The sequence below is a fragment of the Pseudomonas sp. DE0157 genome (assembly GCF_007678615.1).
GTDB classification, from domain to species: Bacteria; Pseudomonadota; Gammaproteobacteria; order Pseudomonadales; family Pseudomonadaceae; genus Aquipseudomonas; species Aquipseudomonas parafulva_B.
Window position 1 is genome coordinate 57,012 of the sequence record NZ_VEJN01000020.1, and the last position, 45,584, is coordinate 102,595.

Annotated in this window: 48 protein-coding genes (1 of these 48 only partly in view); 26 read left to right on the plus strand and 22 right to left on the minus strand. The window is 62.8% G+C overall.

Annotated elements, in window-relative coordinates:
* A protein-coding gene (locus tag FS777_RS19725; RefSeq protein WP_145257247.1) for a peptidylprolyl isomerase crosses the window boundary here: on the minus strand, positions 1–163 show its start. The gene continues 395 nt to the left of window position 1, outside the view; only the first 163 of its 558 coding nucleotides appear in the window; it begins with the start codon at positions 161–163; its stop codon lies off the left edge, out of view.
* A gap of 238 nt (positions 164–401) precedes the next feature.
* Positions 402–1,325 carry a LysR family transcriptional regulator gene (locus FS777_RS19730; protein ID WP_145257250.1) on the minus strand — a complete coding sequence of 308 codons (924 nt, stop codon included), beginning with the start codon at positions 1,323–1,325 and terminating at the stop codon, positions 402–404.
* 49 nt (positions 1,326–1,374) lie between these two features.
* Between FS777_RS19730 and FS777_RS19735 the strand changes: the two genes are divergently transcribed.
* Together FS777_RS19735 and FS777_RS19740 are read left to right on the plus strand one after the other, a co-directional pair.
* The gene (locus FS777_RS19735) at positions 1,375–1,689 is read left to right on the plus strand and encodes a hypothetical protein (protein WP_058604200.1); all 315 of its coding nucleotides are present in this window, start codon (positions 1,375–1,377) and stop codon (positions 1,687–1,689) included.
* 103 nt (positions 1,690–1,792) lie between these two features.
* Positions 1,793–2,392, plus strand: coding sequence for an FMN-dependent NADH-azoreductase (locus FS777_RS19740; protein ID WP_058604201.1), 600 nt, complete (start codon positions 1,793–1,795; stop codon positions 2,390–2,392).
* A gap of 74 nt (positions 2,393–2,466) precedes the next feature.
* Here the strand turns inward: FS777_RS19740 and FS777_RS19745 are convergent, their stop codons facing one another.
* On the minus strand, positions 2,467–3,366 hold the full coding sequence (locus FS777_RS19745) for a bestrophin family protein (RefSeq protein WP_145257253.1): 900 nt from the start codon (positions 3,364–3,366) through the stop codon (positions 2,467–2,469).
* A gap of 20 nt (positions 3,367–3,386) precedes the next feature.
* Complete coding sequence (moaA, locus tag FS777_RS19750) at positions 3,387–4,391, minus strand: GTP 3',8-cyclase MoaA (RefSeq protein ID WP_145257255.1); 1,005 nt, start codon at positions 4,389–4,391, stop codon at positions 3,387–3,389.
* Positions 4,392–4,618: 227 nt separating this feature from the next.
* Between moaA and FS777_RS19755 the strand changes: the two genes are divergently transcribed.
* The gene (locus FS777_RS19755) at positions 4,619–6,949 is read left to right on the plus strand and encodes an FdhF/YdeP family oxidoreductase (protein WP_058638047.1); all 2,331 of its coding nucleotides are present in this window, start codon (positions 4,619–4,621) and stop codon (positions 6,947–6,949) included.
* Positions 6,950–6,987: 38 nt separating this feature from the next.
* On the opposite strand, the gene FS777_RS19760 is transcribed toward FS777_RS19755, so the two are convergent.
* Positions 6,988–7,449, minus strand: a complete 462-nt coding sequence (locus FS777_RS19760; protein ID WP_023534914.1) for an Lrp/AsnC family transcriptional regulator — start codon at positions 7,447–7,449, stop codon at positions 6,988–6,990.
* A 104-nt stretch (positions 7,450–7,553) separates the two neighbouring features.
* Between FS777_RS19760 and FS777_RS19765 the strand changes: the two genes are divergently transcribed.
* Complete coding sequence (locus FS777_RS19765; RefSeq protein WP_058638048.1) at positions 7,554–8,720, plus strand: PLP-dependent aspartate aminotransferase family protein; 1,167 nt, start codon at positions 7,554–7,556, stop codon at positions 8,718–8,720.
* An 87-nt stretch (positions 8,721–8,807) separates the two neighbouring features.
* On the opposite strand, the gene FS777_RS19770 is transcribed toward FS777_RS19765, so the two are convergent.
* Entirely contained in the window at positions 8,808–9,041 is a 234-nt protein-coding gene (locus tag FS777_RS19770) for a YdcH family protein (protein WP_058604205.1), read from the minus strand.
* 249 nt (positions 9,042–9,290) lie between these two features.
* Between FS777_RS19770 and FS777_RS19775 the strand changes: the two genes are divergently transcribed.
* From FS777_RS19775 to FS777_RS19800, 6 genes are all read left to right on the plus strand, one after another.
* Positions 9,291–10,928: a phosphoethanolamine transferase gene (locus FS777_RS19775; RefSeq protein WP_078478945.1), complete on the plus strand. Its 1,638-nt coding sequence runs from the start codon at positions 9,291–9,293 to the stop codon at positions 10,926–10,928.
* 190 nt (positions 10,929–11,118) lie between these two features.
* A complete protein-coding gene (gene rnd, locus FS777_RS19780) occupies positions 11,119–12,252 on the plus strand; it encodes a ribonuclease D (RefSeq protein ID WP_145257258.1) in 1,134 nt (377 codons plus the stop codon).
* On the plus strand, positions 12,249–12,542 hold the full coding sequence (locus FS777_RS19785; RefSeq protein ID WP_023534892.1) for a YcgL domain-containing protein: 294 nt from the start codon (positions 12,249–12,251) through the stop codon (positions 12,540–12,542). The genes rnd and FS777_RS19785 overlap by 4 nt, the downstream gene beginning before the upstream one ends.
* Positions 12,543–12,544: 2 nt before the next feature.
* Complete coding sequence (locus FS777_RS19790) at positions 12,545–13,477, plus strand: D-2-hydroxyacid dehydrogenase (protein WP_078478943.1); 933 nt, start codon at positions 12,545–12,547, stop codon at positions 13,475–13,477.
* Positions 13,478–13,731: 254 nt separating this feature from the next.
* Positions 13,732–14,181, plus strand: a complete 450-nt coding sequence (locus tag FS777_RS19795; protein WP_058604209.1) for a YcgN family cysteine cluster protein — start codon at positions 13,732–13,734, stop codon at positions 14,179–14,181.
* A gap of 38 nt (positions 14,182–14,219) precedes the next feature.
* Positions 14,220–15,437 (plus strand): hypothetical protein, encoded by a 1,218-nt coding sequence (locus FS777_RS19800; protein WP_078478942.1) that lies wholly within the window; start codon positions 14,220–14,222, stop codon positions 15,435–15,437.
* A 381-nt stretch (positions 15,438–15,818) separates the two neighbouring features.
* On the opposite strand, the gene FS777_RS19805 is transcribed toward FS777_RS19800, so the two are convergent.
* From FS777_RS19805 to FS777_RS19815, 3 genes are all read right to left on the minus strand, one after another.
* Positions 15,819–16,160 (minus strand): DUF2892 domain-containing protein, encoded by a 342-nt coding sequence (locus FS777_RS19805; RefSeq protein ID WP_058638054.1) that lies wholly within the window; start codon positions 16,158–16,160, stop codon positions 15,819–15,821.
* Between the two features lie 104 nt (positions 16,161–16,264).
* Complete coding sequence (locus tag FS777_RS19810; protein WP_033728691.1) at positions 16,265–16,735, minus strand: RNA methyltransferase; 471 nt, start codon at positions 16,733–16,735, stop codon at positions 16,265–16,267.
* Positions 16,736–16,802: 67 nt separating this feature from the next.
* Positions 16,803–17,171 (minus strand): YajD family HNH nuclease, encoded by a 369-nt coding sequence (locus tag FS777_RS19815; RefSeq protein WP_023534919.1) that lies wholly within the window; start codon positions 17,169–17,171, stop codon positions 16,803–16,805.
* Positions 17,172–17,303: 132 nt separating this feature from the next.
* Here FS777_RS19815 and FS777_RS19820 point away from each other — a divergent pair, with 132 nt between their 5' ends.
* Positions 17,304–17,582 carry a hypothetical protein gene (locus FS777_RS19820; RefSeq protein ID WP_058638055.1) on the plus strand — a complete coding sequence of 93 codons (279 nt, stop codon included), beginning with the start codon at positions 17,304–17,306 and terminating at the stop codon, positions 17,580–17,582.
* A gap of 94 nt (positions 17,583–17,676) precedes the next feature.
* Here the strand turns inward: FS777_RS19820 and FS777_RS19825 are convergent, their stop codons facing one another.
* A complete protein-coding gene (locus FS777_RS19825) occupies positions 17,677–19,719 on the minus strand; it encodes a S9 family peptidase (RefSeq protein WP_145257261.1) in 2,043 nt (680 codons plus the stop codon).
* 127 nt (positions 19,720–19,846) lie between these two features.
* On the opposite strand from FS777_RS19825, the gene FS777_RS19830 reads away from it, so the two are divergent.
* The 3 genes from FS777_RS19830 to FS777_RS19840 are packed head-to-tail and all read left to right on the plus strand — an operon-like array spanning position 19,847 to position 21,660.
* Positions 19,847–20,341: a hypothetical protein gene (locus FS777_RS19830; RefSeq protein ID WP_058638057.1), complete on the plus strand. Its 495-nt coding sequence runs from the start codon at positions 19,847–19,849 to the stop codon at positions 20,339–20,341.
* A gap of 14 nt (positions 20,342–20,355) precedes the next feature.
* Positions 20,356–21,129 (plus strand): class II glutamine amidotransferase, encoded by a 774-nt coding sequence (locus FS777_RS19835; RefSeq protein WP_023534887.1) that lies wholly within the window; start codon positions 20,356–20,358, stop codon positions 21,127–21,129.
* 9 nt (positions 21,130–21,138) lie between these two features.
* A complete protein-coding gene (locus FS777_RS19840; protein WP_058604214.1) occupies positions 21,139–21,660 on the plus strand; it encodes a DUF2937 family protein in 522 nt (173 codons plus the stop codon).
* Positions 21,661–21,749: 89 nt separating this feature from the next.
* Here FS777_RS19840 and FS777_RS19845 read toward each other — a convergent pair whose 3' ends face one another.
* Positions 21,750–22,676: a LysR family transcriptional regulator gene (locus tag FS777_RS19845; RefSeq protein ID WP_058638058.1), complete on the minus strand. Its 927-nt coding sequence runs from the start codon at positions 22,674–22,676 to the stop codon at positions 21,750–21,752.
* 130 nt (positions 22,677–22,806) lie between these two features.
* Between FS777_RS19845 and FS777_RS19850 the strand changes: the two genes are divergently transcribed.
* Genes FS777_RS19850 through FS777_RS19865 form a run of 4 tightly spaced genes read left to right on the plus strand, consistent with a single transcriptional unit; the run spans position 22,807 to position 26,524 of the window.
* Complete coding sequence (locus tag FS777_RS19850; RefSeq protein ID WP_058638059.1) at positions 22,807–24,093, plus strand: MFS transporter; 1,287 nt, start codon at positions 22,807–22,809, stop codon at positions 24,091–24,093.
* 36 nt (positions 24,094–24,129) lie between these two features.
* A complete protein-coding gene (locus FS777_RS19855) occupies positions 24,130–24,882 on the plus strand; it encodes a 5-oxoprolinase subunit PxpA (RefSeq protein ID WP_372239224.1) in 753 nt (250 codons plus the stop codon).
* On the plus strand, positions 24,879–25,565 hold the full coding sequence (pxpB, locus tag FS777_RS19860) for a 5-oxoprolinase subunit PxpB (protein WP_145257264.1): 687 nt from the start codon (positions 24,879–24,881) through the stop codon (positions 25,563–25,565). The genes FS777_RS19855 and pxpB overlap by 4 nt, the downstream gene beginning before the upstream one ends.
* Positions 25,562–26,524, plus strand: a complete 963-nt coding sequence (locus FS777_RS19865) for a biotin-dependent carboxyltransferase family protein (protein ID WP_145257268.1) — start codon at positions 25,562–25,564, stop codon at positions 26,522–26,524. Before pxpB ends, FS777_RS19865 begins: the two co-directional genes overlap by 4 nt.
* A gap of 10 nt (positions 26,525–26,534) precedes the next feature.
* Here FS777_RS19865 and FS777_RS19870 read toward each other — a convergent pair whose 3' ends face one another.
* The 3 genes from FS777_RS19870 to FS777_RS19880 all read right to left on the minus strand — a co-directional run bounded on the left by FS777_RS19870 (position 26,535) and on the right by FS777_RS19880 (position 29,836).
* Positions 26,535–27,713, minus strand: coding sequence for a VWA domain-containing protein (locus FS777_RS19870; RefSeq protein WP_078478936.1), 1,179 nt, complete (start codon positions 27,711–27,713; stop codon positions 26,535–26,537).
* A 13-nt stretch (positions 27,714–27,726) separates the two neighbouring features.
* Positions 27,727–28,572, minus strand: a complete 846-nt coding sequence (locus FS777_RS19875) for a MoxR family ATPase (protein ID WP_023534935.1) — start codon at positions 28,570–28,572, stop codon at positions 27,727–27,729.
* Between the two features lie 190 nt (positions 28,573–28,762).
* Complete coding sequence (locus FS777_RS19880) at positions 28,763–29,836, minus strand: DUF748 domain-containing protein (RefSeq protein ID WP_145257271.1); 1,074 nt, start codon at positions 29,834–29,836, stop codon at positions 28,763–28,765.
* A gap of 132 nt (positions 29,837–29,968) precedes the next feature.
* On the opposite strand from FS777_RS19880, the gene cysK reads away from it, so the two are divergent.
* On the plus strand, positions 29,969–30,943 hold the full coding sequence (gene cysK, locus FS777_RS19885) for a cysteine synthase A (protein ID WP_058638065.1): 975 nt from the start codon (positions 29,969–29,971) through the stop codon (positions 30,941–30,943).
* 173 nt (positions 30,944–31,116) lie between these two features.
* On the plus strand, positions 31,117–32,052 hold the full coding sequence (locus FS777_RS19890; protein WP_145257274.1) for an aspartyl/asparaginyl beta-hydroxylase domain-containing protein: 936 nt from the start codon (positions 31,117–31,119) through the stop codon (positions 32,050–32,052).
* Between the two features lie 43 nt (positions 32,053–32,095).
* On the opposite strand, the gene FS777_RS19895 is transcribed toward FS777_RS19890, so the two are convergent.
* The 3 genes from FS777_RS19895 to FS777_RS19905 form a co-directional block, all read right to left on the minus strand.
* Positions 32,096–32,560: a DUF4265 domain-containing protein gene (locus FS777_RS19895; RefSeq protein WP_078478933.1), complete on the minus strand. Its 465-nt coding sequence runs from the start codon at positions 32,558–32,560 to the stop codon at positions 32,096–32,098.
* Positions 32,557–33,444, minus strand: a complete 888-nt coding sequence (locus tag FS777_RS19900; protein WP_058638079.1) for a DMT family transporter — start codon at positions 33,442–33,444, stop codon at positions 32,557–32,559. Before FS777_RS19900 ends, FS777_RS19895 begins: the two co-directional genes overlap by 4 nt.
* A gap of 107 nt (positions 33,445–33,551) precedes the next feature.
* Positions 33,552–34,415 (minus strand): DUF6279 family lipoprotein, encoded by an 864-nt coding sequence (locus FS777_RS19905; RefSeq protein ID WP_058604224.1) that lies wholly within the window; start codon positions 34,413–34,415, stop codon positions 33,552–33,554.
* Between the two features lie 163 nt (positions 34,416–34,578).
* On the opposite strand from FS777_RS19905, the gene FS777_RS19910 reads away from it, so the two are divergent.
* Positions 34,579–35,415 (plus strand): S1 RNA-binding domain-containing protein, encoded by an 837-nt coding sequence (locus FS777_RS19910; RefSeq protein ID WP_145257277.1) that lies wholly within the window; start codon positions 34,579–34,581, stop codon positions 35,413–35,415.
* Here FS777_RS19910 and FS777_RS19915 read toward each other — a convergent pair whose 3' ends face one another.
* Positions 35,416–35,796, minus strand: a complete 381-nt coding sequence (locus tag FS777_RS19915; RefSeq protein WP_058604226.1) for a hypothetical protein — start codon at positions 35,794–35,796, stop codon at positions 35,416–35,418.
* A gap of 217 nt (positions 35,797–36,013) precedes the next feature.
* Between FS777_RS19915 and FS777_RS19920 the strand changes: the two genes are divergently transcribed.
* Together FS777_RS19920 and FS777_RS19925 are read left to right on the plus strand one after the other, a co-directional pair.
* A complete protein-coding gene (locus tag FS777_RS19920) occupies positions 36,014–36,199 on the plus strand; it encodes a CsbD family protein (RefSeq protein WP_049695592.1) in 186 nt (61 codons plus the stop codon).
* A gap of 157 nt (positions 36,200–36,356) precedes the next feature.
* Positions 36,357–37,316 carry a YihY/virulence factor BrkB family protein gene (locus FS777_RS19925; protein WP_078478930.1) on the plus strand — a complete coding sequence of 320 codons (960 nt, stop codon included), beginning with the start codon at positions 36,357–36,359 and terminating at the stop codon, positions 37,314–37,316.
* Here the strand turns inward: FS777_RS19925 and FS777_RS19930 are convergent.
* Both FS777_RS19930 and FS777_RS19935 read right to left on the minus strand, forming a co-directional pair.
* Entirely contained in the window at positions 37,303–37,692 is a 390-nt protein-coding gene (locus tag FS777_RS19930; protein ID WP_058604228.1) for a GNAT family N-acetyltransferase, read from the minus strand. The genes FS777_RS19925 and FS777_RS19930 overlap by 14 nt on opposite strands.
* Before the next feature lie 62 nt (positions 37,693–37,754).
* A complete protein-coding gene (locus tag FS777_RS19935; protein ID WP_058604229.1) occupies positions 37,755–38,225 on the minus strand; it encodes a MaoC family dehydratase in 471 nt (156 codons plus the stop codon).
* A gap of 295 nt (positions 38,226–38,520) precedes the next feature.
* Here FS777_RS19935 and fadD2 point away from each other — a divergent pair, with 295 nt between their 5' ends.
* Together fadD2 and fadD1 are read left to right on the plus strand one after the other, a co-directional pair.
* The gene (fadD2, locus tag FS777_RS19940; RefSeq protein ID WP_145257280.1) at positions 38,521–40,209 is read left to right on the plus strand and encodes a long-chain-fatty-acid--CoA ligase FadD2; all 1,689 of its coding nucleotides are present in this window, start codon (positions 38,521–38,523) and stop codon (positions 40,207–40,209) included.
* Positions 40,210–40,500: 291 nt separating this feature from the next.
* Complete coding sequence (gene fadD1 / locus FS777_RS19945; RefSeq protein WP_078478928.1) at positions 40,501–42,198, plus strand: long-chain-fatty-acid--CoA ligase FadD1; 1,698 nt, start codon at positions 40,501–40,503, stop codon at positions 42,196–42,198.
* Between the two features lie 72 nt (positions 42,199–42,270).
* Here the strand turns inward: fadD1 and FS777_RS19950 are convergent, their stop codons facing one another.
* Complete coding sequence (locus FS777_RS19950) at positions 42,271–43,578, minus strand: FAD-binding oxidoreductase (RefSeq protein ID WP_145257284.1); 1,308 nt, start codon at positions 43,576–43,578, stop codon at positions 42,271–42,273.
* Positions 43,579–43,603: 25 nt separating this feature from the next.
* On the minus strand, positions 43,604–44,968 hold the full coding sequence (locus FS777_RS19955; protein WP_145257287.1) for a glutamine synthetase family protein: 1,365 nt from the start codon (positions 44,966–44,968) through the stop codon (positions 43,604–43,606).
* A 387-nt stretch (positions 44,969–45,355) separates the two neighbouring features.
* On the opposite strand from FS777_RS19955, the gene FS777_RS21500 reads away from it, so the two are divergent.
* Positions 45,356–45,496, plus strand: coding sequence for a hypothetical protein (locus FS777_RS21500; RefSeq protein ID WP_178091300.1), 141 nt, complete (start codon positions 45,356–45,358; stop codon positions 45,494–45,496).
* The last annotated feature ends 88 nt before the right edge of the window (positions 45,497–45,584 follow it).

Consider the following 45,584-nt stretch of genomic DNA (forward strand, 5'->3'; position numbering starts at 1 on the left):
ACTGCAGGAAGTTCTGGGTGCTGACGGGTGCCTTCTCGGCATTGAGCTCGATTTCCACCTGGCCGAAGCTGGTGTCCAGCACAACGTGCGGCGTCTTGTCGGATGCCATGACGCTGGTGGCGAACGCGACGGAACAGGCGGTAAGCAGCAATTTTTTCAGCATGGGCGCAAAGGTCCTTCAAAGTGGAGGCGGCTGCTTTCGAGGGCCGCCGGTACGGTGGATATATCGCAATGTACAAAGAGTAATAGCGTGCCGTGAATTTTCGACGGCTGCCAGTACAGGTGGTAGGCCAGGCACAGGCGCAGCGTTTGAAATTGTGTCAGGGCCTGATCGCGAGTTTGACACCCAGCTCGGACAGCCAGCCGGGGCCCGCGTTCGCAGCCGGCCCTGGCCATCACACTTACACCTGGGCCGGGGCTGCGAAGGGCACATCCAACGGTGCCGTGTCGAAGTTGCGCAGCAGGTCGATGAGGATCTGCGTGGCCGGGCCCAGGGTCTTTTCCTTGCTCGCGTAAAGATAGAACAGGGGATGGCGGCTACCGCCCTGGTCCAGCGGCAGGGGTTTGAGCACCCCGTCACGCAGCTCGCGCTCGATCATGTGCCGCGGCAACCACGCAAAGCCCAGCCCGCTGCTGACGAAGGTGGCAGCCGTGCCCAGGCTGCCGACCGTCCAACGCTGTTCGGCGCCAAGCCAGCCCACATCGCGTGGCTGTGAGCGGCCCGAATCTCGAATCACCACCTGCAACTGGCTTTCAAGGTCCTGGAAAGTCAGTTCGCGTCCCAGCCGGTGCAGGCTGTGGTCAGGGTGGGCCACGGCCACGAATTCCACGGCGCTCAACTCCGCGCCCAGGTAGCCGCCAATGTTGTAGCTGCTGATGGCAAGGTCGGCGATGCCGTCGAGCATCACTTCCTCGACCCCGGACAGCACTTCCTCGCGCAGGCGCACGCGGCAGCCGCGGCTTTGCGGCATGAAGGCGGCCAGGGCACGCACCAGGCGCGCGCTGGGGTAGGCGGCATCGACCACAAGGCGCACCTCGGCTTCCCAACCCTGTTCCATGTGGTGCGCCAGGTCCTCGAGTTGGCTGGCCTGCTTGACCAGGTGCCGCGAGCGGCGCAGCAGCACACTGCCTGCCTCGGTCAGCACCGCCTTGCGGCCGTCGATGCGTAGCAACGGGACACCCAGCTGTTCCTGCATGCGCGCCACCGTGTAACTGACCGACGATTGCGAGCGGTGCAGCACCTCGGCAGCTTGGGCAAACCCGCCATGATCGACTACAGCTTGCAAGGTCCGCCATTGATCCAGCGTCACGCGTGGCGCTTTCATGTCCTGCTCCTGTTGGCCTAAGCTGCGTTCCACACAAGGAGAACGCCCCATGAAGAAATATTGTGCGGCATTGCTGCTATGCCTGCCGGTGACCGCTTTTGCCTATCCCATCGACATGGAGAAACACATGGACGGGGTGAAGGTGGACGCCACGGCCTATGACACGGCCTATGACCTGGGGGCGATTACCCTTGAGAACTACGGCCAGGTGCCCGCCGCCTGCAAGGTGACCTTTCGCAACGGCCCTGAAGCCCCGCGGGTGCGCCGGGTAAATGTACCGGCCGGCAAGCGCGCCGATGTTACCGCCAAGTTCAACCGGCAGATCATCAAGTTGCGCATCAGCGTAAAATGCGCAGTTGAATAAACTAATTAATCGATAAATCGTACCGACTATTTACGCTTTTTCATCGATAGGTCAAGCGTTAACCTTCCTCCATCGCATCTACCCCAGCCCGATGGAGGCCGTCATGTCCCATGTTCTGATCGTCGAAAGCAGTGCACGCCAGCAGGATTCGATTTCCCGCCAACTGACCCAGGACTTCACTGCGCAGTGGCGCGCCGCCCACCCGGCCGACCAGATTACGGTGCGTGACGTGGCGGCCAACCCGGTGCCGCACCTGGACGCCGACCTGCTCGGCGGCTGGATGAACCCTGAAGACCAGCGCAGTGCTGCCCAGCACCAAGCCCTGGCCCGCTCCAACGTGCTGACCGACGAGTTGCTGGCAGCCGATGTGCTGGTGTTGGCAGCGCCCATGTACAACTTCACCATCCCAAGTACCCTCAAGGCCTGGCTGGACCATGTACTGCGCGCCGGCATCACCTTCAAATACACGCCCACCGGCCCCCAGGGCCTGTTGAACGGCAAGCGTGCCATTGTACTGACCGCACGCGGCGGCATCCATGCAGGGGCTGGCAGCGACCATCAGGAACCCTACCTGCGGCAGGTGCTGGGCTTCATTGGCATTCACGACGTGACGTTCATTCATGCCGAAGGCCTGAACATGAGCGGAGATTTCCATGAAAAGGGCCTGAACCAGGCCAAGGCAAGCCTGGCGTCGGTAGCCTAACTGCAGCGAAGCTCAACACGTGCACCTGTCTCAGCGATTGTGGGTGACCGCTTCCTTTGAGCTTCGCAGCGCCTTCAACTCAACACATACCCCACCGGCAACAGCGCTGGCGGTAGCGGCGTCTGCCCCAAGGCGGCCAACACATCACGCTCTACCGTTCGCACCATGGCATCGGTAGGCAGGTCGTTCTCGTCGCGGCCGAACGGGTCTTCCAACTCATTGCCAATGGCGTCGAGCCCAAAGAAGGTATACCCAACGATGGTCGTGAACAGCGGCGCCAGCCAGCCTAGCGGTTCGGCCAGGGCGAAAGGCAGCAACAGGCAGAAGATGTAGATGGTGCGATGCAGCAGCAAGGTATAGGGGAAGGGCAACGGTGTCCCCTTGATCCGCTCGCAGGTGGCCTGAACCTCCCCAAGCCCCGCCAACCGCTGCGCCAAGAGGTTGTAGCGCCACTCGGACAGGCCCTGCTGCTCGGTCAACCGCGAACACTGCTCGCCCAGGTGCAGGAGGATGCCGTTACACACGTTGTGGGGGCTGATCGCCTCGGCATTGCCAAGCCAGGGCCGCGCGGCGGCCAGGTCGTCCTCGTCTCGCAGCCTGGCATTGAGCCCATGGGCGAACCCGCACAGGCTGCGCAGCATGTCGGCGCGCAGCGTGGCATCGGCGATCACCACGCTTTCGCGCGTGAACGACCGAATCTCGACGATCAACCTGCCCCAGGCCTTGCGCCCCTCCCACCAACGGTCATAACACGCGTTGTTGCGAAAGCTCATGAAGATCGACAGCGACAAGCCGAGCAGTGTGAACGGTGTAGCGCTGACCGGATAGAAGAATGCCGGGTAATGCCGTTCCACCAGGACGATGACTGCCGCGAGCAAGGTGACCATCAGGCAGCGCAGGGCGATCTGCTTGATGATCGACCCTTTGAGGGTGAACAGCATTCGCAGCACACCCTGGGTGGGATGAACGATCATGGCAATCCAGAGACGGCTGATCAGCCGCCGGTCATGTTCATGAAGCGCAGGATTTGAACGTCGCCGCCCACCTCGAAGTGATGGCGGTACGGCTTGAGGTGCAACGAGTCGCGAATGGCTTTTTCCAGCCGTTCAGCGTTGCCGGGATGGGCCCGCAGCACATGCTTGAGGTCGACCGAGTGCTCATTGCCCAGGCACAGCAACAAGCGACCCTCTACGGTGAGGCGTACGCGGTTGCAGGTGGCGCAGAAATTGTGGCTGTGGGGCGAAATGAACCCCACCCGGGTGTGCGGGGCATCGGCCAGGCGCCAGTACCGCGCAGGGCCCTGGGAAGACTCGGTCGACTCGATCAGGCTGAACTGCTCGGCCAGCCTTGCGAGTACCTCGTCGCTGGAGAAAAACGACTCTCCACGGGCGTGCTCGCTGATCTCCCCCAGCGGCATTTCCTCGATGAAGGTGATGTCCAGTTCGCGATCGATCGCAAAGCGCACCAGGTCGACCAGCTCATCGTCATTGCGGCCCTTCAGTACCACGCAGTTGAGCTTGGTGCGGCGAAAACCGGCTTCACGTGCCGCGTCGATGCCGGCGATTACCTGGTGCAGGTCGCCGGTACGGGTCAGTTGCTTGAAACGGTCGGCATCCAGGCTGTCGAGGCTGATGTTCAGCCGCGTCACCCCCGCATCGAAGAGCGGTTGTGCCAGGCGCCCCAACTGCGAGCCGTTGCTGGTCAGGCACAACTCGCGCAGCCCTGGCAGGGCAGCGATGCGCCCGCACAGGTCGACGATGCCCTGGCGTACCAGCGGCTCGCCCCCGGTCAGGCGAATCTTGCGGGTGCCCAGCGCCACGAAACGCTCGGCCACCTGGAACAGCTCTTCAAGGCTCAGGATCTGCTGGCGGGGCAGAAACTGCATGTCCTCGGCCATGCAGTACACGCAACGGAAGTCGCAGCGGTCTGTGACCGACATCCGTAGGTAGTCGATTTTCCGGTTGAAGCCGTCGATCAGTGCCCGGCTGCTCTGTTCCACGTATGCGCTCGAATCAGGGGGAATGGCCTCCAAGCTAGCGCCTGGCGGGCCGAGCCGTCAAATGGCTTTGGCCGACTGACCGATAAACGCTCTCTATCACTGCTCAGCTCCCGCGTTTACGGGGGTCATCGAAGGCGCTTATCACCTCGTAGGATCTTTCGATTGGACGGCTCTACACAAGGCTTCATAGGCTGGACAAAAGCCATAGCAGGGCGAGGATTTCACCCATGAGCCAGGACCCACATATCCGCGACTACAAAGGCGCCGCTGCCGGCTGGGGCGCGCTCAAGAGCGTGACCAAGAGCTGGCTGGGCAGTGACAACGCCTTCAAGAATTTGCGCGCCATGCTCAAGACCAACCAGAATGGCGGCTTCGACTGCCCCGGTTGCGCCTGGGGCGAGTCGCCGGAAAACGACACGGTCAAGTTTTGCGAGAACGGCGCCAAGGCCGTCAATTGGGAGGCCACCGGGCGCTCGGTCGATCCGGCCTTCTTTGCCCGCTACAGCGTCAGTGCCCTGGCCGATCAGACCGATTACTGGCTCGAGTTCCAGGGCCGCCTGACTCATCCCATGCGCTATGACGCGGCCACCGACCACTATGTCGAGACGAGCTGGGCAGAGGCCTTCGCGCTGATCGCCAAGCACCTGCACGCCCTGGAATCTCCCGATCAGGCCGAGTTCTATACCTCGGGCCGGGCCAGCAACGAAGCGGCCTTCCTTTATCAGTTGTTCGTGCGCGCCTACGGCACCAACAACTTCCCGGACTGCTCGAACATGTGCCACGAGGCCAGCGGCGTCGGGATGGCGCAGACCCTGGGCGTAGGCAAAGGCACCGTGGTCTTTCACGACCTGGAGCTGGCCGACGCCATCTTCGTCATTGGCCAGAACCCTGGCACCAACCACCCGCGCATGCTCGAACCGCTGCGCGAAGCCGTGAAGCGCGGTGCCCAGGTGGTATGTTTCAACCCCCTCAAGGAGCGGGGCCTTGAGCGCTTCCAGCACCCGCAGCACCCCCTGGAGATGCTCAGCAACGGCTCCGAGCCCACCAATACCGCCTACTTCCGCCCGGCACTGGGCGGGGACATGGCGGTCATGCGCGGCATCGCCAAGTACCTGCTGCAGTGGGAACGCGAAGCCAAGGCCAAGGGCGAACCTGCGGTGTTCGATCATGCGTTCATTGCCGAGCACACCAGCGGCATCGAGGCCTACCTGCAGACCTTGGATGCCACACCCTGGCCGGCCCTCGTGGCGCAGTCCGGGCTGACCCAGGCCGAGATCGAACAGGCCGCGCGCATGTACCGCAAGGCCGAGCGCGTGATCATGTGCTGGGCCATGGGCGTTACCCAGCATCGCCATTCGGTGGCCATCGTCCAGGAAATCGTCAACCTGCAATTGCTGCGTGGCAATGTCGGCAAACCCGGCGCGGGGCTCTCGCCGGTGCGCGGGCACAGCAACGTGCAGGGTGACCGGACCATGGGCATCGACGAGAAGCCCAAGACCGCCTTGCTCGATGCCTTGCAAGCTCGCTTCGAGTTCCAGGTGCCGCGCACCCACGGGCACAACGCCGTACTGGCGATCAAGGCCATGGAAGAAGGTCGGGCGAAGGTGTTCATCGGCCTTGGGGGCAATTTTGCCCAGGCCACCCCAGACACCGCACGCACCCATGCCGCCCTGCGCAATTGCGCACTGACCGTGCAGATTTCCACCAAACTCAACCGCTCGCACCTGGTGACCGGTGGCGATGCCTTGATCCTGCCCTGCCTGGGCCGCACCGAAATCGACCTGCAGGCCAGCGGGCCGCAAGGTGTAACAGTCGAAGACACCTTCAGCATGGTGCACATCTCCCACGGCCAGCTACGGCCACGTTCGCCCCACATGCGCTCCGAACCCTGGATCATTGCCGGCATGGCCCAGGCCACCCTGGGCAAGCACCCCATCGATTGGGAGCACGCCGTGGCCGATTATGCCCATATCCGCAGCCTGATTGCCGACGTGATTCCAGGCTTCGAACATTTCAACGAACGCCTGCAGCAACCCGGGGGCTTCCACCTGGGTAACCACGCTGCCGACCGCACCTGGCGCACGGCCACCGGCAAGGCGCAATTCAGCCCCAATGCGCTACCCGCTGAACTGGTCAACGCCCAGGTGCTGGCCCGTGGCGACAAACCGGACCTTATCCTGCAAACCCTGCGCTCCCATGACCAGTACAACACCACCCTCTATGGCCTGGATGACCGTTACCGCGGTGTGTTCGGGCTACGCGAAGTGGTGTTCGTCAACGAGGCCGACATTCGGCGCATGGGCTTCGAGCCCGGTGAACACGTCGACCTGGTGTCGCTCTGGGACGACGGCGTCGAGCGACGGGTGTCGGGTTTTCGTCTGGTGGCCTATGACGTGCCGCAGGGGCAGGCTGCCGCCTATTACCCGGAAACCAACCCCCTGGTGCCGCTGGAAAGTTATGGTGAAGGGACCTACACCCCGACCTCCAAGTTCGTGGCGATCAAGGTCGAGAAGGCCAAGGCGGATAATCGCATTGCAGCGGCCCTGGCGACCGACTGAGCCTCAGTGTGCAACAGGGCCGCCCGTGCAAACCCGCGTCAACCGCGGTTCACTGGAAAGGCCGTGGTGTACTTCATCTGCTCCATGGCAAAGCTCGAGGTAATGTTGGACAACCCATCGGTGCTGGTAATCAGCTTCTTGTAGAACCGGTCATACGCCGCGATATCGCCTACCACCACCCGCAGCATGTAGTCCCAGTCGCCGGACATGCGGTAGCACTCCATCACCTCCTCGAACGCCGTGACCGTGGCGGCGAACTGCTCCAGCCATGCACTGTCATGGCGCTGGGTCTTGACCTGCACGAACACGGTCAGGCCCAGCCCTAGCAGGCCAGGATCCAGCAGGGCCACACGACCGACGATATAGCCTTCGTCTTCCAGGCGCTTGACTCGCTTCCAGCAAGGGGTGGTGGACAGGTTGACGGCCTCGGCCAAGGCCTTGAGCGAGAGCGCGGCATCGCGCTGCAAGAGGGTCAGAATGTGTCGGTCGAAGCTGTCCATAGAGTGCATGGGCCGTGGCGAAGAAGTTTTCACAGGGTACCCCAAGGTCAGGGCTTTTGCGTTGTGCGATAGTGGCAACCTTACCTCTGCCAACGAGCCCGACCATGTCCGACAAGCCGCGCCATTTCGCCACCCGAACCATTCATGCCGGCGAGCAGTTCGAAGTCGCCGACAATGCCATTTTTCCAGCCATCGTCACGGCCAGTTCGTTCATCAAGCGCGGCCTGGACGACACGCCGGACTACTCCTACAGCCGCGTAGGCAACCCCACCCGCCACGCCTACGAGACCTGTGTTGCAGCCCTGGAGGAAGGCGTAGGGGCGGTGGCCTGTGCGTCAGGGGTGAATGCCACGGCCACCGTGCTCGAACTGCTGCCCAAGGACGCCCATGTGGTGGTGATGAACGGTGTATACGGCGGCACCTTCCGAATTCTGGAGGACTACCGCAGCCGCACGTCCGGCCTGACCACCACGTACGTCGACCTCAACGACCTCGATGCCGTGGCTGCTGCCATCAAGCCCGAAACCCGGCTGATCTGGATCGAATCACCGACCAACCCGTTGCTGCACCTGGTCGACATCAAGGCCGTATGCGACTTTGCCCGCACCCGGGGCATCCTGACCTGCATCGACAATACCTTCTGCTCACCGTGGAACCAGCGCCCGATCACCCTGGGCGTGGACCTGGTCATGCACTCGGCCAGCAAGTACATCGGTGGCCATTCCGATCTCACCGGTGGGGTGGTGGTGGCGGCCAGCGAAGACCTGCACCGACAGCTGCGCCGCATCAGCATGGCCATCGGCGCGGTGCAAGGGCCGTTCGATTGCTACCTGGCGTTGCGCGGCCTCAAGACCCTGGACGTGCGCATGGAGCGCCAGTGTGCCAACGCGCTGGAAGTGGCCCGCAGGCTCGAGGGCCACCCGCAGGTCGAGCAGGTGTACTACCCAGGGCTGCCAAGCCATCCGCAGCATGAACTGTGCAAGCGTCAGATGCGCAGCGGCGGGGCGGTGGTTGCCATGAAGGTCAAGGGTGATCGGGCGGCGCTCAATCGGCTGGTCGAAGCGCTGCAGATTTTCGTGCTGGCCGATTCGCTGGGTGGGGTCGAAAGCATGATCAACCATTCCTGGACCATGTCCCACTGCTCCATGAGCCCCGAGCAGAAAGGGGCAATGGGCATCAGTGAGAACCTGTTGCGCCTGTCGGTGGGTATCGAGGCGGTCGCCGATCTGATCGATGACCTGGAAACGGCGCTGGGCGCTTTGGCCGGGTAATGATGGCAGGGCTGTAGCGGCGAGCGGTTCAGCGCCTGCCTGTCATGCGAAGCGATGACGGGCTGGCGCTTGCAAAGAGGCCGGTGATTATTTGGGCGGGTGGATGATGCGCTCGATCTTGTCCTTAATCAGCAGCCGCTCGCGGCGCAAGCGCGTAACGGCCTCGTCGTTGGTGCCGTTCTTCTCGGCGGCGACCACTTCCTTGTCCTTGGCGTTGTACTCCTTGTGCAAGCCATGCAGCGTCTGGTCCTTGTCAATGAGTGCCTGGAATGCGTCAGCGGTAACGTGCAAGTCAGCGAGCAGATCGTGCGGAACAGGCATTTCTTCACCTCTGTCAGGGGATTGGTTAAGGTCCTGACCTCTGAGGATAGCCGCGTTTGTCCCGGGGAGGGAGGCTGCGAAACCTGAACCCCTGCTGAACGACTGACGGGTACGCGTCGAAATCAGCGCTTTCACTAAATTGTTACGTTATTTTTCACAGAAAATTGATGGCTCGGTTTCTAGAGTTCGCCCAGCTTGCTCCCAGTGCCATCCGGCACTGGTGGTCACTTCTCTTGGTTGCGAACCTGAATGCTCAACATCAAACCCCTGCGCACCGAATGGGTCACGCTGCTGGCCAGCCTGTACCTGTTGATCGGCTTGAATGTCTTTCTTTGGGAGCACCTGGAACAGGTAGTGCCCCCCGGCTTGCCCGGCCTGTGGTTGACCCTGGCATTTGCGGTGCTGATGTTGTTCGCCTTCAACCTCATCCTTACCCTCATTGCCTTCCGCTATGTGCTCAAGCCCTTGCTGGTGCTGCTGTTCGTCAGTGGTGCGGCGGTGGCGTATTTCATGAACCGCTATGGCGTGCTGATCGATGCAGGCATGTTCGCCAACATCGCCGAAACCAACGTGGCAGAAGTGCGCGACCTGCTGTCGCTGAAGTTCGGCTTGTACATGCTTGGCCTTGGAGTATTGCCCTCGGTACTGCTGTGGCGAGCGCCGGTGGTGTATCGGCCGTGGCAGCGCGAGCTGTTCGGCAAGCTGGTGGTCACGGCGGCCTGCGTGGTAGGCCTGGGCTCGGTAGGGTTGGCCAATTACCAGGGTCTGTCGTCGCTGTTTCGCAATCACCACGAACTGCGCCTGATGCTGACCCCCAGCAATATCGTCGGTGCCTCCATGGCCTACGTGAGCGAGCGCGTGGTCACCAGTGCACGCCCCTTTGCCCACTATGGCGAAGATGCCGCCCGCACCCCGGACTGGCAGCACCATCAGCGCAAGTCCCTGACGGTGCTGGTGGTGGGTGAAAGCGCGCGCGCTGATCATTTCGGCGTGCTGGGCTACAACCGCGATACCACCCCCAGGCTTGCCGCCGAGCAAGGGTTGCTGGCGTTCTCGGACGTTCATTCCTGCGGCACTGAAACGGCTGTGTCGGTACCCTGCATGTTTTCCGGCATGCCCCGCAAGGCCTACGATGCGCGCATCGCCAAGAACCGCGAAGGGCTGCTCGATATTCTCAAGCGGGCGGGCCTGGATGTGCAGTGGCGCGACAATCAGTCCGGGTGCAAGGGCACCTGCGACCGCGTGCAGTTCATCAATATGAGCAAGCTCAAGGACCCGCAATTCTGCGGCGAAGGCGAGTGCCACGACGAAATCCTGCTGCAGGGGTTGGGCGAGCTGATCGACCACTTGGACAAGGACACCGTGCTGGTGTTGCACCAGATGGGCAGCCACGGCCCCGACTACTTCAAACGCTACCCCAAGGCCGACCAGCGCTTTGCCCCGGTGTGCCAGAGCAATGCCCTGGACCAGTGCAGCCAGGCGCAGATCATCAATGGCTACGACAATACCCTGGCCTACACCGACCGGGTCCTGGCCAGCCTGATCGACACCCTGCGCAGCCGGCAGGACAAGGTCGATACGGCCATGATCTACCTGTCCGACCATGGCGAATCGCTGGGCGAGTACAACCTGTTCCTGCACGGGACGCCGTACGCCATCGCCCCGGAACAGCAAAAGCATGTACCGCTGCTGGCCTGGTTTTCCGACAGCTATCAGCAGGACTTCGGTGTCGATACTGGTTGCCTGGCCAAGTTGAACGATGCGCCTTTGTCCCAGGACAACCTGTTCCACTCGATGCTGGGGTTGTTGCAGGTTCACACCCAGGTGTACGAGCGGTCCCTGGACCTGTTTGCCAGCTGCCGGCCCTGGCTCACCGCCAGGCGCTGAGCCGGCGATGGTGGGCTTGCCTGGCGAACGCCGTCAACGCGCAGTGGGGGGGATATTGCCTGGAGCTTGGCGCCGGCCTGGTTGCACAGTCCGTGAAATTGCACCATTGATCGACATCAAGGATGGCCCGGGTTTCACCAGCAGTGCCCGCGCCGTATATACTGCGCGCCAATGTTAGTGGGAGAGCCTTGTGGCCATCGAAATTCACTGGATCCGTGACGACCTGAGCCTGGCCGAACACTGCCGCGACTGGCGCCAATTGCCGTTTGTCGCGGTCGATACCGAATTCATGCGCGTCGATACCTTCTACCCCAAGGCAGGGCTGATCCAGATTGGCGATGGCAAGTGCGCGTTCCTGATCGACCCGCTGTTGATCGCCAACTGGCAGCCGCTGGCCGAGCTGATCGAAGACCGTAACGTGGTCAAGGTGCTGCATGCCTGCAGCGAGGACCTGGAGGTGCTGCTGCGCCTGACCGGCAAGCTGCCCCAGCCGCTGTTCGACACCCAGTTGGCCGCCGGCTACCTCAACCTGGGCTTCTCCATGGGCTATTCGCGGCTGGTGCAGGAGGTGCTGGGCATCGACCTGCCCAAAGGCGAGACCCGCTCCGACTGGTTGCAACGCCCACTGTCCGAGACCCAGGTCAGCTATGCCGCCGAGGACGCCGTGCACCTGGCCGAGCTGTTCAGCGCCTTGCATGCGCGCCTGTCCGACGACAAGTACGCCTGGGTGTTGGAAGACGGTGCTGAACTGGTGGCCCAGTTGCGCCGCGAGGTACAGCCAGACAGCCTGTACCGTGAGGTCAAGCTGGCGTGGAAGCTGTCGCCCCAGCAGTTGGCGGTACTGCGCGCCCTGTGCGCCTGGCGCGAGCGCGAGGCCCGCCTGCGTGATGTTCCGCGTAACCGCATCCTCAAGGAGCATGCACTGTGGCCCATCGCCAAGAGCCAGCCGACCAACCTGGCGGCCTTGGCCCGCATCGACGACATGCACCCGCGCACCTTGCGCCAAGATGGCGAAGCCTTGCTGCAACTGATCAAGCACGCCGCTAGCCTTCCGGCCGAACAATGGCCCGAGCCATTGCCTGAGCCGCTGCCGATCGAAGCCTCGGGCATTCTCAAGCAACTGCGCGCCGTCGGTCAGGCCGAAGGGCAACGGCTGGGCATCGCGCCCGAGCTGATGCTGCGCAAGAAAACCCTCGAGGCCCTGCTCAAAAGCGGTTACCCCGACGGCCCTTACACCTTGCCCGATTCGCTGCGCGGCTGGCGCCGTGAGCGGATGGGCCAGGCACTGCTGGACAGCCTGGCCGGTGCCGGAGACCCTCAATGAAACGCATCTGCTCGATCTACAAGAGCCCCCGCAAGAACGAAATGTACCTGTACGTGCTCAAGGCCGATGGCTTGCAACGCGTACCCGAAGGCTTGCTGCCGTTCTTCGGCACGCCCCAGCACGCCTTCGACCTGGTGCTCAGCCCCGAACGCAAGCTGGCCCGCGAAGACATCACCAAGGTGCTGGAGAACCTCGACAATCAGGGTTATCACCTGCAGATGCCGCCGCCGGATGACGAGTACATCGAGCACCTGCCCGACGAGTTGCTGCACCGAAACGATCCCGCCTGATCATGCGCGTACTGATTGCCGAGCATGACCACGCCCGCTACGCCGACCTGTTGCACCAGGCGGCACCGCACCTTGAAGTCCTGACCAGCGACGATTCCGCGCAATTGGCCCGGCTGGCGCCACAGTGCCCGGTCTGGCTCGGCCAGCCCGACCTGCTGGCCAGCTTGTTGCGCCAGGGGCATCGCCCCCACTGGATGCAGTCGACCTGGGCCGGCATCACGCCACTGCTGGCCACGGGGCTGCCCCGCGCGTATCGCCTGACCCGCGCTGTGGGCATTTTCGGCCAGGTCATGGCCGAATACATGCTCACCTACATGCTGGGCCATGAACGGCACGTCCTGTCGCGCCTGGTCAGCCAGGTGGAGCGGCGCTGGGATGAGCGCCCTGGTTGCTCGCTGCAGGGCCGCAAGGTATTGATCGTCGGCACCGGCGATATCGGCCAGGCCGTGGCCGAGTTCCTGCGCCCGTTCGGGGTGGTGCTGTACGGTGTGGCCAGCCAGGCCCGTGAACAGCCGCCATTCGCCGAGGTAGCAGCCCTGGACGATCTCGCGCGCCTGGTGGGCGAGGTCGACTATGTGCTGAACCTGCTGCCCGACACGCCGGCCACGCACGATATCTTTGACGCGGCGATGTTCCGGCGTTTCCAGCCAACTGCGTTGTTCATCAATGCCGGGCGCGGTGTGGCTGTCGTCGACGCCGACCTGGTGGAGGCGCTGAAAGAGGGGCACCTGGCCGGGGCGGTGATCGACGTATGCCGCCAGGAACCTCTGCCCAGGCAGCATCCATTCTGGACCGCCTGGGGCCTGTTGCTGACCGGACACAGCGCAGCGCCCACCACGCCTGCGGCCATGGTGCGGTTGTTCCTCGACAACCTGCAGGCGTTCGAAGCCGACCAGGCGCTGCGTGGCGAGGTGAACTTCGACCGCGGGTATTGATCGACCGGCCTGTATCAGAGCGCGCTGCCCGCTGGTGGCGCCCTCGGGGTGCCCTTCAGGCGTATCACCCTGCTATGGGCCTGAGTTCGAGCACGGCTGACAAGCGGTCTGGTATTGCTGCATGCCAGGCCCTAGACTGGCGCCGCCACGGCCACCAGCTCCATGCTGCACGCCTTAACGAACCGTTTCAGGCGCTGTCTGCCTCGGGCCCGATGTCGGACACGCGCTGCTGATCCCTTGCAGGAAATCGCGTCATGATCGCTGATAACGCCCCGTTCTGGCGGCGCAAGACCCTAGAGCAACTCAACCCGCAGGAATGGGAGTCGCTGTGCGACGGCTGCGGGCTGTGCTGCTTGCAAAAGCTCGAGGACGAGGACGACAACAGCGTCTACTACACCCGCATCGCCTGCAAGTTGCTGGACCTCGACACTTGCCAGTGCAGCGACTATCCCAATCGCTTCGCCCAGGTGCCCGACTGCATTCAGCTCACCCCGGGCAAGGCTGACCAGTTTCGTTGGTTGCCAGCGACTTGCGGTTACCGCCTGGTCAGCGAAGGCAAGGACTTGCCGGTCTGGCACCACCTGGTATGCGGTGACCGTCAGCAAGTGCATGAGCAGCGCATCTCCCAGGCAGGGCGCATGCTCAGCGAGCGTGACGTGCACGAGGACGACTGGGAAGACCACCTGATCTTTCGCGCCAGCTAACCAGGCGCTTTACCCGCTGGTGAACAAGGAGTGTCGGTATGCGTAGCCGTTTGAGTGTGCTGGTGGCCGTGTTGGGGTTGATGGCGGGGGCACCGGCCTGGGCGAAGAAAGTCGATCTTGACTATCAGGTTCGGCTGTTGCCTGCGACCGGGCAGGCCGAAGTGCGCCTTACGCTGGCCGATGGCAGTGCTGTGCGCAGTTTGGACTTCGACCTGGGCAAGGCGGGGGCCTACAGCGGCTTCCAAGCAGATGGCCACTGGCAGCTTCGCGGCCAGCGCGGGGTATGGCAGCCAGCGCCCGGCAAGACCAGCCTGAGCTACCGCGTGCAGTTGAACCAGCTCCACGGGCCTGGGGTGTACAACACCCGCATGACAGCGCACTGGGCACTGTTCATGGGCGACCAACTGGTCCCACCCGGTCGGCTGGACCAGCAGGACGGCACCGAGTTGGTCGCCCGCCTGGCATTCGACCTGCCCGAAGGCTGGAAAAGCGTCGAGACCGCCTGGCCACGTATTGGCAAGGACAAGTTCCGCATCGACAACGTCTCGCGCCTGTTCGACCGCCCCACGGGCTGGATGCTGGCTGGCAACCTGGGTAGCCGCCGTGCGCGCCTGGGCGAAACCGACGTGACGGTGGCGGCGCCGGTTGGGGAAGGGATGCGCCGCATGGACAACCTGACCTTGCTGACCTACATCTGGCCGCAACTGCAGGCCACCTTCCCGAGAAACCCGCCCAAACTGCTGGTGGTGGGCGCACGCGACCACATGTGGCGCGGGGCGATGGCAGCCCACGGCTCGCTCTACCTGCACAGTGGCCAGGCCATGGTCAGCGAGAGCGGCAGCAGCCCGCTGCTGCGCGAAGTGGTCCAGTTGTTCACTCAGCTGCGTGGGCGTGAGGGCAATGACTGGTTGATCGAGAGCTTGACCGACTACTACGCCACCGAGCTGCTGCGCCGATCAGGTGGCATGAGTGATGATCGTTATCAGGCCTGGCAGGCGCGCTTGAGCAAACAGGGCGCAAGCGTCAAGCACCTCAAGGGGCACCAGGCGACGCCTGCCCAGGTGGCGCGAGGGGTGATGCTGTTGCAGGCACTGGACAAGGAGATCCGTATTCATACCCAGGCCCGGCAATCGCTCGACGACGTGGCGCGCGGGCTGATGCGACTGCCCAGCGTCAGCCTCGAGGACTTCGTGCAGATCAGCGAAAACGTACTCGGACGTCGGTCGGAGGCGTTGCAGAGCAAGGTACTGCATTGATGCGCTACACAATGCCCGGTGGGAGCCACGTGTTGCGCAACTTTTGAAGGTCATCGGATCCGTAAAACGGTTCCAGCAGTATGGAATCTCAGATTATGGGTCTGCTGCGCAGCCTATCGCCGCACAAGGACCGCCCCTACAGGGTTTGAGCTACGGCTTCCAGTGTAGGAGCGGCCCTTGTGCCGCGATGGGGCGCGAAGCGGCCCCGGCGATATGTGCTACGAAGTTGAATGCGTGAGCCTCTGGCGCAGGCCCTGACCGAAGGCACGTCGCCCCGGGTGCCCTCAAATCGAATGTGTGAGCACTACACCAAACCGCAGCCGTCAAGTAGACGCCTTGCCGCAACGCCGCCACGGCAAGACCAGGATACAGTCCAGGGCATCACACCCCAGCGACAGGATCCTTGCCGGTCACTGTCACGCCTTCGGTGGCCGCTTTGGCACTGTCCTTCAGTGCAGTCAGCTCGTCCCCAGTACGCTTGAGGTCCGATTTCAGCTGGTTGTACTGATCGCGGTGGTGCTGCAACCACGCCTTGGTGGCGCAATGCCCAGTGAAACCGCGCACCAGCGCCAGGCCACCGACGGCTATCTTGAACAGCCCTACGATACCGCCCTGGCTCAGCCCTTTGCCCACCAGCAAAGCACCGCCGGCCAACGAAGTGGCGCGTTCCATGCCATGGACGTTCTTTTCCTGCAACGGTGCATCAGAGTGATTATCAAGCATTGGTAAGCCCTCTTGGTGATGTGTAAGCAGCTGACCTGCCTGCGGCCGGCGACGTTCACTCGATGTGCCAGGCGAACCTCCTGGCGGTCATGACAGCGCACGCATCACTTGAACTTTGGGCCCGAGCGGGTATTCAGGCCCTTGGCCAGACGGTCGTACAGCACCACGTTCACCGTGGCCGCCAGGTTCATGCAGCCGGTGGTGGGAATGTAGATGGTTTCCTCGCACCAAGCCCTCACTTCAGGGCTGAGGCTGCCGTCTTCGGGGCCGAAGATGTAGATGGCGCGGTCCGGGTGGGTGTAGTCGGGCAGGGGGCGGGCGCCTTCGACCAGTTCCACGGCCACCGGGGTACAGCCCAGCGGGATGATGCGTTGCAGGTCATCGATGCCGATCAGTGGAATGTCGTAGTGCACGCGCTTGGTGTCGGTCACGAAGTCCCGCGCGCGCTCGTAGCGCTTGCCGGTATAGAACACCGAGTTGACCCCGTAGCAGCCAGCCGCACGCATTACCGAGCCTACGTTTTCGGCCGACTTGGGGTTGAACAGGCCGATGCAACTGTATCGTTTGTTAGCCACGAACCGGGGCCCTTCGCAAAAAAGACGCGATTATACGGGTTGCCCGGTCATGGTGGGGGGCTGCTGGTCAGTCCTTCTTCAGCATGCCTGCCAGTGCCGCGAACGGGTTGTGGGTAGCCTTGGCAATGCTTGGGGTGCTGGTGGAGCCTTCGCTGAAGTATTGCTGATCGGTGTAGCGCGAGTGTTCGTTGTCATGGCAGTACAGGCACAGCAGCTCCCAGTTGGAGCCGTCCTGGGGGTTGTTGTCGTGGTTGTGGTCACGGTGGTGCACGGTAAGCTCACTCAGGCGCTTGCCGGCGAACTCGCGTGCACAACGCCCGCACACGTGCGGGTACATCCTCAGGGCCTTGTCGCGGTAGCCCATTTCCTTGTCGCGCTTGGCATCGGCGAGGATGCGGTCCAGGCGCGCAGTGGCAGCGGAAGTAGAGGAGGTCATGGTGTTTCCTTCGTTCTGATCAGGCAAATGACGGTTATGCCGTCGAGTCTAGCGCGGCTGCATGATCGCCGCACAGGCGAAAAATGTCATATGGGCGTAGCCTGTAGGAAGATTCTGAACAGGAGGTTGCCGATGCTTGCTGCGATTCTCGCCGTGGTCTTGGTGGCGGGCGTGCCTGCGGCTCACGCTGCCAGCACGCCGCCGCGGTTGACCACGCCTGTACCCGGTGCGCCGGGTACACCCACCCCCACGCCGTATCCGCAGATCACCCCAAGCAGCCCGCCCAAAGCCACCGGCACCTCCCAAGGGGCACCCTTGCTACCGCCAATGCCAGTGCCCGGCCCGCCCAAGGACCAGCCACTGCCAGGGTTGCGGCAGGATCTAGAGAAGCCGGGGCGGGATCAGGAGTGATCGAAGGCGGCCGTCCACACCTCGCCTTGCGGCTTGCCGTCATGCATGAACTCAGATCGCTGGGGCCGCTGCGCGCACAAAACAGCCCGGCGCCTCAGACAACCCCCAGCTCACCCAGCACAAACCCATACTCCAAGGCCACGTCCTTCAACCCCTGGTAGCGCCCGCTCATACCCCCATGCCCGGCACCCATCTCGGTCTTGAGCAGCAGCAGGTTGTCATCGGTCTTGCGCGTACGCAGGCGGGCGACCCACTTGGCCGCTTCCCAGTACTGCACTCGGCTGTCGTTGTAGCCTGCCACCACCAGCATGGCCGGGTAGGGCTGGGCTTTCACGTTCTCATACGGCGCATAGGCCTTGATGCGCTCGTACACCTCAGGCTCCGCGGGATTGCCCCATTCGTCATACTCGGTCACCGTCAACGGCAGCTCAGGGTCGAGCATGGTGTTGAGCACATCCACGAAGGGCACCTCGGCGATGGCGCAGCGAAACAGCTCGGGACGCAGGTTCAACACGGCGCCGATCAGCAGCCCGCCGGCACTGCCCCCACTGATGGCCAGGGTTGCAGAGGATGTCACGCCTGCGTTGATCAGGTGTTCGGCGCACGCGATGAAATCGCTGAAGGAATTGTGCTTGTGTTCCTGCTTGCCGGCACGGTACCAGGCCTCGCCCAGCTCGCCGCCGCCGCGCACATGGGCGATGGCAAACGCTACACCACGTTCCAGCAGGCTCAGCCGCGCATGGGAGAACCATGGGTCCAGGCTCTCGCCATAGGCCCCGTACCCGTACAGGTAGAGCGGTGTGGTGCGACCCACATCCTGGCGCCGTCGCACCAGGCTGATCGGCACTTGGGTACCGTCTGCCGCGGTGGCCCACAGGCGCTCGCTGACATAGGCGTCGGCATTGAAGGGCCCCAGCACCGGCGTCTGCTTGAGCACCTCCTGCGCGCCAGTGGCCAGCGCCAGCTGACGTACCTGGGCCGGCCGGTTCAGCGCTTCGTAGCGCAAGCGTACCCGAGGGCTGTCGAATTCCAGGCTGTCCTGCACGTACAGGCTGTAGGCCGCGTCGGGTAAATCCACCCGGTAGGGCGACAGCCCCTGTGGGCGCACTTCGATGATCGGCAACCCGCCATCACGCAGGCTCAGGGTCAATGCGCTGGCATTGAGGCTCAGTCCTTCAAGCATGATGTCATCGCGATGGGCGACCAGCCGTTGCCACTGGGCACGGCTTGGCACGGGGTCGGCCGGGGCGTGATACAGGGCGAAGTTGATACCGTCCTGGTTGGTGCGGATGAACCATCGCCACTGCCCATCGAGCAGGCCATGATCGGGGAAGTACTCATGGCCTTCCACACGCGGTGCCAGGCAGGTGAACGGCGCTTGCGGCGTGGCCGCGTCCAGCACCCAGGCTTCGCTGGTGGTCTTGCTGTTGAGCAGCAGCACCAACTGGCGTTCGGAGCTGGTGCGGTAACAGTGCAGGAAGAACCGGCCATCGGGCTCCTCGAATACCCGCTGGGCACCTTCCTGACCCAACGTATGCCGGTACAGCCGCCAAGGGCGGTGGGTATCGTCGAGTTCGGCAAAGAACAGCGTACGGCTGTCATTGGCCCAGGTCAGGCTGCCATCGCAGTCGTCGAAGGGCAGGGTCGTTACATCGCCCGTGGCCAGATCCTTGATGTACAAGGTGTAGATTTCGTCGCCGCTGGTGTCCAGGCTATAGGCCAACAGGCGATGGTCGGGACTGACGTTGAACGCCCCCAGCGAGAGAAAGCCGCCGCCTGCCAGGGCGTTCGGGTCGAGCAACAGTTGCTCCAGGCCTTCATCGACCGTGTTGGAATCATCGGCAGGGCGTGGGCAGCGATAATGGCGGGGGTATTCATCGCCTGCGGTGGTGCGGGTGTAGTACAGGTAGGGCCCCCACGGCGATGGCAGGGACAGATCGGTTTCCTGGATGCGACCTTTGATCTCCTCGAACAACTGTTCGCGCAAGGGGGCCTGATCGGCCAGACAGGCTTGCTGATAGGCATTTTCCGCTTCGAGGTAAGCCAGTACCTGGGGATCGTCACGCTGTTGCAACCACGCGTAGGGGTCGGTCGCATCGTCGGCTCTGGCCAGGGGCGGCAAGTGGGTGCTTGGCATCGAATTTCTCTCGGTTCTTGAGGGGCGCTACCGGCAGCTTCGGCGGCGCACCGGTACAGGCAAACACTGTGTGCGCCAGGAAATGTGTTTATCATAGGCACCTCTTTGCCTGGCTTGCACGATTACCATGATCGAGAACGACTACACCCTGGCCTGGGGCCTCTACGCCGTGGCCGCCCTGGGCTGCCTTCTGGTGGGCTTCAAGCTCACCGGCTGGATGTGGCGCTGGCTGCGCGAACCGCTGCGCGTCGTGCTGGCGGTGCTGCTGTTTACGCCGACCGTGGTCGACCCGGTCAAGGACAGCTTCGCCCCGGCCATTGCCATCACGGTGCTGGATGTCGCCTTCAAGGTGGGCAACAACGCCTGGCGCGCAGTGTCGGACTTCGCCATGTACGGCATGATCGCCTTCGTGCTGTATTTTCTGTTTGTGCTAGTGCGTTGGCCGCTGGAGAAACGCGCCCGCGAGCGCCGCCTGCGGGCCGAAGCCGCCGCCCAGCGCGAGGCCGCCGAAGCGCAGGCGCTGGCGCCGGGGGAGCCCTTGGCCGCCGAGCGTGGCGATCGTTACCGTGACGACCCGCCTGTGCTGCCTGCTGGCGCCGGCCGGGTCGAGCCCCGCCTGTAAACGGAGACACCGCCATGTGCGAACTGCTGGGCATGAGTGCCAACGTCCCCACCGACATCGTCTTCAGCTTCACCGGCCTGATACAGCGCGGCGGTCGCACTGGCCCGCACCGTGACGGCTGGGGCATCGGCTTCTACGAAGGGCGCGGCCTGCGCCTGTTCCAGGACCCCGCCGCCAGCAGCGAGTCCGAGGTGGCCAACCTGGTAAGGCGCTACCCGATCAAGAGCGAAGTAGTGATCGGCCACATCCGCCAGGCCAATGTGGGCAAGGTCTGCCTGGCCAACACCCACCCCTTCATGCGCGAGATGTGGGGGCGCAACTGGTGCTTTGCCCACAACGGCCAGCTGGGTGACTTCACCGGCTCCACGAGCTTTTACCAGCCTATTGGCGATACCGACAGCGAGGCGGCCTTCTGTGACCTGCTCAATCGCATCCGCGGCGCCTTCCCGGAGCCGGTGCCGGTGGAACAGTTACTGCCGGTGCTGGTCGAAGCCTGTGCCGGTTATCGCGCCCGCGGCGTGTTCAACTGCATGCTCAGCGATGGTGACTGGCTGTTCTGCTTCTGTTCGACGAAGCTGGTCCACATTACCCGTCGCGCGCCGTTTGGCGCGGCACGGCTGAAGGATGTCGACCTGATCGTCGATTTCCATACCCAAACCACCCCCAACGACGTGGTCACGGTGATCGCCACCGAGGCCTTGACCGAGAACGAAACCTGGAACCGCTACGCGCCAGGTCAGTGGGCCCTGTGGCGGCACGGCGAGTGCACCGCGCACGGACAAAGCTAAGGATGCTGCATGTTCAGAAGTTACCTGCGGTTGCTGCTGTTCACCTTCGGGCTATTGGCCGGCATCCAGGTCCCGGGGCTGGTCAAGGATTACAGCCAGCGCGTGGAGGCGCACCTGTTTGAATCACGCGAGGCGCTGGACGGCTTCCGCCAGACAGCCGAGCGCTTTTTCAACGGCGATCTGCAAGCCTTGTTGCGACACTACCGCAGCAGTGACGACCCGGTCTTTCTCAGTGACGCCAACAGCATCGAAAGCCTGATGATTCGCAACCAGCTGCTTGAAGACGAATGGCAAGCGCTGCAAGGTTCATGGGCGCAGCGTACCTGGCACGTCCTGGTGCAAGCCGACCCGCGGCTGCGAGAAGAAACGCTCAACGGCTACGGCTATCAGATTCTGCTGGCGCCTGAGGCCATCGGCTGGGGCGTCGGTGCCGGGTTCGTGCTGGCGTTCGTGGTTGAAAGCCTGTTGTTGGGCATAGGTCGGCTGATACTGGGTGGGCGACGTGGGGCGGTGAAAGAGAGTTGGCGTTAGGTGAAGTCCTGACACCCTGCATGAGCGGGAGTGCGCTACGCTCCCATCCGGTCCTGGGCTGGCCCCATTCCAAATCGGGCTACAAACCCTCAGCCCATAGTCCCCGGCACCAGCACGATCCGTTGCCCGCCCACATCCTGTGCATAGCGCTCCAGTACCTGCCGACAAACTCCAACCACTTCCTCCACCAACGCCACCCCGGTCTGCCAGGCCACCACCAGTTCCAGGCTCGGCGGGGGCTCAAGCCCAGCCAGCAGCACCAGGTCACCCTGGTTCAGTTCGGCCTCTACCAGGGCAGGCGGCAAGGCCCCAATGCCAAAACCGTCGCGCAACAAGCGGGTAATAGCCGCTACCGAATTGACGCAGTTCAGCCGCGGCGTTTGCGCCCCGGCACCTTGCAACAAGGCCAGCACTTCCTGATGCGGCCGTGAATTCTTCGAGAAGGTCACGATGCGCTCGCGCCCCAACTCGATCAGTGACGTGTAGTCCCTGTGCAGGTGCGAGCCTGCCGCGACTATCCAGCCCATCGGGTAGCGCGCCAGATCCAGGCTGCGGATCGAGGGCTCGCGCAGTAAGTCTGTTTGCACGATAACGTCCAAAAAACCCTTGTGCAGTTGTTCGCGCAGGTTCAGCGCCGTGTCGGCGATGAGTTCGATTTCCACCTGCGGATAGCGCTCGGTCAATTCGGCCACCAGCGCGCTCATCCAGGTATGAATGACCGTGTCCATCACCCCGAGACGAATACGCCCGACCTTGGCCCGGTCGCTGTCCAGCGACTGTTTGAGCGCCTTGGCGGTTTCCAGCATGCGCTCGGCATGTTCAAGCACCTTGCTGCCTTCCGGAGTCAGGCTGACCCCGCGCGAGTCGCGCAACAGCAGCTTGACGCCCAGGTCGGCCTCCAGCGCCGCGATACGGCTGGACACTGACGCTTGGGTGGTGAACAGCTTCTGCGCGGTCAGGCGGAAGCTCTTGAGACGAGCGACCCAGACGAACGTTTCGAGAAAGCGAAGGTTCATGATCGGTTTTTCTTGTTCCAGACCCAGGGTTTTTCTCGTTGGACGTCAGCGCCGCGTGCTCTGAACATGAAGCCCAGGCCGCGACCTTTGCTGTCGCCCCATAAAACAATACCAACAAGCCGAGGCATCCATGAACCCCACCGGCACGCAGCAGCAGGTCAGTTCCCCATCCTCCTCCGGGCCTTTTGCCTGGTACCGCGACATCGATCAGCAACAACGGCGCACCTTCTGGAGCTGCAAGATCGGCTATGGCCTGGACGGCATGGACACGCAGATGCTGAGCTTCGTCATCCCCACGCTGATCATGCTATGGGGCATCACCACCACCGAGGCTGGGCTTATTCACACCAGTACCCTGGTCGCTTCGGCCATCGGTGGCTGGGTGGCCGGCATTCTCTCCGACCGCATCGGCCGGGTCCGCACCCTGCAACTGACGGTGCTGTGGTTCGCCTTCTTCACCTTCCTCTGCGGCTTTGCCCAGAACTATGAGCAACTGCTGATCGCCAGGACCCTCATGGGTTTTGGCTTCGGCGGTGAGTGGACGGCAGGCGCGGTGCTCATCGGCGAGGTTATCCGTGCCCAAGACCGCGGCAAGGCAGTGGGCATGGTGCAGTCAGGCTGGGCCATTGGTTGGGGGCTGACGGCCATCCTGTACGCGCTGCTCTTCACTTGGTTGCCGCAGGAGCAGGCCTGGCGAGCGCTGTTTTTACTGGGGCTGGTGCCGGCCGTGTTCGTGATCTTCGTTCGGCGGCTGGTGAAAGACCCGGAGGTCTACCGCCAGGCCAAGGCAGCCGAAGACACCGAGGCGCCATCGCACTTCTACGAAATCTTCGCCCCCGGTCTGCTCTGGACCACCGTGCGCGCCTCGCTGCTGACCACTGGCGCACTGGGCGGCTACTACGCAATCACCGCCTGGCTGCCCACGTTTCTGAAGAACGAACGCGGGCTGAGCGTGCTGGGTACCGGCGGCTACCTGGCGATGGTGATCGTAGGCTCCTACGTGGGCTACGTGATCAGCGCCTACCTGTCCGACCTGCTAGGGCGCAAAAAGAATTTCATCCTGTTCGCCGTAGGCTCGTTCGTCATCGTGCTGCTGTACACGCAAATGCCCGTCAGTGATGGGGTGATGCTGTGGTTGGGCTTCCCGCTGGGCTTTTTCGCCTCGGGCATCTTCAGCGGCATGGGGGCCTTTCTGACCGAGCTGTTTCCCACGCGCGTGCGCGGTTCGGGGCAGGGCTTTTGCTACAACGTCGGCAAGATCGTCGCGGCGCTGTTCCCGCTGCTGATTGGTATGCTGGGGCAGCAGGTGCCGCTGGGCCTGGGTATCGGCTTGTTCTCGGCCGTGTCCTATGGCGTGGTGATCGTGGCAGCGCTAAGCCTGCCAGAAACACGCGGCAAACAATTGCAGGCGCGCTAAGGTAGGAACATGAATAACGACAAGGGGTACACCGTGGTGCAACGCCTGTTACTCAACTGCGACATGGGCGAAAGCTTCGGCAGCTGGCGCATGGGCCTGGATGCCGAGGTCATGCCCTACATCGACTGTGCCAACATTGCCTGCGGCTACCACGCCGGTGACCCCGGCATCATGCGCCGCACCGTGGCGCTGGCGCTGGAACACGGGGTAACCATTGGCGCACACCCGGCCTACCCGGACCTGGTCGGCTTCGGCCGGCGCAGCCTGGCGTGCAGTGCCGAAGAAATCCGTGACCTGCTGCACTACCAGATCGGCGCGCTCGATGGCATCTGCAAGGCCCAGGGCACACGCGTCGCCTACGTAAAACCCCACGGTGCGTTGTACAACGACATGATGGCCGACCCATTGATCCTGCGCACGGTGCTGGAGGCCGTGGCGGCCTATGACAGTGGCCTGCCGCTGATGCTCATGGCTACGGCCGACAATGGGGCGGCCCAGGCGCTGGGTACTGAAATCGGCGTACCGCTCTGGTTCGAGGCGTTTGCCGATCGGGCCTACACCGCCAGCGGCCACCTGGTGTCGCGACGCCTGCCGGGCGCCGTGCATCACGACCCGGCGCAAGTGGTCGAGCAAGCCGTAAAGCTGGCCCGCGGCGAAGCACTGCTGGCCAGTGATGGCACTGGACTGCTGCTCAAAGCCCAAACGCTGTGCGTGCATGGGGACAACGACAGCTCTGTGACGGCAGTTCGGCAGATCCGCCAGGCACTCGATGGGATCAGATCAGCATGACCCCACGCATCGAAGTGGTCGGCATCGATTGCCTGATGGTGCGTCTGTTCGAGCGTATCGAGGAAGCCAACATGCCTTGGGTGCTTGCCGCCAGTCAGCGCTTGCAAGCGGCTTTTGGTGCGCACTTGCGCGACCTGGTGCCGTCCTACACCACCCTCATGGTGCATTTCGACCTGCCGCCGGCCGATGCACGCTGCCTGATCGTGCAAGCCCTTGAAGGGCTGCAGCCTGGCACTGAGAACACCGGCTGCCTGCACGAGATACCGGTGTGGTACCACGCCAGCGTCGGCCCGGAGTTGCCCGTGCTGGCCCGCCGGGCAGGCCTGAGCGAGGCTGAGGTCGTGCGCTTGCACAGTGAACGTGACTACCCGGTGTTCGCCCTGGGGTTCGCGCCGGGTTTCGCGTTCATGGGGCTGGTGGACGAACGGCTGGCCACCCCGAGGCTAAGCACCCCGCGCAAGCAGGTGGCAGCGGGCAGTGTCGGCATTGCCGAGCGCCAGACCGCTGCGTACCCGGCCGCTTCCCCCGGTGGCTGGAACCTGATCGGGCGTACGCCGGTGCGGTTGTTCGACCGTGAGCGGGACGGCTACAGCCTGCTGCAACCGGGCGACCGCGTCCGCTTCGTCTCGGTGACGCGGCAGGCGTTTCTGGCGTTGGGCGGTGATGAGGAGGCACAGGCATGAAGCATTTGCGAGTCGAGGCCAGCACACCGCTGTGTGCGCTACAGGATGCAGGCCGATTTGGCGTGAGGCACCTTGGGGTCACCCAGGGCGGCGCTTTGGATTGGGTCGCGATGCACTGGGCCAACGGGTTGCTGGGCAACGCTCTGCAGGCTCCCGTCGTAGAGGTTGCCTTGGGTGGATTCAGCGTGGTGGCGCAGCACGATTGTGTACTGGCGCTGGCCGGGGCCGACCTGGACGCGCACATCGACGAGCACTACTTGGCCCCTTGGCGCAGTTTCACCCTGACGAAGGGGCAGCGCCTTACCCTCAGACAACCTCGGCAGGGCGCTCGCGCTTATCTGGCCGCACCGGGCGGTTTCGATGCCGAGCCTGTGATGGGCAGTTGTGCCACGGTCGTGCGCGAGGGGCTGGGCGGGGTCGATGGCCAGGGCGGCGTGTTGCGTGAAGGCCAATGCTTGAGTTTTGCCGGTACAGCCACACCGATCCGCGAAGTGCCTGGTCACCTGCGTCCTGAGTATGTGGTCAAGCCCACCTTGGACCTGGTGATTGGCGCGCAGATCGGCGACTTTGCTGGCCTTAGTCTGTTCGATGCCTTCAACTGCGACTGGACGCTGGACACCCGTGCCGACCGCATGGGCATCCGCCTGCTTGGCCCGCCTCTGGTTTATCAAGGCCCGGCCATGATCTCCGAAGGCATTCCCCTTGGCGCCGTCCAGGTCCCGCCCGATGGGCAGCCGATCGTGTTGCTCAATGATCGCCAGACCATCGGCGGTTATCCCCGCCTGGGGGCGCTGACGCCCCTGGCACTGGCACAACTGGCACAGTGCATGCCAGGGGCGAAGGTGCGATTGCGGCCGGTAATGCAGGAGCAGGCATGGCGGGAGCAGCAGGCGTATCTGGAACGCTGGCACGTGTTGTTGAGCGGCGCCCCGGCGAGGCCGCTCCTACAGGGGGCGTGACTTTGCGGCTTTACTTCGACAGATACCGCATCCCATCCTCCAACCCCTGCAAGGTCAGTGGATACATCCGGTCCTCGATCAGTTCACGCACCAGCTGGGTAGAAGCGGTGTAACCCCAGGCCTGGCGGGGGTATGGGTTGATCCAGATGACCTTGCGGAACTTGGCCATGATGCGCTGCATCCAGACATACCCGGCTTCCTCGTTCCAATGCTCCACGCTGCCGCCCGGCTGGGTGATTTCGTAAGGGGCCATGGCTGCGTCCCCGACGAACACGACCTTGTAGTCCTCGCCGTACTTGTGCAGCAGGTCGAACGTGGAATAACGCTCCGACGTGCGCCGCAAGTTGTTCTTCCAGACCGTCTCGTACACGCAGTTGTGAAAGTAGTAGTATTCCATGTGCTTGAACTCGGTCTTGCAGGCCGAGAACAGCTCCTCGCAGACCCTGACATGGGCATCCATCGAGCCACCGATGTCGAACAGCAGGAGCAATTTCACCGTGTTGCGCCGCTCCGGGCGCATCTGGATGTTCAGCAGCCCCGCATCGCGTGCGGTATGGTCGATAGTGCCATCGATGTCCAGCTCTTCGGCAGCGCCTTGGCGGGCGAACTTGCGCAGGCGCCGCAGGGCCAGCTTGATGTTGCGCGTACCCAGCTCCACCTGATCGTCCAGATTCTTGTACTCGCGCTGGTCCCAGACCTTCACTGCCTTGCCCTGGCGCTCGCCAGCATCGCCCACGCGGATACCTTCGGGGTTGTACCCACCCGAGCCGAACGGGCTGGTGCCACCGGTGCCAATCCACTTGTTGCCGCCTGCGTGGCGCTCCTTTTGCTCCTGCAGGCGCTGCTTGAACGCCTCGATCAGCTTGTCCAGCCCACCCAGTGACTGGATCTGCGCGCGCTCCTCAGGGGTCAACGAGCGCTCGAATTCCTTGCGCAGCCAGTCCTCAGGGATCAACGCCTCGATGTGTCGATCCAGGTTCTCCAGGCCGTTGAAGTAAGCGGCGAAGGCCCGGTCGAACTTGTCGAAATGGCGTTCGTCCTTCACCAGGATGGCGCGGGCCAGGTAGTAGAATTCGTCCATGTCGGCGAACACCACATGCCGTTGCAAGGCATGGTGCAGGTCGAGCAGTTCGCGCACCGACACCGGCACCTTCGCCGCGCGCATTTCGTTGAACAGGTTGAGCAACATGGCCCCGGCTCCCTCAGCGGTTGCCGCGCCGGCTCATAAAGGCCAGGCGCTCGAGCAGCTGCACATCCTGCTCATTTTTCACCAGCGCCCCGGCCAGCGGAGGGATGGCCTTGGTCGGGTCGCGCTCGCGCAGTACCGCTTCGCCAATATTGTCGGCCATCAGCAGCTTCAGCCAGTCGACCAGTTCGGACGTAGAAGGCTTTTTCTTCAGGCCCGGTACCTTGCGCACGTCGAAGAACACGTCCAGCGCCTCGCTCACCAGCGACTGGCTGATGTTGGGGTAGTGCACATCCACGATGCGTTGCAGCGTGGCCCGGTCGGGGAAGGCGATGTAGTGGAAGAAGCAGCGGCGCAGGAAAGCATCCGGCAGCTCCTTTTCGTTATTGGACGTGATGATGATGATCGGGCGCTGCCTGGCCTTGATGGTCTCGTCGATTTCATAGACGTAGAACTCCATCTTGTCGAGTTCCTGCAACAGGTCGTTGGGGAATTCGATATCGGCCTTGTCGATCTCGTCAATCAGCAGGATCACCCGCTCCTGGGCCTCGAAGGCCTCCCACAACTTGCCTTTTTTCAGGTAGTTGCGTACGTCGTGGACCTTGTCCACACCCAGCTGGGAGTCGCGCAGGCGGCTGACGGCATCGTATTCGTACAAGCCCTGGTGGGCCTTGGTTGTGGACTTGATGTGCCAGGTAATCAGGCGCGCCCCGAACGAAGCTGCCAACTGCTCGGCCAGCATGGTCTTGCCGGTACCAGGCTCACCCTTGACCAACAGCGGGCGCTCGAGGGTGATGGCCGCATTGACGGCCAGTTTCAGGTCGTCCGTGGCGACATAGTCACCCGTGCCTTCGAACTTCATGGGGTCTTTCCTCTGCTTGGGCTTGCGGGCCGATGTGCAGCCAGCCTGTCAGCCGCCCTTGGTGTGGGCGGCAGGCTGGCGCTCAGGTGGCCAACACAGGGTGTGATGGTGGGCCCGACTATAACGCGGGGGTACGACGACTGAAAACGCAGACCGCGTATTCAGTCCCCGAATGTCTCGTCACTGCGCCTTAGTCGGAATCCGGCGCGCTGCGTTCATAGCGCGCACTGAACGCCTGCACGAATCCATTGCGCAGGATCTGCAGGAAGGCCTCGAACGCACTGATGTTCTGCCTGCGCACGCTGCCACTGAGCTCAACGCGCGTGGCGAACTGGTTTTTCGGCTGGTTCTTGAGCACGGTTTCGGTGGCCCCCACCAGCGCCTCCCAGACCGAGCGGAACAGGCCCTTGTCCTTGTCCTCCACGTCCTGTTGCCAATCGAATACCTCGACGTCGCGCAGCAGGGGCTTGATGTAGCCGTTCAGGCGGCCATTGGTGGCCTCGGCCTCGATGACCACATCGCCATGGCCAGCTTTGAAGTCGAACTTGCCATAAGCACTGGCAAAGTCGTTGAGTCGTCGCAGCTCGATGCCGGTGGCACGCAGGCGGAACTCAAAGTCGTCGAAATCGCTGAACGGGTCGAAGGTGGCACGGCTCTCGACCTTGGCATCGCCTGCGACCAGGGCACGGGCTTCGAAGCTGGCGTCGCGTCGGCCGGCTTCGTCGCGGATGTTGGTGAGGTTGCGAATGCTGGCCTGCAGCTGCGTCGCCTTGAGCGTGACCGGGGGCTTGGAGCTGAAGTTGCGGAAGGTCAGCACCCCGTCGTCGATCACCACTTCGTTGAGCGTGATGGGCAGCAGCTTGTCCAGTTGCTGACGCCAGTCAGTGCCCTGACCGGTTTGGGAATTTTGCTTGTCGTCGCCATCGACAAAATTCAGCTCCGGGCGCAGGAAAGCCACTTCGGCCACCACGGCGCGGTCGTACCACAACGAATGCCAGCTGACCGAGATGTCGATCACCGGGGCGTTGAGAAAGGGCACCGGCACCTTGCCCGTGGTCTTGACGATCTTCAGCCCGTTGACGGTATAGGCGCCGCGCCACCAAGCCAGGTCCACATCGCTGACCTGCCCCCGGTAGTCGCCCATGTCGGCCAGTTTTTCATTGAGGTAGTCACGCACCAGGTAGGGCAGGGCAAGCTGCAAGGCCACCAGCAGCACGATGAGGCTGCCGAGGGCGATCAGCGGCCAGCGATAGCGGGCTCTCATGGCAGTTCTCCAGGGCAAGGTGTGTGGTTGACCGCAGGGTCTGCACCGGAGTTCGAAGAGGCTTTACGGGCCTTGAGGCCGGGGCTTACCCTTGGGGTCTTTCCGTGTCTTCATCATGCCAAGGACCCTGCCATGAGCCGTATATACGCAGACAACGCCCACTCCATCGGCAACACGCCCCTGGTGCAGATCAACCGCCTCGCGCCACGCGGCGTGACCATTCTGGCCAAGATCGAAGGGCGCAACCCAGGGTATTCGGTCAAATGCCGCATCGGCGCGAACATGGTCTGGGACGCCGAGAGCAGCGGCAAGCTCAAGCCCGGCATGACCATCGTCGAACCCACCTCGGGCAACACCGGTATTGGCCTTGCCTTCGTCGCTGCCGCCCGGGGCTACAAGCTCATGCTGACCATGCCGGCCTCCATGAGCCTGGAGCGGCGCAAGGTGCTCAAGGCCCTTGGCGCCGAACTGGTGCTCACCGAACCTGCCAAGGGCATGAAGGGCGCCATCGAGAAAGCCAACGAAATCGTCGCCTCCAACCCCGAGCAGTACTTCATGCCTGGGCAGTTCGAAAACCCTGCCAACCCGGCCATCCACGAAAAGACCACAGGCCCGGAGATCTGGAACGATACCGATGGCGCCGTGGATGTGGTGGTTGCCGGTGTCGGCACTGGCGGCACCATCACCGGTATCTCGCGCTATATCAAGCACACCCAGGGCAAGGCGATCACCTCGGTGGCGGTCGAGCCCATTTCCTCGCCGCTGATCACCCAGACCCTGGCAGGCGAGGCGCTGACGCCCACGCCGCACAAGATCCAAGGCATCGGCGCGGGCTTCGTGCCGAAGAACCTCGACCTGTCGATCATCGACCAGGTCATGACGGTGGGCGACGACGAAGCCAAGGCCATGGCTATCCGTCTGATGCAGGAAGAAGGCATCCTGTGTGGTATTTCCTGCGGTGCCGCGATGGCCGCTGCCGTGCGCCTTGCAGAAAAGCCGGAAATGCAGGGCAAGACCCTCGTGGTGATTCTGCCTGACTCAGGCGAGCGTTACTTGTCCAGCATGCTGTTCAGCGACCTGTTCAGCGAGCAGGAAACCCAGCAATAACCTGCCTAGGCGGTGACCCGAAGCAATACCTGGTAACAGGCTTCATTGCACAATCTTCATCCGTATCGTTGCGCCCAGGTGGTTTGTGCCTGGGCGCGATAGGTTTATGATGCCCGGATGATTTTCCCCCGGAACAGGCAGCGCTGGCCTGTGTCCCGCCCTAGGAGTGTTGCATGACCGTTTCCTTCCTCGCCAAGGCAGGTGTGCTGCTGGTGTTCTTCGGCAGCGTGCTGTTCGTCCACCTGCGCGGCAAGGCCCGCCTGCCGGTGTTGCGCCAGTTCGTCAACCATTCGGCGCTGTTCGCCCCCTACAATGCGTTGATGTACCTGTTTTCGGGCGTGCCGTCCAAGCCGTACCTGGACCGTCAACGCTTCCCGGAGCTGGACGTGCTCAAGGACAACTGGCAGGAAATACGCGAGGAGGCCATGCGCCTGTTCGACGAGGGTTATATCCGCGCAGCCGAAAAGGACAACGACGCCGGTTTCGGTTCGTTCTTCAAGAAAGGCTGGAAGCGCTTCTACCTGAAGTGGTACGACAAACCCCTGCCGTCTGCCGAAGCCCTGTGCCCGCGAACCGTCGAGCTGGTCAGCAGCATCCCCAACGTCAAAGGGGCGATGTTCGCCCTGCTGCCCGGCGGCAGCCACCTGAACCCGCACCGTGATCCGTTTGCAGGTTCCCTGCGCTATCACCTGGGTCTCTCCACGCCCAACTCCGATGCCTGCCGCATTTATGTGGACGGCCAACCCTATGCCTGGCGCGACGGTCAGGACGTGATGTTCGACGAGACCTACGTGCACTGGGTCAAGAACGAGACCGACGTGACCCGGGTGATTCTGTTCTGCGACGTGGAGCGTCCCCTGAACAGCCCGTTCATGACCCGCGTCAACCGCAAGGTCAGCGCATTTCTGGGCCGCGCCACTGCACCGCAGAATACAGACGATGAACGCGTGGGCGGGATCAACCAGGCCTACGCCTGGAGCAAGCGGTTCAGCAACAAGCTGAGCACACGCGTCAAGCAGTTCAAGCGTGCCAACCCCAAGGCTTACCGCGTGTTGCGACCGATACTGGCCGCGGTCGTAGCCTATCTGCTGTACCGCTGGTTGTTCTGACGGCGCCCTCGACAGGGTAGGGCGCCTGCAAGGCAGTTGCCCTTTACCCCTGGCGAAATTCTTGGGCGACGCAGTGGCGCAGCACCCCTTCCTCGAAGTCCAGGAAACCCGCTTCACGCTGGGTGATCAGGTAATACAGCAGGGTGTCGAGCGTTCGTGCCGGTGGGACGGCGACCGCCAGCATCTTCACCGCAGGTTCGCTTTCACAGGTGCACCCGAACTCGACCAGGGCTTCGCTTACCTGCTCCAGTGTCTCGGGCGGCTTGACCCGAACCCGGAACACCGAGCTGCCACTGCTGCGCAGCAACTGGGCAAACCAGTGTTGGCCTGCCTGCTCATGGGTGCAGATCACGTCACCTGGGGCGATGCCGTAGACATGGAACGGGATGTTGTCGATCACGTAACCGTCGTCGACGGCCCTGGCCCATAGCCCTTCCACCGATGCCGGCGGATAGCCATTGGGGTCCTGCTGCAGCGGGAACAGCACTTTCCTGTAGACGCCGTTCATGCAGCGCCTCGGCGCCGTGCCGGGCGCAGCACCAGCCACAGGGCCACGCCGATCAGCAGGCCGCCGTACAGGTGGGCCATCGACAACGGCTCATTCAGCAGCCAGGCCCCCCACAGCACCCCGAACACGGGGATCATGAAGGTCACCGTACTGGCCTTGACCGGGCCGATTTCGGCCAGCAGGCGGAAGTACAGGATGTAGGCGAACGCCGTGCACAACAGGCCAAGCCCCACCAGTGAGCCCCAGACCTGCCAGCCGCCCCAGCTGGCAGGTGGCTGGGTAAGGGCGCTCCAAGCGAACAACGGGGTAAGCAGCAGGGTCGCGCCGAGCATGCTGCCCAGGGCCGACAGGCGGCTGTCCAGGCCGCTCACCCAGCGGCGGGCCAGGTAGCCGGCAAAGCCATAGCAGGTCGTGGCCGCCAGGCACGCCAGGGCGCCTTGCAACAGGGCTGCATCAAGGGCTACAGGCCCCGCACCGCTCAGGATGCCCACGCCGAACAGGCCCAGGAAAATGCCGCACAACTTGGCCAACGTCATGGGTTCCTTGAAGAACAACACGCCGATCAGCACGCCCATCAAGGGCGTCGTGGCATTGAAGATGGCCGAATAACCGGCTGGCAGCACCTGGGCTGCCACAGAATAAAAGGTGGCCGGAATGCCCGAGTTGATCATGCCCAGCACCAGGCAGGCGCCTAGTTTCCCTTGAAAATCCCAGCGTATGCGCGCAGCGCCGAGCAGTGCGATCAAGCCCAGGCAGGCGATGGAGACACGGAAGAAGGCCGTCGGCACGGTGCCCAGTACAGGGGCAATGATGCGCATGAACAGAAAGCTCGCGCCCCATACGGCAGCAAGGGTTAGCAGGCGGGCTAGGGCGGTGGGGCTCACGAAAGTCTCCAGAGGCTTGGCAGGGGCGCGAGTGTACGTCAGCAGGCCGGTGGATTCTTGCGCTTTCTTGCCCAATGAAGTTCAGCCAGTGCCCTGGCGTGGTCTGTTCAAGCCCCGCGCAGGCACTTCAAGGCGCTGAAGTCGCTGCGCACCTTGGTCAGCCGCTCCAGCAGCACCTGGCGTTGGGCGGGGGTGCTCTGCTGCACCAGGTCCACCACCAGACTGCGGGCTTGCCGTTCGGTGTTCTGGAAGGCTTGGCGATAGTCGGCTGTCCACAGGCTTTCCTTGTTTTGCAGCAAGGTCGCGACCCGTTCCGGGAAGCCTGGCTCGTGGCGTTGTTCCACCGCCAGCAGCAGTTGTTGCTGCCAATGGGCCCTATTGCGTATCCATTCGCTGTTCTGGTCACCCAAGGCGCGGGACCAGGCGCCGACCCGTTGCTTCTGGACCTCGGTCAGCTCGCCGAACCAGGGCTTGAGGCGCTTTTCCATGCGCTCGGCGCGCTCGCTGATCTGGCGGGGCAGGGGGGTGTCGACATATTCCTTGCGCCGCTGGGCAATATCGTCACGAAATGCATCGCGCATCTCGGCCACCTGCGCATCGCTCATGCCTTGCAGCAACTCGGTGGCCGACGGCGTGATTTCGGCCGCGATCCGGCCAATTGCCTCGCGGGCCTCCTCGGTGCGCTGCTGCAGCGCCTGGTCGGTGACCTGGTTATCGGCCACCATGGTGCGCAGGCGGTCCAGCCAGTCGAGGTAGCCGGGCAGTTGCGTCTGGCAATGCCATGCCAGGTGCTGCCGGAGGCGATCATCGAGCAGGGTTTTCTGCTCACGGTTCATGTCCAGGTAGTCGCCGAGCGACCAGGGCACCAGGCGATCGAGGTTGCGATAGGCCAGGTCGATGCGGCTGCAAGCACCCAGCAGCAGGGCGAAACCCAGGCAGATCGACAGGACTTTGAGCAGGCGTGCAGGCATGTGCGGGTCCTTGCAGTGGCAGCCAATGGGTAGACGCAGCACAACACCTGCGGTTCCACCGGATGGCGCGTGGAGGCCTGGATGGCGATGAACCGACCGCAGGCTTTGACACCAGGGCGGGTCTATCCGGAAAATAGCCGCCTTGACTTGAGGATGTTCGAAAATGGCTCTGCTTGGGCGTTACAACAGTTTGCAAATTGTTAAGCACGTGGACTTCGGCCTGTACCTGGACGGCGGTGCCGACGGGGAAATCCTGCTGCCGTCCCGTTACATTCCCAAGGGTGCCGAGACTGAAGTCGATGACTGGCTGAACGTGTTCATCTACCTCGACAGCGAAGACCAGCTGATCGCCACCACCGAGAAGCCCAAGGTGCAGGTGGGCGAGTTCGCCAGCCTCAAGGTCAAGGACATCAATGGTGCGGGCATCTTCCTGGACTGGGGTCTGCCCAAGGACCTGCTGATGCCGTATTCCGAAGAGGCACGGCCGCTGAAGATCGGTGACTACTGCGTGGTGCACGTGTACCTGGACAAGCGCACCCGCCGCATCACCGCCACCTCGCGCCTGGACCGCTACCTCGACACCACGCCTGCCGACTACAAGCCTGGGCAGCCGGTGGAACTGCTGGTGGCCGGCGAAACGCCGATGGGTTTCAAGGCCATCATCAACAACCGTCACTGGGGCTTGATCCACAAGAACGAGGTGTTCAAGTTCCTGCGCTCAGGCATGCACGAGCAGGGTTACATCAAGGAAGTGCGGGCTGACGGCAAAGTGTCGCTCAGCCTGCAGCCAGTGGGCGCTGCGCTGTCCGACAGCTTGCAGGAGCAGATCATGGCGCGCCTGGACGCCGAGGGTGGGGTGCTGCCGGTTTCCGACAAGAGCGACCCTGCATTGATCAGCAAGCTGTTCAATGTCAGCAAGGGCAATTTCAAGAAGGCCATCGGCGGGCTGTTCAAGCAAGGCCGCATCGTCATCCATGACGACCGGATCGAGAAAGCCTGATCAGCCCTGCACGAAGGTGTTGAAGTCCAGCTGATCACCACCGGGGCGAGTGTCGCGCAGCAGCGAGTCGCGGTCAGCGCTAAGGGCCAGACTGATGGTGGAGCGACGCTTGCCAGGGTTGCGCACTTCCATCTGCTCTTGGTGAGCCCGCAGGAAGTTGACCGGCACCTTCAGGTGCTGGAGTTCATCGGTCAGCGGGGTGTGCAACAGCAGGTTGACCCAATCGGGCTGGCCCTTGCGGAGCAAGGCCACCGGGACCTCGAACCACCACAGGTTGCGCTTGGGGTCGAGGATGGCGAACAGCGTGTTGGCACTGGTCAGTACCGGGCGCGCCAACGTGCTGTTGCGGCGGGCGATGGCAGCGGGTTTGTCGAGTTTCATGCAGGTTCCTGCGGGTCGAAGCCTTCAAAGGCCGCATTGTGAGGGGTGGCACCTTGCCGGGCAAGGTTTGAGGCTCGCAACGGAGCCTTACGGGACTGTATTTCGACCGTTTGTAACCGTTTGGCTTGTTGACGCAAATTTCTTGAAACTCCTGTGCAAGCGGCTGGGTCAACCTTCTGTCGGCACGATACGCGTGCTACCTCACAGGAGTTTTGCCATGAGCGGTACTGGAGACAAAATTAAAGGTATGGCCAACGAGGCAATGGGCAACATCAAGCAAGGTGTTGGCAACCTCACTGACAACGAAAAACTCAAAGGCGAAGGCAAGGCCCAGGAAATCAAGGGCGAAGGCCAACAGGTCAAAGGCGACGTGAAAAACAAGGTCGACGACCTGACCAAGTAATGACTCACGCCTGCCGAGCCGTCCTCTGCGTTTCGAAGCAGGGGGCGGTAACAGGCAGAATTATTTAAAGCCGTTGCATGATTACCGGGAGCAGCACCCCAAGCGCAGGGTCCATTAGACTGAACGTCAGATCGATCAAGCGGCGAAAGGAGACGCTATGATTTTTTCCGCCTTGCAGGGCTTACCCTTGCACCGCGTACTGGTGCGCACCGTCAACGAATTCCTCGATGATGAAATGTCCACCTATGCTTCGGCATTGGCCTACCAGGCCCTTTTCTCGTTGTTCCCCTTCCTGTTGTTTCTCATTGCCCTGATCGGTTTCCTGCACCTGCCGGACTTCTTCTCCTGGCTGCGTTTGCAGTCGGAGCTGGTCTTGCCGCCCCAGGCCCTTGAGCAGGTCAACCCTGTCATCGACCAACTCCAGCAGTCCAAAGGTGGCCTGCTGTCGGTGGGTATCGTCATTGCCCTGTGGACGGCTTCAGCCGGTGTGCGGTTGATGATGAGCGCCATGAACGCGGCCTACGACGTGCCGGAAGGTCGCCCGGTCTGGAAGCGTATCCCGCTGTCGGTGCTGTACACCATTGGGTTGGCAGGCATGCTGCTGGCGGCCGCGGCGCTGATGGTGCTGGGCCCGCAGGTGATGGAGTGGATCGCGGCGCAGATCGGCATGGAAGAGTTCATCGTCACCCTGTGGACCATCCTTCGCTGGCCGGTGATCGTGATTCTGCTGATGGTCGCGGTCGCGGTTATTTACTACGTCATGCCTGATGTGGAGCAGAAATTCCGCTTCATTACCCCGGGCTCGGTGCTGGCGGTTGTAGTGTGGATCATCGCGTCGCTGGGCTTTGCCTATTACGTGAAGACGTTTGCAGACTACAACGCCATGTATGGCAGCATCGGGGCAATCATCGTGCTGCTGCTGTACTTCTACATCTCGGCTGCCGTGCTGTTGCTGGGCGCGGAGATGAATGCGGTGATTGAACACATGTCGGCCGAGGGCAAGGACCCAGGCGAAAAAGACTTCGATGGCACCCGCGACGATGAAAAGCCCAAGGTGCTGGGCCAGGAGCGCCCCAGTGCTGACGAAGCGGCGGGGGTTGAACCTACCCCGCGCTGAACTGCCCCGGATGGGCAGTGCGCTCCAGCGCTATCAGGGCCTTGCTGCGCTGATAGCGCTGGAGCTTGTCACGCAGCGACTGGGGTAGCTCACCAGCCGGCGCAAACCCCTGGCGTGCATAGTAGTTGGCAAGCGTTGGATGGCAGAACAACCACGTACTGCCACAGGCGTTCTCCAGAGCCTTTGCGACCAACTGCATACCCACGCCTTCCGAGCGCCGATCAGGCGCCACGAACAGCCCCGTCAGCCACTGACCACTCTCCACCTCGCTCAGAGACAACCCAGCAATGATGCCCGGCGACCTGGCCACCCAGAGCTTGCCCTGCGCAGGGGCGCGCATGCGCGAACCCTGTTGGCGATAGAAGTGGTCGAGCAACCGCTGTTCCGGGGCTGAAAGCCGGGTGCAGTGCACAGGCGGCCGTGAGGGCACGACGGTGCTCAGCTGGCCACGAAGTTCGGCGGGGAAACCAGTTCCACGGTCTGCTGCTTGCGCGGTGCCAGGATCTCGGCTTCACCTGCCACGACCAGTTCGTCGTTCTGGTTGTACACGTTGGTGGCGATACGCACTTTGAACTTGGGCAATTTTTCCAGGATTTCCAGGCGCACCGTCAGGGTGTCGCCGATCTTGACCGGCTTCTGGAAGCTCATCTGCTGGCCCAGGTAGATGGTGCCAGGGCCTGGGAGCGTGCAGGCCACCGCCGCACTGATCAACGCGCCGCTGAACATGCCATGGGCAATGCGCTCGCGGAACATGCTCTTGGCCGCGAACTCGGCGTCCAGGTGCACCGGGTTGTGATCGCCGGACATGGCGGCGAACAGCTGGATGTCGCGCTCCTCGACCAACTTCGTGTATTCGGCTTTCTGGCCGACTTCTAGGGCTTCGTAGGGCGTGTTGCTGAGCTGGGACATCAGGGCTTCCTTAAGCAGTACAGGTCGGATGCCGGTCGCGCGCATGGCGTCGGCCAGACGGGTGAGACGCTTGCCGGGGGGACCCGGATCACATTTTGCGCCCACGTCAGTGTACCCACAGTCGAGCAAATTGCAGGAAGGGCACAAATAAGATTCACAATGTTAATGGCAGGCGCTGACGACTGGGCCGTGCCTGGCTTACCTGCTAACGTCGAACCAACGCCTGTGCATAGTCAGCGCGCAGGCACTCGGACTACAGGACGCAGTGCAGGTCCCGGCAGAGGAACAACAATAAATGCAAGCCGACTTCTGGAATGACAAGCGCCCGGCGGGCGTGCCCTCCACCCTGGACATGCAGGCCTACGCGTCAGTGGTCGAGGTGTTCGAACGCTCCTGCAAGCGCTTTGCCGATCGCCCGGCCTTCAGCAATTTGGGCGTGACCTTGACCTACGCCGACCTCGATCGTCTGTCGGCCGCCTTCGCCTGCTGGCTGCAGCAACAGACCGACCTCAAGCCGGGCGACCGCATCGCGGTGCAAATGCCCAACGTGCTCCAGTACCCCATCGCCGTGTTCGGCGCCATGCGCGCCGGGCTGATCGTGGTCAACACCAACCCGCTTTACACCGAGCGCGAAATGCGCCACCAGTTCAAGGACAGCGGCGCCCGGGCCCTGGTGTACATGAACCTGTTCGGCAAGCGTGTGCAGACGGTCCTGCCCGATACCGGTATCGAGTACCTGATCGAGGCGAAGATGGGCGACATGCTGCCTACGCTCAAAGGCTGGCTGGTCAACACCGTGGTCGACAAGCTCAAGAAGATGGTGCCAGCCTATGCGCTGCCCCAGGCCGTGTCGTTCAAGCAGGTACTGCGCCAGGGCCGCGATAGCGTGCCCATGCCTGTGCCCTTGAGCCTGGGTGACATCGCCGTGCTGCAGTACACCGGCGGCACGACGGGGCTGGCCAAGGGCGCGATGCTCACCCACGGTAACCTGGTGGCAAACATGCTGCAGGTGCTGGCCTGTTTCTCCCAGCATGGGCCGGACGGGCAGAAGCTACTCAAGGACGGCGAAGAGGTGATGATCGCGCCGTTGCCCCTCTATCACATCTATGCCTTCACCGCGAACTGCATGTGCATGATGGTCACCGGCAACCACAACGTGCTGATCACCAACCCGCGGGACATACCAGGCTTCATCAAGGAGCTGGGCAAGTGGCGGTTTTCTGCGTTGCTGGGCCTCAACACCCTGTTCGTCGCGCTGATGGACCACCCCGGGTTCCGCCAGCTCGATTTCTCTGCATTGAAGGTCACCAACTCCGGCGGCACTGCCCTGGTCAAGGCCACGGCCGAGCGCTGGGAACAGCTGACGGGTTGCCGCATCGTCGAAGGGTACGGCCTGACCGAAACGTCCCCCGTGGCCAGCACCAACCCCTACGGCACGCTGGCGCGGCTGGGCACGGTGGGCATCCCGGTGGTGGGCACGGCTTTCAAGGTGATCGATGCCGACGGCAACGAGCTGGCCCTGGGTGAGCCCGGTGAGCTGTGCATCAAGGGCCCGCAGGTCATGAAGGGCTACTGGCAGCAACCCGACGCCACGGCCGAGGCACTGGACGCCGAAGGCTGGTTCAAAACCGGTGACATTGCCGTGATCGACCCCGACGGTTTCACTCGTATCGTCGACCGCAAGAAGGACATGATCATCGTGTCGGGCTTCAATGTGTACCCCAACGAAGTCGAAGAGGTGGTCATGGGCCATCCCAAAGTCGCCAACTGTGCCGCCATCGGCGTGCCAGACGAGCGTTCTGGCGAAGCGGTGAAGTTGTTCGTGGTGCCGCGCGAAGGGGGGGTGGATGTCGAGGAGCTCAAGGCCTATTGCAAGGCCAACCTTACCGGCTACAAAGTGCCCAAGCAGATCGTGCTACGCGAGGCGCTGCCGATGACGCCGGTGGGCAAGATCCTGCGGCGCGAACTGCGTGACGCCAGCTAATCGATAGCCCGCGACAAGGAAGATGTGCCGTGCGCCAGGGCCTGGCGCACGGCACATCCCGGTGGCCTAACCGGCTCATTAAGTCAAATACTCTAAACGTGACCCGAAGTATTCATTGAGTCACCTTTGTGACTGTCAAGCCCGATTTGGGCTCTAGTAGACCCTCGGCAAAGCTGCTACTCTCGGCCCGCTTTCAGATGATCTGGTTTGCATCAGGCCGTCATCTCATATCAATAATAAACGCCTCGACGCGTGAAACGAACTTCGCTGTTGCTGAAGGAGTGGGCTTGCATGATCGACCATTTTTGGAAGGACAAGTATCCGGCCGGTATCGCGGCGCAGATCGATCCCGACGAATTCCCCAACATCCAGGCGGTACTCAAGCAATCCTGCCAGCGCTTTGCCGACAAACCGGCCTTCAGCAACCTGGGCAAGACCCTGACCTACGGTGAGTTGTATACCCTTTCCGGTGCCTTTGCCGCCTGGTTGCAACAGCATACCGACCTAAAGCCCGGTGATCGCATCGCGGTGCAACTGCCCAACGTGCTGCAGTACCCGGTGGCGGTATTTGGCGCCATGCGCGCCGGCCTGATCGTGGTCAACACCAACCCGCTGTACACCGCCCGGGAAATGGAGCACCAGTTCAAGGACTCCGGCGCCAAAGCGCTGGTGTGCCTGGCGAACATGGCGCACCTGGCCGAGAAGGTAGTGCCCAAGACCCAGGTCAAGCACGTCATCGTCACCGAAGTGGCAGACCTGCTGCCTGCGCTCAAGCGGCTGCTGATCAACAGCGTGATCAAGTACGTCAAGAAGATGGTGCCGGCCTATCACCTGCCCAGCGCCGTGCGCTTCAACGATGCCCTGGCCCTGGGCAAGGGCCAGCCGGTGACCGAGGCCAACCCGCAAGCCAATGATGTGGCCGTGTTGCAATACACCGGCGGCACCACCGGTGTGGCCAAGGGCGCCATGCTGACCCACCGCAACCTGGTGGCCAACATGCTGCAGTGCCGGGCGCTGATGGGCTCGAACCTGCAGGAAGGGTGCGAGATCCTTATCACCCCGCTGCCGCTGTACCACATCTACGCCTTCACCTTCCATTGCATGGCCATGATGCTGATCGGCAACCACAACGTGCTGATCAGCAACCCCCGCGACCTGTCCGCCATGGTCAAGGAACTGGGCAAGTGGAAGTTCACAGGTTTCGTGGGCCTCAATACGCTGTTCGTGGCGCTTTGCAACAGCGATGCGTTCCGCGCCCTGGACTTCTCGGCGTTGAAGATCACCCTATCTGGCGGCATGGCGCTGCAGCTGAGCGTTGCCGAGCGTTGGCGTGCGGTGACGGGCTGCGCCATCTGCGAAGGCTATGGCATGACCGAAACCAGCCCGGTGGCCGCCGTGAACCCCGCGCAGGCCAACCAGGTAGGCACCATCGGTATTCCGGTGCCGTCCACGCTGTGCAAGATCGTCGACGACGCCGGCAACGAGCTCCCCTTGGGCGAAGTGGGCGAATTGTGCGTCAAGGGCCCTCAGGTGATGAAGGGCTACTGGCAGCGCGAGGAGGCCACCGCCGAAATCCTCGACAGCGAAGGCTGGCTCAAGACTGGCGACATCGCCCTGATTCAGCCTGACGGCTACATGCGTATTGTCGACCGCAAGAAGGACATGATTCTGGTGTCCGGCTTCAACGTCTACCCCAATGAACTCGAGGACGTGCTGGCGGCGGTGCCTGGCGTATCGCAGTGTGCGGCCATCGGCATTCCGGATGAAAAATCCGGGGAGCTGATCAAGGTCTTCGTCGTGGTCAAACCTGGCATGACGGTGACCAAAGAGCAGGTGATGGAGCACATGCGCGCCAACCTCACCGGCTACAAGGTGCCACGTCTGGTCGAGTTCCGCGACACCCTGCCGACCACCAACGTCGGCAAGATCCTGCGTCGCGAACTGCGCGACGAAGAGCTCAAGAAGCTCAACCTCAAGAAAAGCGCCTGACCTGGCGCGCACCGCCTGCCACCGCCCTGCATCCCCTTTTGACGAGGCCTCGCAGGGCGGGCGGTCCTTGCTTCAGCGCAGTTTTTCCAGCATCTGGTAGTACCACATGCCCGCTGCCAGGAGCGGGTTGCCCAACACGTCTCCCATCGGCACACGCACATGCTTGCATTGGGCGAAGGTGTCGAATTGCTCCAGGGTGCCGGTCATGGCTTGAGCCATGATTTCGCCCATGATGTGGCTGGTGGCGATGCCGTGCCCGGAGTAGCCCTGACAGTACCAGACATGGTCCGAAAGCTTGCCCACTTGGGGTATGCGATTGACCACGATACCCATGGCGCAGCTCCATTGAAACGCAATGGGCACGCCCTTCAAGGCAGGGAAGGTACGCTCGATGCACGGGCGCAGTTCGGCTTCGATATCCCGCGAATCGCGCCCTGAGTAGTTGGCGCCGCCGCCGAACAGCAGCCGCTTGTCGGCCGTCAGGCGATAGTAGTCCAGCACGAATCGGCAATCATAGACGGCAAGGTCCTGCGGGTTGATTTGCGCTGCCAGCTCGCCCAATGGCGCCGTGGTGACGATGCCGCCCATGGCCGGGAATATCTTGCCCTTGAGCTGGCGCTTTTCCAGCTTGTGATAGACATCGCCTGCCAGCATCACCTGGCGCGCGTCCACACGCCCATCGGCCGTCACCACGGCAGGGCGAGGGCCGTGCACGATTTCCAGCACTTCGGTCTGCTCGAAAATCAGCGCGCCCAGGCTGTGGGCGGCGCGGGCTTCGCCCAGGCACAGGTTCAGCGGGTGCAGGTGCAGGTTGCGCCGGTTCTTCAGGGCGCCCAAGTACAGGGGGCTTTGCAGGTGTTCGGCCATCGCCTGGCGGTCGAGCAGCTCGACCTGATCACCCATGCCATGGCGCTGTGCCTGGGCCTGGAAAGCCCGTAGCTCGTCCAGGTGCGAGGGTTTCATGGCCGCGTGCAGGTGACCGTGCTTGAGGTCGCAGTCGATGCCATAGCGGGCCACCCGTTGCTCGATGATCTGGTGGCCCCGCCAGCGCAGGTGCCAGATGAAATCATCCACGTCGCTACCCAGCCGCTTGCGCATCTGTGCGCGCATGGCTTCGTCACCCGACAGGCTGCCGGTCACTTGACCACCATTGCGCCCGCTGGCGCCCCAGCCCACCCGGTTGGCTTCGACCACCGCGACTTTCAGGCCGCGTTCGGCCAGTTCCACGGCCGTTGCCAAGCCGGTGAAGCCCGCGCCGATGATTGCCACGTCCACCTGCACGGTGCCCTTGAGCTGGGGGTAGGTGGTGAGGTCGTTGAGGGTGGCGGTGTAGTAGGACGGCGCACGTTGCGCCGGGCCTTTGTTCACTGCTGCGTTCATGGGTAATCCTTGTTCTGTGTGGGGCTCAGGCCTGGTGCAGGTACCAGCGCCAGTCCTGTTCGCTGACTTCGGCCATGAATTGCCGGTATTCGGCGCGCTTGACCTTCAGGTACACGCCAAGAAACGCATCGCCCAGTGCTTCGCGGGCCCAGGTCGACTGCTCCAAGGCTTGCAGCGCGGTGAGCCAGTCAGTTGGCAGGTGTTCGGTCGCCTGGGCATAGCCATTGCCCTGAATCGGCGCGCCAGGGTCGAGCTGATCACGTATGCCGCTGTGACTGGCGGCCAACATGGCGGCGGCAGCCAGGTACGGATTGGCGTCGGCCCCGCAGATACGGTGCTCAACATGCCGGCTATTGGCCGGCCCGCCCGGCACCCGCAGGCTGACCGTGCGGTTGTCCACGCCCCAGGTGGGCGACAGGGGCGCGTAGCTATTGGCCTGGAAGCGGCGGAAGGAGTTGGCGTTGGGGCAAAACAGCAGCAGCGACGCGTGCAGGTGCTGCAACATGCCGGCCACTGCGTAACGCAGCAGCGGTGTGCCGGCCGGATCTTCGCTGGCGAACAGGTTACGGCCGGCGCTGTCGGCCAGGCTCAGGTGCATGTGCATACCGGTACCGGCCAAGTGGCCGAAGGGCTTGGCCATGAAGCAGGCCTGCATGCCATGGGCGTGGGCGATGCCTTTGACCAGGCGCTTGTAGCGTACTGCCTGGTCCATCGCTTGCACGGCATCACCGTGTTCGAGGGTAATCTCCACTTGGCCTGGGGCGTATTCCGAAATGGCCGTACGCGCCGGTATGCCCTGTGCCTTGCAGGCCGCATACAGGTCTGCCAGGAACGGCTCGATCTGCTCCAGCTCTCGCAGCCCGTACACCTGAGTGCTGCGAGGGCGTCCGCCGTCCTGGTCGAGCGCCGGTTGCGGATGGCCATGGGCATCGCGCTGCTGGTCGAGCAGGTAGAACTCCAGCTCGCAGGCCATCACGGGGTCGTACCCGTCGGCCTTCAGGGCTTCGACGGTACGCAACAGTACATGACGCGGATCGGCCACGCTGGCCGGCAGGCCTTGGTGTGGGTGCATGCTCACTTGCAGCGCTGCGGTCGGCACCCGGCGCCAGGGCAGGCGTACCAGGCTGCCATCGAGTGGGTAGGCACGGCAATCGATGTCGCCGACATCCCAGACCAAGCCCGAGTTTTCCACGTCGTCGCCGTTTACGGTCAGGCCGAGAATGGTGCTGGGTAATGGCCGGCCGGTCTGGTACACGGCCAGCAGTTCATCACGGTGCAGCAGCTTGCCGCGTGGCACGCCGTTGGCGTCGAGGATGAACAGTTCGAACAGATCGATATCGGGGTTGGCGGCCAGAAACTGGCTGGCCTGCTCCACAGGTGCAAAGTGCATAATCATTCGCTCGCGAACGCTCAGGCCCCTGCCTGTGCAGGCGGCCCGGCTGGGTCAAACGGCCCAATGCAGGCCGGGTGAGGTCATGCAGGCGTAAGCGAGGTGTCGGGCGGGCGCGCGTGACGGCAGTGCCACAATGCCCAAAAGGCGAGGATGACATGCACCAACGGATTTTCGCCGCACAGCGTCCGGGGCTTCGACGGTGAAGGGCGGTTGGACGATGGTGAGCTGGGCTGGGCGGGAGTCATGCGTTCGATACTCACATGCCGCTTGAGGGGGATTAAAGTAGTGAATGGCAACCTTTACATTGGGGCTGGCTAAACATTTGATTGGCTTGCAAATAATTAGGGTCGAGGGTTCGTTGGTCAACTCCATAGCTGCGCACTCATGATAATTGCCGTACCGTTGCCGTTGCTGTTGCTGTTGCTGTTGCTGTTGCTGTTGCCGTTGCCGTTGCCGTTGCCGTTGCCGTTGCCGTTGCCGTTGCCGTTGCCGTTGCTTTGGCTTTTGCTTCTAAGCGCGCGGTAGCTCAGGCGCCGCAGATCGCGACTTCAGGAGGCCGAGCGCAGGGCTTGCGGAGGGAGGTGACGGGCATGGATGCCCGTCAAGCGCTGGG

What these genes read in the sequence shown, in the direction of transcription:
- FS777_RS19895 (WP_078478933.1), bottom strand. Translation starts at nt 32,560, where the DNA reads ATGAACGGCGTCTACAGGAAAGTGCTGTTCCCGCTGCAGCAGGACCCC.
- FS777_RS19935 (WP_058604229.1), bottom strand. Translation starts at nt 38,225, where the DNA reads ATGTCCCAGCTCAGCAACACGCCCTACGAAGCCCTAGAAGTCGGCCAG.
- FS777_RS19755 (WP_058638047.1), top strand. Translation starts at nt 4,619, where the DNA reads ATGAGCCAGGACCCACATATCCGCGACTACAAAGGCGCCGCTGCCGGC.
- FS777_RS19805 (WP_058638054.1), bottom strand. Translation starts at nt 16,160, where the DNA reads ATGCTTGATAATCACTCTGATGCACCGTTGCAGGAAAAGAACGTCCAT.
- FS777_RS19845 (WP_058638058.1), bottom strand. Translation starts at nt 22,676, where the DNA reads ATGAACCTTCGCTTTCTCGAAACGTTCGTCTGGGTCGCTCGTCTCAAG.
- FS777_RS19825 (WP_145257261.1), bottom strand. Translation starts at nt 19,719, where the DNA reads ATGCCAAGCACCCACTTGCCGCCCCTGGCCAGAGCCGACGATGCGACC.
- FS777_RS19775 (WP_078478945.1), top strand. Translation starts at nt 9,291, where the DNA reads ATGCTCAACATCAAACCCCTGCGCACCGAATGGGTCACGCTGCTGGCC.
- FS777_RS19915 (WP_058604226.1), bottom strand. Translation starts at nt 35,796, where the DNA reads ATGAAACTCGACAAACCCGCTGCCATCGCCCGCCGCAACAGCACGTTG.
- FS777_RS19880 (WP_145257271.1), bottom strand. Translation starts at nt 29,836, where the DNA reads ATGAGAGCCCGCTATCGCTGGCCGCTGATCGCCCTCGGCAGCCTCATC.
- FS777_RS19870 (WP_078478936.1), bottom strand. Translation starts at nt 27,713, where the DNA reads ATGTTGCTCAACCTGTTCAACGAAATGCGCGCGGCGAAGGTGCCGGTG.
- FS777_RS19745 (WP_145257253.1), bottom strand. Translation starts at nt 3,366, where the DNA reads ATGATCGTTCATCCCACCCAGGGTGTGCTGCGAATGCTGTTCACCCTC.
- FS777_RS19850 (WP_058638059.1), top strand. Translation starts at nt 22,807, where the DNA reads ATGAACCCCACCGGCACGCAGCAGCAGGTCAGTTCCCCATCCTCCTCC.
- FS777_RS19770 (WP_058604205.1), bottom strand. Translation starts at nt 9,041, where the DNA reads ATGCCTGTTCCGCACGATCTGCTCGCTGACTTGCACGTTACCGCTGAC.
- FS777_RS19795 (WP_058604209.1), top strand. Translation starts at nt 13,732, where the DNA reads ATGATCGCTGATAACGCCCCGTTCTGGCGGCGCAAGACCCTAGAGCAA.
- FS777_RS19815 (WP_023534919.1), bottom strand. Translation starts at nt 17,171, where the DNA reads ATGACCTCCTCTACTTCCGCTGCCACTGCGCGCCTGGACCGCATCCTC.
- fadD1 (WP_078478928.1), top strand. Translation starts at nt 40,501, where the DNA reads ATGATCGACCATTTTTGGAAGGACAAGTATCCGGCCGGTATCGCGGCG.
- FS777_RS19840 (WP_058604214.1), top strand. Translation starts at nt 21,139, where the DNA reads ATGTTCAGAAGTTACCTGCGGTTGCTGCTGTTCACCTTCGGGCTATTG.
- FS777_RS19790 (WP_078478943.1), top strand. Translation starts at nt 12,545, where the DNA reads ATGCGCGTACTGATTGCCGAGCATGACCACGCCCGCTACGCCGACCTG.
- pxpB (WP_145257264.1), top strand. Translation starts at nt 24,879, where the DNA reads ATGACCCCACGCATCGAAGTGGTCGGCATCGATTGCCTGATGGTGCGT.
- FS777_RS19910 (WP_145257277.1), top strand. Translation starts at nt 34,579, where the DNA reads ATGGCTCTGCTTGGGCGTTACAACAGTTTGCAAATTGTTAAGCACGTG.
- FS777_RS19800 (WP_078478942.1), top strand. Translation starts at nt 14,220, where the DNA reads ATGCGTAGCCGTTTGAGTGTGCTGGTGGCCGTGTTGGGGTTGATGGCG.
- FS777_RS19830 (WP_058638057.1), top strand. Translation starts at nt 19,847, where the DNA reads ATGATCGAGAACGACTACACCCTGGCCTGGGGCCTCTACGCCGTGGCC.
- FS777_RS19820 (WP_058638055.1), top strand. Translation starts at nt 17,304, where the DNA reads ATGCTTGCTGCGATTCTCGCCGTGGTCTTGGTGGCGGGCGTGCCTGCG.
- FS777_RS19950 (WP_145257284.1), bottom strand. Translation starts at nt 43,578, where the DNA reads ATGAACGCAGCAGTGAACAAAGGCCCGGCGCAACGTGCGCCGTCCTAC.
- FS777_RS19785 (WP_023534892.1), top strand. Translation starts at nt 12,249, where the DNA reads ATGAAACGCATCTGCTCGATCTACAAGAGCCCCCGCAAGAACGAAATG.
- FS777_RS19865 (WP_145257268.1), top strand. Translation starts at nt 25,562, where the DNA reads ATGAAGCATTTGCGAGTCGAGGCCAGCACACCGCTGTGTGCGCTACAG.
- cysK (WP_058638065.1), top strand. Translation starts at nt 29,969, where the DNA reads ATGAGCCGTATATACGCAGACAACGCCCACTCCATCGGCAACACGCCC.
- FS777_RS19730 (WP_145257250.1), bottom strand. Translation starts at nt 1,325, where the DNA reads ATGAAAGCGCCACGCGTGACGCTGGATCAATGGCGGACCTTGCAAGCT.
- FS777_RS19920 (WP_049695592.1), top strand. Translation starts at nt 36,014, where the DNA reads ATGAGCGGTACTGGAGACAAAATTAAAGGTATGGCCAACGAGGCAATG.
- FS777_RS19955 (WP_145257287.1), bottom strand. Translation starts at nt 44,968, where the DNA reads ATGCACTTTGCACCTGTGGAGCAGGCCAGCCAGTTTCTGGCCGCCAAC.
- FS777_RS19735 (WP_058604200.1), top strand. Translation starts at nt 1,375, where the DNA reads ATGAAGAAATATTGTGCGGCATTGCTGCTATGCCTGCCGGTGACCGCT.
- fadD2 (WP_145257280.1), top strand. Translation starts at nt 38,521, where the DNA reads ATGCAAGCCGACTTCTGGAATGACAAGCGCCCGGCGGGCGTGCCCTCC.
- FS777_RS21500 (WP_178091300.1), top strand. Translation starts at nt 45,356, where the DNA reads ATGATAATTGCCGTACCGTTGCCGTTGCTGTTGCTGTTGCTGTTGCTG.
- FS777_RS19835 (WP_023534887.1), top strand. Translation starts at nt 20,356, where the DNA reads ATGTGCGAACTGCTGGGCATGAGTGCCAACGTCCCCACCGACATCGTC.
- FS777_RS19890 (WP_145257274.1), top strand. Translation starts at nt 31,117, where the DNA reads ATGACCGTTTCCTTCCTCGCCAAGGCAGGTGTGCTGCTGGTGTTCTTC.
- FS777_RS19740 (WP_058604201.1), top strand. Translation starts at nt 1,793, where the DNA reads ATGTCCCATGTTCTGATCGTCGAAAGCAGTGCACGCCAGCAGGATTCG.
- FS777_RS19905 (WP_058604224.1), bottom strand. Translation starts at nt 34,415, where the DNA reads ATGCCTGCACGCCTGCTCAAAGTCCTGTCGATCTGCCTGGGTTTCGCC.
- FS777_RS19760 (WP_023534914.1), bottom strand. Translation starts at nt 7,449, where the DNA reads ATGGACAGCTTCGACCGACACATTCTGACCCTCTTGCAGCGCGATGCC.
- FS777_RS19765 (WP_058638048.1), top strand. Translation starts at nt 7,554, where the DNA reads ATGTCCGACAAGCCGCGCCATTTCGCCACCCGAACCATTCATGCCGGC.
- FS777_RS19925 (WP_078478930.1), top strand. Translation starts at nt 36,357, where the DNA reads ATGATTTTTTCCGCCTTGCAGGGCTTACCCTTGCACCGCGTACTGGTG.
- FS777_RS19875 (WP_023534935.1), bottom strand. Translation starts at nt 28,572, where the DNA reads ATGAAGTTCGAAGGCACGGGTGACTATGTCGCCACGGACGACCTGAAA.